The sequence below is a fragment of the Algoriphagus aquatilis genome, assembly GCF_042657405.1.
In the GTDB taxonomy this organism is placed as follows: Bacteria; Bacteroidota; Bacteroidia; order Cytophagales; family Cyclobacteriaceae; genus Algoriphagus; species Algoriphagus aquatilis.
Map to the genome: position 1 here is coordinate 1 of NZ_JBHSKS010000020.1, position 51,321 is coordinate 51,321.

Consider the following 51,321-nt stretch of genomic DNA (forward strand, 5'->3'; position numbering starts at 1 on the left):
GCAACCATGAACGCTCAGACAAAATGGAACGGAACCATCTTCGCATGGCCATCAATTAGAAAAGACCTAATCGCTTACTTTGAAGATCGATTTAACCAAACTGACACAGTTTAGTGAACACTCCCTTCTATTTGCTACTAGGTGTCCATGTTTTTTCTTGGTGGTAAAAAAAATTACTGTCTTTACCTTTCCAGTGCGCTGGTATCAGACTGATTTTTCCAAACCATGATCCTACACCAGCGCTACAATTCACCCACAATTTCTAAATCCCAGGGTTGAAACCCTGGGCTATTCACCGTATTACCCCTACAGGGTCTCCATTAGTGCAACCGACCTTGCTCCGTAGGAGCAAAATCTTGGTAGAAAAAGATTTAAAGGAGCCCCACCAGCGCTGGACCCTAATTGGTTCAAGTCTTCAGACTTGGACCTTTTTGTATGCAGTCTTCAGACTGCTTTTCGTCAAAAAGAGAAAAATCAAGATCTCTGGAATTGAAATTCTAAACCCCAATGACCTCATAGCAAACACATAGGTTGTTTTTGTGATAAGGAGAATTGCTCCGTAGGAGCAAAATCTTGTTAGAAAAAGATTTAAAGGAGCCCCACCAGCGCTGGACACATGAAGTCGCTAAGGACAAGAAATTCTGATCCAGCGCAATGGAAACAAAACCAGACCAGTTAAAATTGATTTTTCAACAAGGTCTCTCGCAAAGAAAAGATACCCGTAATGGTTCAAACCTTCAGATTTCTTTTTTGCTAAAGAGGAAAAATATGGATTTCCAGACATGAAATTTTTCCCTAATAACCTACTAAAACACTGCCTCTTTCTCCGTATCTTACTCTTGAGAGTTGGCCAAATCCAAGCCTCAAAACCGCCCTATGAAACAGATTCATCCGTTTTCTTCCTTTCAGGAGGCCATTTCGAAGTTTGACAATGGCGCTCATTTTTATAATCTCTTCAGCCATGCCAAAGACGGCGTGGTTTCTCCCGAGGAACTCGAACTCATCGCTGAAACTGACAACGACACCCAAAAGCTCATCTTATTCCTGGTGCTCTCGATCAGCAAAATGGACAATCACAGCAGGGAAAAGATCCTAGCCCGCCTGGACGGGGAGCTTTTTGGATTGTATGAAAAATACCACCCTGTGCACATCACTATCCTTCAAATGATTGAAAAGGGCAAACCAGGTCTAAGCGTCACGATGGTAGGCACTCCCAAAAAGATCGCCGAACCGGAAGAAAATATGGAAGAACTCGTGGTGCCTGTGCTCGTAGGTGCAGAGGGAAGTTTTGCACTGGTTCCGGTCAAACAAGCCTATGTCATCTACGAACTTCACTCAGAATACACCCATGAAACGATCCTCATCGGGCATCCCAAGGAAACAGCAGATTTGCCTGAGAAAAAGCTGAGACTCGGCGGTATGTTGCGTGAATTGAACACCGAAATAGGAACCGAGTCAAAGAAAAAAAAGCTTTTCCTCGAAGTCCAATTTTTCCTTCTGGAAGAATAAACCTCACCTAATTCACAAAAAGAAAAAAGCTTGGATCAATTACTGATAGATCAAAACGGCTTTAGCCTTTCCCAATGGGACTTTCTGGTTCGGATTGCCGTAGCCATCGGTATTGGCGCCGTGATAGGACTGGAGCGTCAGTTTAGTGCCATGAAGGAAAATTCTACCGGATTTTCTGGTGTCCGAACCTTCATCATCTTGGTGCTTTTGGGATTTACAGGAGGAATTTTTTACCATCTCTTGGCTCCTTGGGTCTACGGCGCCCTATTGCTCGGTGTGATTATCCTGAATGCCGCTTCCTATTGGATCACTGCAAAAAAGGGGGACAGTGGACTGACCACTGAGATTACCTCCCTTTTTGCTTTTATTCTGGGCACCTTAGTAATCAATGGCTTGATCGAAATCTCGCTCATCGTCACCGTGATTTTGGTAGTGGTACTTTCTTCCAAGTTTCGGATCAAAGCCATCGTAGGAAAAATCACTCCTGAAGAGCTTTATGACTTTCTCCTTTTTGTCACCCTTGCCTTGCTGGTGTTACCCTTTTTGCCGGATGAAACGTATGGCTATCCACCTTATGACGTAGTCAACCCAAGAGAAATCGGTTGGGTAGTTATTTTGACCTCCGGATTAGGTCTTGCAGGACACATCCTTACCAAATTTCTCGGCGCCAATCGGGGCATCCTGTTGAGTGGAATAGTGGGCGGATTGGTTTCCAGTACCGCCGTGACTTGGATTTTTTCGAAGAAAAGCCAAGATGCTCCCTCCCTATCCGCCCAATGCGCCACAGCAATTTTGGCAGCCTCTTCGATCATGTTTGTTCGGGTGCTGATTTGGACATTCATTTTCAACCAAGCGCTATTTCTAAGACTTGCCCTGCCCATCACTTTGGTTTTTGTGAGTGCGGTAGGGGTTACTTTTTTCCTTTATCAACAAAAGAAATCCCAAGAAATCACCGATACAGATCTTCCGCTTAAAAAACCATTGGATCTAAAAAGCGCATTGGTTTTTGGAATTATTTACACCCTCATCATTCTATTGGTAACCTATGCCCATGAAAATCTGGGGCAAAGTGGAACCCTGATTTCCAGCGCCATTGCCGGCATTTCGGACATTGATGCCATCACCATCTCGGCTTCCAAGTTGGCAGGATTCAAACTCGATCTGAGCACTGCTGCCTTGGCGGTTTTGATCGCTTCGGTGTCCAATACACTGGTGAAGATGGGCATAGGAATCTATGCCGGCAGTCCTGCCCTGCGCCGCCACCTTTACTTGGGCTATGGAGTCATGTTTGCCACCGCCCTATTCTCCTTGATTGCCTTTCTCTAAGCCTATGAAAACCTACCTTGCAGGATGCCTGCTCCTTCTTTTTGCTTCCTGCGGAAAAGAACCCGTATCCCAAGCCCCCACCTCAGAAAAACTCATCGAATCTTACCTCTCTTGGAATGGAGATTCGCTCCCTGCCTATCCCGAGGGAAAACCTAAAATCTCGATCGTCAAAGTCACCATTCCTCCACATTCCGAACTGCCCAAGCACTACCACCCTGTCATCAATGCGGGCATTTTGCTTAAAGGTGAACTGACTGTAGTGGATGAAAAGGGAAATACCCTCCACATGAAGGCAGGCGATCCAATCATCGAGGTGGTGGATCTGATCCATTTTGGAAAAAATGAAGGGGATATTCCCGCCGAAATCGTGGTATTTTACGCAGGCACCGACGGGAAAGAAATTGTCGTGAAAGCCAAACCCTAACCTATTCTAATTCCTCTTTTATGCCTACTCACAAAACCTCTTTTCAGTTTATCAGCGAACCCGGCGATGTCAATTTCGGCGGGAAAGTTCACGGTGGCACCGTGATGAAATGGATCGATCAGGCGGCCTACACCTGCGCACGTACCTGGGCAGAAAGCTATTGCGTGACGGTCTATGTGGGTGGAATCCGATTCTACAAACCCATCGGGATCGGCGAGGTGATCAAGATTGATTCTCAGGTCATTTATACCGGCAGTTCGAGCATCCACATCATGGTGGAAGTGTATTCGAGGAATTTTGAGCAGAAAAAGTTTGAGAAAAAGACGCATTGCATCATCATTTTTGTGGCAGTAGATGAAAAGGGCAATCCCAAAAAAGTAAAGCCTTGGATTCCCAAAACCGATCAGGAAAAGAAATTGCAGGAGTACGCACTCAAGCTCAAAACCCTACGGGAAGAGATTCACGAGGAAATGCGGCCGTTTTTTAATGAGTGATATGCCCTGCTGGGTTTTGAAAACCCGGCAGAGCTTTATTTTACAGATCGCGCCTTCAGCGCTCAGGAAAAATTACTTCTGATTTTTGCCCCAAATTGAATTTGGGGCTTTTACAGAACGCACCCTTGGTGCTTTTTTATCCAAATAGCTTCTTGAAGACATTTTTGTATTAGGCCAAAAATACAAGCTGGAAAAAAAAGATTGTACAGAGTTCTCCCTTTGATGCTCTATCTATTCAATTAAGAATTAATGCCGAAGGCATTTTTTGTAATAGCCCAGAATTCAATTCTGGGAACTAAGCATCAGGATTTTACAGAGTGCTGAAAGCACGATCTATATTTCAAAAGATATTTTTACAAATTTCGGTTTTAAAAAGAAAGACAAAATAAAGTGTCCAATTCAAACAGACCTTCCAGATTTTGATAACCTGGAAGGTCTAATCCTTACTTGATCTCCTTCTTCACCTTCTCCAAAAACAATCCCTCCACGTAAAACTGCCAATCGCTGAATTTCAGGGCTTGGTTGGCCAGGTGATGGTGGTGGTCCTGGTCGAGGATGTAGCCGGCAGGTTTGTTGAGCTGTCGGGTTTTGCCATAGACTTCTTCTACTTTGGACTGGATAGAGGCCCACTCGGTTTCCATTTGTTTTAACTTGGATTTGGCTACCTCTCGCTTTTCACCACTTGGTTCGTCCAGTTCGGCCAACGTGATGATGGCCCGATTGGAAAACTGCACTACTTGGGCTACCTGCTCATAGACTTCCAACTGATGAAGATTTCGCTTAGCCAGCTTTTTCACCTCTCCGATCCGCTCCAATACACTATCTACCCGAGCAAGATTGGCGGTTGCCTTTTGAATACGCTCCTGATTTGCCTGAGTCCAAACTCCCACGGAGTCTGATTTAGGCAAAGCAAGTACTGCCTCTTCCAGGGGATCCTCGAAATTTCGAAGGCGATTTCGATCTTTCTTCGGTTGCAACAGCATTCCCTTCCAGTCCGCCACCGGGCCTTCGAGCAAGTTGATAAATTCATATGCAGAAGAATCCAAGGCAGGACCGTAAGCGCGATGGCGATAAGCCGCATGGAGGTCCTCTTCAGACCGTCTTTTGCCAGACCAGGTATACTCCGCAAATAGAGCGATTCCTCTCTGATACAATTCAAAATGTGGAGAATCATCATCCCAAAGCGTCAGGAGCAATCCGTCGGCTTTATTTCGAATCGAGATCAGGGCGAAATCCCGGATGTTATTCGTATTACTTTGGTCTTGTGGCATGAGGTTCCAGCGAGTTTGTCCCGCTGTAGCTCCCATGACTTTCAACCCGTTGTCTGTAAACCACTGGATGGCGCGGTTATTACCGGGAGACTCAGGCATGTCGTAGTTCCAGCGCATGTAGACGCAATTTTTCGGAAATAGGTCAATATACTTGTTGAGGTTAGGTTCATTCGCAGTCCAGATGCTGTCCACTTGGGCTTTGGTTAGCTTGGAGTTATAGATAGAATTGTAGACTTCCGCATTTTTGAGGGGCATGTCATCCCAGAAAATCGGAGTGAGCCCTTTTTGCGCAGCATACTCACTGACCCGATTGAGCCAGATCAATTGAAGTTCGAGGGGCGATTTACCTGAATTTCTGCCCGTCGTATGCACCTCATCACCGCCCACATGGAGGTAGTTGGCATGAGGAAATGCCTTAAGTGCATCTTCGTACAAGTCAAACTGCACCTTGTACGTCTCCTCATTGAGTGGATTGAAAGCCCAATCACTTTCTGGATCGTCACGAAGTGGGATGTATTCGGGATGCTTCAGGATAAATGACGCATGGCCCAAACCTTGAACCAATGGACTGATGCGGATATTTCTTGCCATGGCATAGTCGCTGAGTTCTTTCCACTCAGAGATGGAAAAAGCATCCTCCGAACCGACTTTGGGCTGGAGTTCGTACTTCAGTTTGTCCTCGATTTCGACGATTACGGCATTGATTTTCAACGCAGCAAATCGGTCCATGAGCTCGAAGTAGTACCCCTTTTTCTCCAAATGATGCTTCACATCGAGATGCACGGCACGGTAAGCGAGTTCGGGCTCGTCTTTAATCTTATAGGCGAGCAATGGTCCATCTTGGTCTTTGGCATCTTCTAAAATCTGTCCCAGCGTCATGAGTCCATACCACAAGCCCGCTTTAGAAGAAGCCTGAATACTGACATATTCATTGGAAATGTCCAAAAGGTAGCCTTCTTCCTTTAGTCCCAAATCGGGCTTTAATGCAAACTGAATCAGGCTAAAGTCCATTGTTTCCTGTCCATTGATCAGGGAAGTTCGAGCTGATTCATAAGCGGAAGCAACCGCTTCGACTTCCAAGGAAGAAGCGCCGAGCATGAATTGTTCTTTGGGAGCTGGGAGTAGGTTAAACGTGGTGGATTTAGGCTGAAAGGAATCACAGGAACTGAAACTGAGCGTTAGTAGCAGTCCTAAAAGGAAAATTAAATTTCTCATAAGGCGGGGTTTTCGACATAAAATAGAAATAATCCCAAGATTTACCGTCCATTTTTCTCCTTATCGGTGTAAATCCATGATCGGGCTTTGGTTTTGGGCTTTTTTCTTTAATTTTTAGCTTCTTCTGACCAGATCGAAATCAGAAAAAGCAATCAAACCCAAAAGCCTATCATGTTTACCCTATTTATCATTCTGGCAGCCCTCGCCCTGATCTTGGTTGCCATCATCAAATTTGACATTCACCCCTTTTTGGCACTTTTCGTAGGCGCAATTGTCTATGGATTGATGATGGGAATGGAAACGGAGCTCATAGTCAAATCCATTTCGGAAGGTTTTGGAGGGGTAATGGGTAGCGTAGGCTTATTGATTCTGCTGGGAGTCATTTTGGGGACTTTTCTGGAAAAGACAGGCGGTGCCATGGTCATTGCCGAAAAAGTGCTGAAGTGGGTAGGAGAAAAGTCTGTAAACCTCTCTCTCATGCTCAGCAGCTGGATTTTATCCATTCCCGTGTTTGGTGACAGCACCATCATCATGATGAATCCGATTGCCAAATCCCTTTCGGCAAGGAGTACGATTTCTTATGCCGCTACCATTGTCGCGGTGTCCTTGGGTGCCATGGCTAGTCATTCCTTGGTTCCTCCTACCCCAGGACCTATAGCCACTGCGGGGATTTTGGGGGCGGATTTAGGCCAAGTCATCTTCTATGGAGGGGTGGTTTCTCTGGTTACCTTGATCCCACTGTATATTTTCGTCCAAAAGTGGGTCACCAAAATCCCTCTTCGGCCTTTTATTGTAGCAGACGAAAAGCAAATCAAAAAAGAAGATCGTCCGAGCTTTACTGCGTCCTTACTTCCTATTCTGATCCCATTGACTTTGATTATTGTGGCTTCCATCGCCAACTACCCTTCCAAACCATTAGGGGAAGGGGGATTGATCAAGCTTGTGCAGTTTTTGGGTACACCTGTGATGGCTTTACTGATTGGAGCCTTATTGTCATTTACTCTTCCTAAAAAGTTTGACCGCAAACTCCTTTCCTCCACAGGCTGGATTGGCGACTCGATTCTACTTGCCGCTCCGGTAATCCTAATCACCGGCGCAGGGGCTGTTTTTGGAAAAATGCTCCAAAACTCCGGCGTAGGTGATTTGGTCACTTCCTCCATGAGCGATGCCAACTGGGGGATTTTTCTACCCTTCCTAATTGCCTTTGGGTTGAAAACTGCCCAAGGTTCCACCACGGTAGCCATGATCACCACAGCCTCCATCATCGCTCCGATTATGGGACCACTGGGATTGGATAGCGAAGCCATGAAGGTCTTCACCACGGTAGCTATTGGCGCAGGTGCCTTGGCGATTTCTCACGCCAATGACAGCGGCTTTTGGGTCGTCACCCAACTCTCGGGCATGACCACCAAGCAAGGAAACCTGTCTCATAGTTTAGGAACCCTGATTGCAGGAATCACCGCCATATTGGTTGTCTATGTACTGAGTTTGGTGGTTGGTTAAATTCAATTAAAAAATTAGACTTGCAGATTAGAAGTTGAACTTCTAATCTGCAAGTCTTTTATCATAGGTCTATTCCAGTTTTGTTTTTGTTTCAGCTTTCTAATTTCAAACTTCTGAATTTACCTTGCTGTCCACCCGCCATCAACCGTCACCATCGAACCCACCATGTAGGTAGCCGCGTCGGAAGCCAAGAAAATCGCTGCTCCTTGGATTTCTTTCAACTCGCCCCAGCGACCTAAAGCCGTCGCACCGACCACAAACTTTTTGCCCTCCTCCGTATCTGCAATCGGCAAGTTCATCTCAGTCAAAAACGGCCCCGGACAAATTGCATTCACATTGATATTCCAAGGAGCAAATTCCAAAGCCAATGCTCGGGTCATTTGCACCACTGCACCTTTGCTAGCTGTGTAAGGTGTACGGTTGGCCAAACCCACCAAACCCAAAGTACTTGCTAAATTGATAATCGCTCCTTTTTTCTGCTCTTTCATGTAAGGGGTCACTGCCCGGCAAGCCAGCCAAGTTCCAGTCACATTGACATCCATCACTTTGGTGAAATCGGCATGAGAGAGTTCGTCAATCGCTCCACGGATGTTGATGCCTGCCGAATTAATCAGGATATCGATGCTGCCAAAGGCTTCATAGGCAAACTTAGCCATGGCTTCCATCCCTGCTTGATCTACGACGTCCGCAGCAAATGTCATCGCTTTTACTCCGTATTGAGCAGCGATTTCAGCGGCGGCTTCATCTCCGTCGGAGGCTTTTCGAGAGACCAAAAGCACATGGGCACCGGCTGAAGCTAGCCCGGCAGCCATCGCCAAACCGAGGCCTTTGGTGCCTCCCGTGATGATGGCGGATTTGCCTTTGAGTGAAAAAATAGAAAGACCTGGGAGTTGGGAGAAGTCGAGGGTGGACATTTTGGTAAGATGTTAGGGAGACCGAAGACAGAAGACAGAAGATTTAACTGGTCCGATGTCGGATGTCAGGTGTCCGATGAGATGGGAAATTAAAGATTTATAGGTTCTTTATTGGATTATTTATTCTATGAACTTAAAGAGAAAGCTGGGTTTTAGAATAAGAAAGACACTTCACCACGTTTTCTTCTTCAAAGGCTAGCCTTCCTTCTGAATCGAGATTTTTGACGGAGGGCAAGTCTCCGGAAAAGGATCGGTCGCGAACCATTCGAAGGATTTTTGCCAGGTCTTTTGCTTTTTCATCCTCAAAAGTGACCCAATAGCTATCCTCCAAACAAGGAATCTCCAAGGGATCTCGGGTAATCATTTCCAAACTGAAGGTCACTTGGGGATTGTGTTTTTTGCAGAGGTCTACGGCTGTTTTGAGATCAACAATTCCTTTCCCCAACTCCACTTCGGAAAGCAAAAAGCCTTTTTCGTAGGCTTTCACACCCATGTCTTTCACATGTGTGGAAAAGGCAAAAGGAGCCAAAGTTCGGATCACTTCCATGGGTTCCTCGAGCAAGGACACATTATTTCCAAAATCCAAAGTCACTCCCACCCATTCGCTGCTTAGGTTTTGGATGAGTTGAGCGAGTTCGGCGGCTTTCCAGTCTTTGTGATTTTCCACCGCCAACCGTACCTGATGTTTTCGCACAATAGGCTCAGCGAGCTGGATAGACCTGAGGGAGTTTTCTTTGAAAGTAGCCCACTCCGCCTCGCTTTTGAAGTTTTCGTAGCGCCTCCCACTCAAACAAACAGTCCGTAGAACAGTCGCTCCGGCTTCCTTGGCTAAGCGAACTTCCTTCTCAAAGCGGCTTAGATCAGCGGAGTCTTTTGGTAAGCCAATGCTTCCCTCCAGGTACATTCCGAGCTTTTCCCGCTCCGCTCGAACTTGCTTTGCAAAGTTTTCTGCCCAACCACCAACCGTGGTCTGAATACCTCCTGCACCGATCGAGTGACAATGCCGCATTAAATCCACCGCATTGGTAAAACCCGGATAGGTGGCACTTTCTACTTTTGATCCCCAGCGCATCCCATAGGAATGCACCACCACCCCCATCGAAACTCCCCGGAGGCTTTCAGGCAAGGCCGAAAATGGCCAAGTCAGCGCCGCAGAGGCAAGAGCAGATTTTTTGAGAAAATCCCTCCTGCTAGCAAGAGTTTTATGCGTTGAGTAAGGCGTTTTCATGGGCGGGTTTTGGGTTAGGGTTTGGGTGTAGAAGCTAGCTTTTCTAGGTGTGCATTGAGCTCCGCCGCAGACCAAGGGTAAACTCGACCTTGGTTGAGGACACGTGTAGAACCCACTGTACGGCCGGTAATGGCAGGGGCTTGATTTCCCCACTCATTTCGGATATAGGTCAAAATCGCCGCGATGCTTCGATCATCCATGGTGGAATGAGCCGGCATCACAGGCAAAATCTCAGGAGCATCGTATTTCTTTCCGGCAACTTCAATCGGTCCTTCCATCCCATGCAGCAAAATCAAGCTCAACCGTACTTCATCTCCAAGCACCCATTCAGAGCCCGCCAAAGGAGGTCCCAAGCGAGTGGCCCCTTTACCATTGTTGCCATGACAGCCCGAACAAGTCGCGAGGTATTTTTGACGGCCTTCGGCAAAAAGCTTAAGACCACTCTCGTCCAAAGAAGATCCCGAGGAGCTTGCTACCAAGGGTTGGTATCCAGGCCAGGTAAAGACCCGAAGCAGCATATTTTTGCGGGTATCATCCAGCGGCAAATCGGTGCGAGAGAAAAGAGATGGCTTCGCAGCAAAACGAATACTCCCTGCCTCTTCGATATCTCCGGCTTTGATGGCAAGTCCATTCAAGATCACTTGCTCTTTCCAAGAAAGTGTAGGAAGATCGATTTGGGTCAACAGTTGAGAAATCTCCTCAGAATCACCTTTTTTCAGGATCGCCGCAGACAGCATTTCCAAGAAAATCTCCCGATTGACATCCTGTGTTTGCCAGCGTGCATCTGCTAAAATACCCTGTAAAAAATTCCACTCCACGTCTCCCAGACTGCTCATGACCGCATCTCGGATCAAGGCCTGTTCCCCATATTTTTCCACAATTGATTTCAATACCGCCAACCGGGCATTGCGCGAAAGGACTTCTGCACTCAACCCAATCTGAAGCGCAAGCACCTCAGAGGCTTCTGAGGCCATGCTCACCAGCTCATTTCCCAATCGTTCCTGCACTTCAGGTTGGGTAGCTGCCAATTTTTCCAGCTGACGAACAGCCGTGCTTTTGATCAAATCACTTGGATCGTTGAGGATAGAAAAAAGGAAAGAAGGATTTACTTTCCCCATCCCCTCCAAAGCCCATAGCGCATGGAACGATCCCAATTCGGAGGATTTACTTTTGACCAAATTTTCCAATAATGCCACAACATTTTGATCCGCCTTTTCTACCAAAAGCCGCTGCGCCTGATCCCGATACCAGCCATCTGAGTGTGAAAGGTATTCTACCAGATCCTGTGTACTTGCCAAACTCAGCTTGGGGGATGATTCAAAATCAGTTCCTTTAGGCACAATCCTCCATATTCTCCCCATATGCCCGGGAGCGTCGAGTTTTCGCTCCAAGGTTTTTTCTTTCAGGTAATCGGTCATATAAGCTCCATGCTGCACGATCCCCTGATACATATCCACAATGTAAAGACCACCATCTGGCCCCACAGCCCCATGAACAGGCCGGAATCGCTCATCGGTAGAAGCAAAAAATTCCTTGCCGGAATTTGGGTCAAAAGCTTCCAGCAGGTTCCCCTTTTCCTTCACCACATTCCGCTTGACCAGATTGCCGGCATTTTCCATCACGAAGACATTGCCATAGTATTCCTCTGGAAACAGTCTGCTTCGATAGATCGTAGGAGAGCAAGCTGAAGTAAATTCTTGCAGTCGATTGGCAGAGTCCAGTGTACCGGGAATGTATCCGCGGTTTACCGCTAGGTTGGAGCGAATCGGGAATACCCTTCGATCTATGGTGTAGCCATGGTCTATCCCGGTTGATGGCTTGTGGTTTTTGTTTCGGGACAAATAATTGGCAGGAACCAAGTCCCCGTGAAGTTGAGACCAATTGTAGTTATAGACCAATCGGCCTTTGTCATCTTGGGTAATGCCCCACTGCCCTCGAAATTCGGTAGAATCCCGAACCCATTGTCCATCCACATTTCGGTAGCGAAGTCGGGATTTGGCGCTGTAGTACCAGTTGTCTGCGTTGCGTACAAAACCATTGTCTGTATGCTCAGGAAGACCATTTGCAGAATAGGTGGAATCTACGAGTGTCTTCACATCTGCTTGCCAATCTCCATCTGTATCTTCTGTCCACCAAAGGGAATTATCTTCCGCTATTAGCGCTCCGTTTTTATAAAATCCTAAGGACCGAGGCATGATCAATGAGTCCAGATACACGATCCTTTTGTCCATTTGTCCGTCTGCATCGGTATCCTCCAAAATGGCTACCGAACCGACTGGCAGCTTTTCCTCCGAACCCTCGATGTCATTCATGTAGCCACGCATCTCCAATACCCATAGGCGTCCATCTGCATCAAATTGAATATGGACAGGTGCCTCCACGAGGGGTTCGGCAGCAACCAACTGCACTTCAAATCCTTCCTCGATTTGGAAAGTTTTCATTTCCTCCTCTGGAGTTCGGGCAGGGCTATCGGGAGTCTCAGGAAGAGGCCCCGGATCTTTACAGGAAAATAAAAGCAACACACCAACTACACCGCTCCACAACGCACTTCTGAACATATAATCAAGGTATTTTAGGTCTTTTGGGGTTTAAGAAAGGCTGATTCAATTGAATTTTCTGAAGTCACAGGAGATCGAAATAGAAGTGAATGGGATACAACAGGAATCCTCAAGAACAACCATACTAGTCAATTTTCAATTTGCTTTTAATTGACTTGAAATCCAACACGAAATCATCAAAGGCAAAAATTCAAATTGAATACGGTCAATAATCATTTCGATAAACACTTAATAGCCTGTAAAAACTAGATTAAAACCATGAAGGGAATTAAGAAAATTGAAGCATTTAAATTCCAAAAAATTAACCAGTTACAGACCTTAATTCCCTAAATGACCTTTATTGTTCATTCAAAACAGTTTCCTCGCTGACTCTTTGTATTATCTTATAGGAATTCAAATTGAAAACGAATTAATGGTTACACATTAGAAAAAAGAATCCTTTCGATTGACATTCCTACCTTTGTTTAAAGTCAACCCTATGAATTTTGCAGATTTGGGCCTTGGTCCTGCCCTTCTTTCCGCCATTGAGCGGGCCAAGTACGAATCACCCTATCCGATCCAGGTAGAGGCCATCCCCGCCATACTCCAAGGAAAAGACATGCTAGGATTGGCACCTACCGGCTCAGGCAAAACTGCAGCCTACATCTTGCCCATTCTACAACAGCTTTTGCAAAAAGAAGCTCCAAGAGATCGTTCGGTTCCTGTATTGGTGCTTGTTCCTACGCGGGAACTCGCCGTGCAGGTAGCAGAAGTAGCGGAAAATTTTGGGCGGTTTTTACCCCGAAGAATCAAATCCTTGGCGATTTTTGGAGGGGTTTCAATCAACCCACAAATGATGAAACTGGGCGGCACTGAGATTTTGATCGCTACTCCCGGGCGGTTGATTGATTTGATGGGGAGAAATTCGGTAAGCATCTCACGCATCCAGACTTTGGTCATCGATGAAGCCGACAAGATGCTTCAAATGGGTTTCAAAGAGGAAATGGATCACCTCTTTGAATACATCCCCAGGAAAAAACAAACCTTGCTTTTCTCTGCCACCATGGAGGGAGAGGTAGAGGAATTGATCAAAAAACTCTTGCAAAACCCTGTTCGCGTGCAGGTCGCCGCGGACGATTTTACGCCCGACTCAATCACTCAAAGTGCCTATCGGGTCAGCCCTGAAGCCAAAGGACCATTCTTGCGTCAAGTGATCCAATCGGGCGATTGGAAACAGATTTTGGTATTTGCTTCCTCTATCCGAACTGCCGACAACATAGTAGGAAAACTTATCAAAAATGGAATCGATGCGGTCGCATTTCACGGGGACAAAAGCCAAGGAGCCCGCACAGAGGCTTTGGCTAGATTTAAATCCGGTAAAACCAGAGTCCTGGTAGCCACTGATTTGGCGGCAAGAGGAATAGACATTCAGGCCTTGCCTTTGGTGATCAATTATGAACTGCCTAGGTCTCCAAAAGATTATATCCACCGCATCGGACGCACAGGCCGTGCCGGCATGCAAGGACAAGCCATCTCTCTAATTACCCCTGAAGAACAGCATCATTTTAAAGTAATTCAAAAGAAAATGGGCAAATGGGTGACTTTGGTAAATGCTGAGGATTTTGGGAAACCATTGGAACCGAAAACATGATTCTTGGATAGGTCGAGCCATCTTCTTATTTCTGCAGATTGAAAACTTCATAACTTCCCAACACCCATTCCCCCAAACCTCCAGGCTTCTACATAAACTCCCACACGCTTCGATACGCCTCTTTTTCCTCAAAATAGCGGAGAAGCTCATCAAAAAAAGGATGCTGGGCCAAGGTGCTGCTGTCACCGATCAGGATCAGTTTCCGCTTGGCTCGAGTGATGGCCACGTTCATTCTTCGCTCATCTGCTAAAAAGCCTATTTCTCCACTTTCATTGGATCTGGTCAAAGAAATTAGCATCAAATCCCGCTCTTGACCCTGAAATCCGTCCACGGTATCGATGGTAATCAGGTTTGCAAAAGCCTTCAGGTTGGGAAACTCGTAAGTTTCAAAAATCAAATGCCGTAGGTATCTGACCTGTGCCGAATAAGGCGCAATGAGTCCGACCGTCCAACCTTTTTCCTTAAATAACCCAAAGCCAATCCTCTTGATCGTATCGTTCAGATGACGGCAGGCAAATCGAGCTTCTTCGGGATTGAAGGTACTGAGGCTTTCGGCTTCTTGCTGATCGGTGTAGCCCGAACCGGCCGTATCGATCCACTCGAGTACAGGTTCATCTGGAGAAAATGCATGGCTCCGTGTATTCTCGGCAGCTTCCAGTTTCCCTTCATAGAAATGCTGATTGGAAAATCCCATGATGGATTCAGGCATTCGGTACTGCACTTGTAGCATTTGTGCCGTATGAGGCTGGCGATGGATGATTTTTTCAAAAAGAGTAGTAGAAAGACCTTGTCTAGCCGCTTCATAGGACTTAATGGTCGGAGGAAGTTGGCAATGATCCCCGGCGAAAACCACCTTCTTTGCCTTCAAAATGGGTATCCAAGTAGCCGCTTCCAGGCCCTGAGCTGCTTCATCGATAAATACGATGTCAAACATCATCCCCTTCAGGTGATGCGAAGAGGCTCCGACTAAGGTGGACGCAAACACCTGTGTCCGCTGATAGACGTCTGCCCGAATGTAGTCTTCCAGCTGCTCGGCAGCCTCCCGGATTCGAGAGACCTCCTGATACATGAGTTTGCGTTGGGCGCGCTCCTCGGGACCAAAGTTCCGCTTGTATTGCTTAGCCAATCGGAGATAAGACTCGGTTTCCTTCCGCAGTTTTTTCAGATCCCGATAGCTGTCATGGAAGGCAATTTTGGCATCCAGTGTTTGATTGAGGATTTTTTCTTCCACTCGGGCTGGATGCCCAAGACGAAGGGTAGCAATTCCCCGATCTACCAGCTTTTCCACCAAAAGATCCACTGCCGCATTGCTTGGTGCGGTGACCAAAACCCGTAGATTCTGCTCTACCGCTTGCTGGATAGCGGCTATTAATGTTGTGGTTTTACCCGTGCCGGGAGGGCCATGCACGATGGCAAAGTCCAGGGCTGACTCTATTTTTTGACAGGCGAGATTTTGAGAAAAATTCAATCCCTCCAGATTCAGACTTGGCACTTCCCTGAATTTTGGATTTTCCTCTCCGTAAGCGATATCACGTAGCTCGGTGAGTCGAGGTGACTCCGACTGAATAACCTTTTTCAAGGCACCTTCCATTTCGCGGTAACTGGCCTCATCAAAGAGCAAATCCACTCCCAATCGCCCCGAATCCATCCAATCAGGCACTTCATCGGCCTGAAGGGTGACGATTAAGGTGTCTTTTTTGGCTTGATTGACCACGCCATTGACTCGAAACTCAGCCCCATGATAGCCCTCCTGAGTGGAGTAAAACGAGACCGATTTACCTGATCCAAATGCCGATGGATAGCTAGTATCCGTCCGCTCCACCTCGATGATCAGTCGCTCCCCCATGCCGATTTTTGTCTTCTTAAGCAGAATCGGATGCCAGGTAATTCCCTCTTTTTTCTTGTCAGCTACGGAAGTGTTGAGAAACTTTTTCTTGTACTGAGCGAGGTCTTCTTGCCACTCCAGCTTGAGAAGTTTAAGTCCTTGCTTTAATTCTTCGAGGTAATTCGGCATCAATCGGTATTTTAGGGTGCAAACTAAACAAAAGTCCAAGGGTTTTCTCTTTTTACAACTCCCATGAATTTTCTAGCGCACGCGTATTTGTCTTTTGGTCAGGAGGAGATCTTGGTTGGCAACCTTGTGGCAGATTTTATTAAGGGAAAGGATCTCCAACAATTTTCTGTGGATATCCAAACAGGAATTCTGCTTCATCGAGAAATCGATTCATTTACGGATGCGCATCCCTTGGTAAAGGCAGGACAAAGCTATCTCAGACCCAAATTCAGGCACTATTCCAGCGTGATTACAGATATCTTCTTCGATTATTTTTTGGCCAAAAATTGGAATAAGTATTCCAGTACTTCCTTGGAAGAATTTGCTTCTCACGCCTATTTCATCGTGGAAAAACACCTCCCGGATCTACCTCAGCGATTTGGAGAGATGTTTTACTGGATGAAAAGCCAAAATTGGCTTTTACACTACCGGGAGCTTGAAGGAATTCAGAGGACACTCAATGGAATGACCCGGAGGGCAAAATTTGATTCCAAAATGAATGAGAGCACATCGCTTCTTCGAGAAAAAGAAGCAGAATTTGAAGTGATTTTTTTCGCATTCTTCAGGGATTTGGAGACTTTTGCCAAAGCAAAACTTCAAGAAATTCAACACCTGCATGGTCGTCATTAAGCCGAAAATCTCCACTTACATTTCCTTAAGCCTAGTAGTATTAATCCTATTGACGGGCCTTGTGCTCATCCTGAGGGACTTCAGCTATAAAGGTAGCTTTGGACTTTGGTTTTATTTGTTAGCCTCTTCCTTGATCACTCTGGTGGTATTGATGCTTTTGGTTAAAATGATGGCAGGATGGCGATTTGTTTCAGCAGGAAAAGACCATGTGGTGATCAAACTACCCTTGAGAGGAAGTACCAAAGTCTATCCTGTATCTGAAATTTTAGCATGGGAAGAGGAAACTGTAGTAGCAAATAAGCGCGAGTTTCGCCAAGTGACAATTGTCTTTCAGGACAAAAATTCAATCTCCATTTCCAACCATGAGCACGAAGCTTACACTGAATTTGTCAATTACCTTAAAAAGAAAGCGCAAAAGCAACAAATAAAAATGAAAAAAGCCTGATTTCTCAGGCTCTTGCTTTATCTGGCTGTTCGGAAATTCCGATCGTACATGGCGATACTCTCATTGATGATACGCATGGCTTCATCTTTCCCGAGAAAATCCTCCACGATTACCTCTTTGTTTTCCAGCTTTTTGTAATCCTCAAAGAAGCGATGAACTTCCTTCATCAAATGCGGGGGCAATTCCTCAATATCATTGATATAGTTCACAGATTGGTCTCCGGCTGCTACCGCGATGATCTTATCATCTGCTTCACCGCCATCGATCATACGCATGACCCCAATTACTTTTGCCTTGACCAAGGTCATGGATGGGATGTCAATTTGCGAGATAATCAGGATGTCAAGAGGGTCATGGTCTTCGCAGAATGTTTGGGGGATGAAACCATAGTTTGCCGGATAATGGACCGCAGAGAATAAGACGCGATCCAAAAGAAGCATGCCTGTCTTCTTATCCAACTCGTACTTGCCTTTACTTCCTTTAGGAATTTCAATAACACCCATCACGTACTCAGGAGCTTCCTTCCCGATGTTGACGTCATGCCAAGGATTAATCATTTTTAGTATTCTTTAAGTGTGAAAAATCGGCTTTTGCCGCTGCAAAGATACATGCTGAGGTCGACTTTTATGGAGGGCTTCAGCCTAATTCATACTAGGCAAGGTCACGGTGACGGTAGTGCCTTCATGAATTTGTGATTCAAGATGGATTTTCCCTCCCATTTGCTCAACCGCTTCCTTCACCATATATAGCCCCAATCCGGTACCTACATTTCGTTGGGTAGCCCTGGAAAACAAATTGAAAACATCACTTCTATGTCTTTCCTCAATTCCAATCCCATTGTCTTCCAAAGTAATTATTACCTGATTATCAAAAACATCTACTGTAAGACTGATTCGCTTTGGTCCTGGTTGACTTTTTTGGAACTGGACGGCATTGCTGAAAAGGTTGTTTAAAATCACCCGGATTTTGGAATCGTCTGAGAAAAAAGGAATTTTTTGATTGACTTGTACTTCGATATGAAAATGTGTCAGATCAAACTTTTCCCGGTAGGCAATCATTTGCTGATTTACCACATCCTGAAAGTGGATCTCAGTTACTTTGTGATCTATTTTGGTAGATCGATAAAAATCCAACATTTTGTAGATAAAGTCGTCCAGCTTTCCGGTGGCGGTATCTATCATTTCAAAATATTCCAAGACATTGGGATCCGAAACTTCCATTTTTGCCAGCTTGGACACACCCGAAATACTCATCAGTGGCCCCCTGAGTTCATGAGATAAGCTGTAGACAAACTGATTCATCTCGGAATGAAGCTTTTTCAATTTGAGATTCTTTTCTTTGAGTTCTCTCCTCATGAAATAGATATCAGCAGCATTTTTAATGGAGTTTTTAATCTGCTCAATGTTCCATGGTTTGTCAATAAATCGATAAACCTCTCCTTTATTGATCGCATCAATCACACTTGCGATATCAGAATAGCCAGTCAAAAGAATTCGGATGGGATCAGGATTGATCTGCACCATCCGCTCGAAAAATTCGGTACCCGTCATTCCAGGCATACGCTGGTCTGCAATGACCACGTGTATCTCTTCTTCTTGAGCGATTCTTAGTCCCTCTTCTCCATCGATAGCGGTAAAAATCTTAAAGTCCTTCCGAAGTGTAGCTCTAAAAGACTTGAGGTTATTGTCCTCATCATCGATGTAGAGTACGTTGATGTTATTTTCAATCATACTTTGGGATATTTTGGTAGATAGGAAGCGAAATAATAAATGAAGTCCCCTGCCCTTCCTCTGTAACAACTTCCAGGGTACCCTTGTGATTTTCAATAATAGAATAAACTATAGAAAGCCCCAAACCGGTGCCTTTACCGACAGGCTTGGTCGTGAAAAATGGTTCAAAAATCCTTTGTCTCACGTGTTCCGGCATGCCAGGTCCATTATCTTCAATTTCAATTTTTACCTGATCGGGTAAAGCCCTTGTTCTAATCGTAATTACAGGATCTGCGATTTTATCCAAGTTATCAGCCAACGCATGAACCGCATTGTTAATGATATTCATAAACACCTGATTGATTTTACCTGCAAGGCATTCCACCATAGGAAGTTCGCCATAATCTCGCACTATTCTGATTTTTCCAGGGATAGAGCTATTCAATAAAATAATCGTGCTATTGATCCCGTCATGAAGATCCACTTTTTTAATATCCTGTTCGTCAACCCTGGAGAATAACCTAAGTCCCTTCACAATCTCTACGGTTCTCTTTGCACCATCCTCCATGCCTTTGAGCAACTGTTCTACTTCATCCAGTACATAGTCCAGTTCCAAATCCTCTTCCAGTTTTTTGGCTTCTTTCTTGGTCTCAGGAGAAAATTCCTTTGATGCGGATGCTCTGTAAAATTCAATCACTTCCATAATATCTTTAATATCTCTTTTGAGAGGCGCGATATTGGAACTGACAAAATTGATTGGGTTATTAATCTCGTGCGCAATACCGGCTGTAAGCTGTCCTAAGGAAGCCATTTTTTCCTGACTTACCAGCTGGCTTTGAGTATTTTGGAGGTTTCTGACCGCCTGTTCGAGCTCGTCGGTACGAATCCTTACCTTCTCTTCAAGTTTGGTATTCTGCTCTTTGATGAGGTCTTCATTTTCCCGGAGTACCCGAAGTTTTTCGATTTGCTCAGCTTCCTTCTCTTTCTTGAGGATATTTATTTTATCTGCCAATGCAAAAGAGAGCAATAAAGCTTCAAAGATTGATCCGATGGTGAAGATGTAATTCGTCAAAAAATTGTGAGGGAGAATATTCAGATCACTGAGAAGGAATATCACCATACTGCAAATCAAAAGGAACCAGGAGAAAAGGAAAAATTTCGCAGGTCTGTAGCCTTTTCTTAGGCTGTATAAGGAAATTCCCAATAGGTAAGAAGGAACGATCCCTAAGAATATCTGAAGCAATCTGATCTTCAATTGACCGATTCCGAAATCGAAAAGGAAGGCCAATAAAATGAAGAAATATACTCCAATAATTGTGAGTCCAACTTTAAATATGTTGGGACTCATTTTCTTGATATTCAAAAAACGAAGTGAATAATAAATACCCACAATATTTACCATCACTGTACTGAGGTAAAAACTATATTTTTTCAAATAATCATTGTCAGGAAAGAAGTAGGAATCCACATATCCTCCTAAAATCCCTTGAGTAAGACCTACAAAAAATATGTATGAAATATATAGCCCATAGATATTTTCTTTAGTAGAAACCCATAAAAACATGTTGTAAATAAACATGGCTAGGATAATACCAAAGTAGATCCCAAAAAAGACATTTCGCTCATCTAATGTCCAGTTTTCATCCGTGCTATCTACCAGATTGATAGGCACATTATTGTTACCAAAGCTATTTACTTTAACATAAAAAGTCTGTCCTACATGAGAAGGAAGTTTAAATTGATTAAAAAAAGTAGCTCTATCATTCCACTCAAAATTTATCCTTCCTAAATCTTTTAAGAGAGTGCCCTCTGAAGAGTAAATCTGAATCTCATTCAGCATAGGATTACTAAACTCCAAAATAACCTCTTCATTTGGATTAACAGGCTTATTTAAAACCAACTTAATCCAAAAGTCCTGTTCTGAATAACCTAAGGCAAGGTCGCTGGAATTTGATAAATTAAACTGACTGTCATTAAAATTTAATAAATTGTTTACATCACCATTTATTTCTTCACTTGTAGTCCATCCGATAAATGAAAAATCATCTTTCTTATTTTGTGTACAGGAAGCTGCTACTATAAGTGTAAAAGTTAAAAATAAAAGAGTTTTTTTCATTGTAAATAAGATGTGTATTCAAGTTTAACTATATGACCTCTATACTCTTCATGTATCAGTAATCTTTCATTCTCTCTAATTTGAAAAATTGAATCTCTATGTTCTTGTGCGGTAAGCGGTAGATTAATTGCATCATGCAATTTCATTGCTGTTGCAATCAAATCTAATTTAGGATAATAAAAGGTACCATTGTTTCCCACCTGAGTAAGGATCTCATATCCCATCATTAATCCTAGTTTAACCGTAGTTGGGGCAAACAACGCATATAGGGAAGTGAGGCCTAATTTCGGTGTCAAAGCCAAACAGGCCTTTGACATAAAAATAGCCCCAATTCCAAGACCTGAAATCTGCCTGGAATTCCAGAGGCCACACACTTCACCGGTGCCGGCATCCAAGTCTTTATTGATTACCTCCTTTATCGAACTGTCCAACTCTTCAATGGCTTCAACCATAGGAAGGGGAAACTCCTTGTTGGCTTTGTGGATCCTGGCTCCACCATAGACTTTCCCATCTTCCTCGGATTCAACTATCACCACAATGACGTCTGGATTATTGACCCAATCTTCCTTGGCTGAAGTTACTTTTTTCACACCTATGCTCTCCAAAACTTGGCGATGGCCTTCGATAAATTTGCCACAACGGATCGGATCATTTATTGCCTTAAAAGCAATCAACCTAAACATCAATCAAGGAATTTAAGGGTATCAAGCACCTCTCTACGGTATGCTCTCATGGTAGGACTATCAGCGAAATTGAGCCTAAACATAAATATTTCTTCCATTTTCTTTTCAGACTTGAACAGAAAATCAAAAGAATCCTTCAATTGTTTAATCGAGGTCTCTTCCTCTGCACTAAATCCATGGTCACTCTCCTTCAAAACCTTATGAAATATGAACAAAGAAGCAGTGACTGGCTGAAAACTTAAGCCCTGTAGGTTGGCCCAAATCCAGATGCGCTGTAGCACCTTACCAGCTAATAGATAGGACGCTGCGTCAAATTTGGCAGCATTTAAAAGAAACATAGCCGATGACGATGTAATGGTATCCTTGGAAATCTTAGTCAATCCGTATCCCATTACAAATTTTCTAAAAAACTTAACCGTTCTGGGATCCTTCAACAATCCCATCGCGGCTCTTTCAGCTCCTGACAACTCCAACGTAGCTATATCAATACCGTCTTTAGTCTCCCTAGCTTCACGATCTGACCATCTGACTTCATTGATAAAATCCGCCAAACCCTGTTGATGAAAAAGTCTCATTCGATCCATTCCTCCAATCACCTTGGCCAACTGCTCCAGATCAGCATCTTCCTCAAGATGCTTAAGTGATAGTTGTGAATCTTCAATGAATGAAAAAACAGCCTGCATCTGTTCAGGAGACAGCCTTCTACGCTTTGCGTTTTTTCTGTTGGTACATCTTAATCCCAAACCTTCAACCAATTCTGCATGAGGGATCGGCAATGAATGTGGCAGTTTAGAGACAAATCTTATAGTCGCAATATGGGATTCATCAAATTCTTTGATTTGAATCACCTCCTCAATCTCTATCCCCATCTTCCCCGCTTTCAATCTCAGATTTTCCAAAGCTGATCCGAATGCAATTAAAGATCCTGTACCTCTAAAATCCAATAAAGAATGACTTCTGGCTTGATCATGGATCAAGTGAAGTAATCCCTTCTTATCATAAAGCCAAATCCATGGCTGAACATTTCCTCCTGACGGGGCAAGGTTTGCAGCTTCTACCAATTGAATGACTTCCTCTTTGGTGGGCAGATAGGCTGAAGGCATTACATTATTTGGAATGGAAACTTCAGAATGGGCAGGGATGAAACTTGGAGTATCGAAATTGAAATCCTCTACTTCTACAGGGATCAACTCATCGAAATCCACATAGTAACGTCCGGATTTCACCGCTTCTCCCAGCAATAATTTCCTACCCACGTGAGCAACTGAAGCTCCCCCTAAAAACACCCCGGAAGCGAGCTGAGGCCATGAGGAAATAGATTGCCCTACCTCGAGCAATGACGCCTTCATTCGGGGAGATAGGGTCTCCAAGCCGGTAATCCTTAAACCAAAAGCAATCCGCTGAGTGATTGTCAGATTTTTAATCATGCTGAGGTCCACTTCCCCAAGCAGACCATGAAATATTTTTCTTTCTGGCTCCTGATCAAATCGCTCCACATCCAACATCCCTCTGTCTGATGTATCCATCATCACCGGGATTTGAACGGCTTTGGCTTTTTCTCTGATCAGCAGCTTGATATCAAAGCTATCGCATTCGTCAATCACCAAATCCAATTTACCTCCATCATGAAGAAATGAGTCGATATTTGCTTCCGTTATACCTTCTCTAAAAAGAGTGAGTTTGATGAATGGATCAATCTCAGAAATCTCCCTGGCAGCAATAATCAATTTTTCAACACCCAAACTGGCTACACCTGCCTTCAATCGATTCAAATTACTGAGCTCGAGTGTATCAAAATCTGCCAGCCTCATTTCCCCGCAACTTCGTTCCAAAGCCATGGTGAGCGCTATACTTTGGCCTACCGAGAGTCCAATTATTCCAATCTTTTTCTTCGAAAGCTCAAGCTGCTCTGAAGGTGTTATTTTGTAGTGATTGCGAAGTGTACGGACCTTTATAAAGTCTTCCTTGGGGAGAAGGTGGACTAAGGAATATTTCCAAGGATAAAAGACCCAACATCCATACTTATCTCCGTCACTGTTTTTTAAAAAATCCTTGGCTCTTTCAGTAAGTTCAGCCTTTGAAAGCTGCAAATCCGGATGGTTCCCTTTGATTAAATCTTCAACTTGAGATTGTATTTCATCACAAACCCGAATCTGAGGATTGGATTTCAGGTCTTCAATCACCTGCCAGTCTGATGATACTGAAGGGTTTAATAAAAGAGGTAAAAATTGATCATTCCAATCAATTTTTAAAGAAGTAATCATAAGCTTTAATAGGTGACAAGCTCAGTAAAGTTAAATTATTCGGAATTAAGTCAATTTTTTCAGTATTTAAAAAAACATCGGCTAAAAAATTAATTATCAATCTGATTTTGACCTCATTTAATTGTGCTGTTTGTGAATTAAAACCAAAATCAGTTATTTGTATGCCAATAATAGATCGAAAATGGAGACGAAATCCGAAGATAAAATCAGAATCCTCTATGTGGATGATGAGGAAAACAACCTTCAGGCATTTAAGGCCACATTCCGAAGGGATTACAAGATTTTTTTAGCCATTTCGGCCAAAGAGGGCGTTGAATTGTTGAAAAATGAAGAGGTGGACATCATCATTACAGACCAAAGAATGCCTGAGAGAACTGGGGTTGAATTTTTGGAAAGTATCATCCCCACCTACCCAAAGCCTATTCGAATCCTTTTGACTGGATATACAGACATCCAAGCGGTAATCGATGCAATCAACAAAGGCCAAGTTTACCATTACCTCACCAAGCCTTGGGAGGAAGATTATTTAAGAACAGTCATCAAAAACGCTTTTGAGATCTATTCTTTGAGAAGAGAAAATGAAAGACTCACTGATGCCCTACTAAAGGCCAATGAGCAACTTGAGTTTTTGCTCAGACAAAACCTCCTTTCTTAATCAATACCTGGCAGCCAATAATAGCTGCAATTCCTTATGATTGATGCCGAACTTTTTGGCCAGAAAGGCATTGGTCAAACTACCTCGGTAAGTGTAAACTCCACGCAAGAACCATTTGTAATTAAAAATCATTTCCTCCGCTCCACCTAGATCATTCATCTGCAATATGATCGGAGTAAAGATATTGCTCAACGAATAAGAGGCCGTTCTGGCCACTCTTGATGCGATATTGGGCACGCAATAATGGATGATGTCATGGACCTGGTAGGTAGGCTCGTCATGAGTGGTCATTCTCGATGTTTCGATACATCCCCCTTGATCAATCCCTACATCGATAATGATGCTGCCATGAATCATATTAGCCACCATCTCTTCGGTGACTACAATTTTATTTCTTCCTTTTTCCGCTCGCAGAGCTCCAATTACCACATCTGCCTCAGCCAATGCCTGAGAGAGGCTGAAGTTATCAATTGTGGAAGTGTAGATCTGCTGTCCAAGCAACTGCTTGATTCGCCGAAGCTTATAAATATGATTGTCAAAAACTTTGATACTTGCTCCCAAACCTAAGGCGGTCCTTGCAGCATATTCTGCCACAGTCCCTGCACCGATGATTACCACCTGAGTGGGCGGCACACCGGTAATTCCGCCAAGAATTAAGCCTTTCCCTTCATTGACACTTGACAAGTACTCCGCGGCAATCAGCATGACCGTACTTCCTGCAATCTCAGCCATGGCTCGCACTACAGGCATTCCTCCCACCTTATCCTCTAGGTATTCAAAAGCAACCGCCGTAATTTTCTTCTCATTCAGTGCTTTGATAAACTCAGGAGTTTGTTTTTCAAGCTGCAATGCTGAGATAAGACAAGCTCCCGGCGACATGTCTGCTATTTCATCTTCGCTGGGTGCCTCTACTTTCAAAACTACATCTGCTGCCAACACTTCTTTTCGGGAATAGACGATTTTTGCCCCGGCATCAGCGTAATCCTGATCTTTAAACTTGGCCTGAATTCCTGCACCGGACTCTACCATGACTTCAATGTCATTGTTTGCCAATAATCCTACTGATTCAGGAGTGAGCACTATGCGTTTTTCCTGAGAGGATCTTTCCTTGGGGATTCCTATTTGAAGGGACTTACCGCCTTTTTTTAAAAGCACTGGCGACTCTTTTGGAATCAACCCTACGGAGGTTAAACCGGTTAATTCAGCAGGCATTTTGGGAATGTTGAAGGGTGATTTTTCTCCTGGTACTGGATTCTGTCTCAATGGTAATCAGGAAAAAATTATCCGGCAAAAATTGGGCAATTCGTTCAGCCCATTCCAACCAGCAAATTTTTCCACTATAAAAATACTCTTCTATCCCGATTTCCAATGCTTCCATTGGTTCATCAAGCCTGTAAAAGTCAAAATGATAAATCAAGTCACCAATTGCTGTACGGTACTCATTGACTATACCAAAAGTAGGACTGCTCACCGGGTCTTGTATATTCATCAAGTTGGAAAGGGTTTTTATCAGGGTGGTTTTTCCGGCACCCATTTCGCCATTGAAAACCCAGATTTTATCCTCTCCTGCTTCTTGAATTATCCGGTAGGCAGCTTGATCGATAGATTCCAGCTCGTATGAAAATGACTCCAAAACAGTTTATCCTTTAGGTCGCAAATGTACGATCGGAACAATCATTTCCTCCAATGAAATCCCTCCATGCTGGAAAGTATCCTTGTAGTAGTTCACGTAGTAGTTATAATTATTGGGATAGGCGAAGAAATAATCCTCTACCGCAAAGACATAAGAGGTAGAAACATTCAATCGTGGCAACTTTGCCTCTTCCGGCTTTCGGATTTCAAATACTTTACCCGGCTCAAAGTTTAGATTTTTACCTTGCTTATATCTCAAGTTTGTGGTCACATTCTTATCCCCTATGATTCGGTAGGGCTTGTTTACTTTTTTCGTCCCATGGTCGGTGGTGACAATGACTTCTCCTCCAGCATGTTGGATTTTCTTCATCAGCTCAAAAAGTGAAGAATGCTCAAACCAGCTTTTGGTCAATGATCGGTAGGCAGATTCATCCGGAGCGAGCTCTCGAATCATTTTCATGTCTGTACGAGCATGGGAAACCATATCCACAAAGTTGTAAACCAACACATTGAGATCATTCTGGAGCATGGTATGAAACTGATCCAGTACGGTTTTTCCTTGCTGGGTCTGAATGATTTTATGGTAGGAAAACTTCACGGGCAACCTGTTTTTCTCTAGGTTGATTCTGATCCAATCCTCTTCAAAGTTGTTTTTACCTTCTTCTGAGTCTTCGTCTTCCCAGAATTTTGGATACAACCTAGCCATATCAGCAGGCATCATTCCTGAAAAAAGTGCATTTCTGGCAAAAGCTGTAGTGGTAGGAAGAATGCTGTAATACGTAGACTTTTCCTCCACATGAAAGTAGGGACTGATTAATGACTCGATTTCTTCCCACTGATCTAATCTCAGGTTATCAATCACAATGAAAAAAACAGGCTTTTTTGATTTTAAAACCGGAAATACCCGCTCTTTCATCACTTGATGTGACATCAAAGGCTTATCTGGATTACTATCTTTCATCCAATCCAAGTAATTTTCCTTAACAAATCTGGAAAATGAAGCATTGGCCTCTGCCTTTTGGGTTTCCAAAACCTCAAGCATACTTTTGTTTTCTGTTGAATCTATTTCCAATTCCCAAAAGGTGAGCTTCTTGTACAGATCAGCCCAAGCTTGATGATCATTTGCATCTCCCAAGGCATAACTGATCTGCATAAATTCTTGCTGATAGTTTTGCGCAGTTTTGGAATCAACCAACTGTTTGTTTTGAAGAATTTTTTTCACTGAGAGCCAAATCTGACTTGGATTGAGCGGCTTGATGAGGTAATCGGCGATTTTGCCACCGATGGCATCGTCCATGATATGCTCCTCTTCGCTTTTGGTAATCATGACTACCGGAATCTGAGGCTTGATGTGCTTGATCTGCTGTAAGGTTTCCAATCCGGTCATCCCTGGCATCATTTCATCCAAAAAAATTACATCGAAATTTTTCTCCTCCACCTCTTCGATGGCATCGACTCCAGAATTGACCGTGGTAATTTCACATCCTTTTTCCCGAAGGAAAAGAATATGTGGTTTAAGCAGATCAATTTCATCATCTGCCCAAAGAATATGGAATTTTTGAGACATGTTTGCTCCCTTTTCTTCTAAAATTATAATTACTTTTGAGTCATTCAAATGAGTGCTGATTGAAAAGCCAGAAAATACTAAACGACCCCGTGTATGGTTTCATTACCATCCCTAGCGAGTTGATTTTTGCCATCATTGATCACCCTTACTTTCAGAGATTACGCCGGATCCGTCAGTTGGGTTTGACTGATTTTGTTTATCCGGGAGCTTTGCATACCCGGTTCCACCATGCTTTGGGAGCTATGCACCTCATGAGCATCACTTTAGATAATTTAAGGATCAAGGGTACGGAGATTTCAGATGAGGAATATGAAGCAGCCTTGATTGCCATATTGCTTCATGACATTGGGCACGGACCCTTTTCGCATGCCTTGGAATACAGCTTATTGAATGGCATTCCACACGAGGAGTTATCCCTTATGACCATCGAGTTACTCAATGAGCAATTTGGAGGAAAATTGGACTTGGCTTTGACCATTTTCAAAAACCAATACGATAGAAAATTCTTAAATCAACTGGTTTCCAGCCAATTGGACATTGATCGATTGGACTACTTGCAAAGAGATTGTTTTTTCACGGGAGTATCAGAAGGGACGATTGGCGCGGATCGTATCATCAAAATGATGGCGGTAAATGATGGACAATTGGTCATCGAGGAAAAGGGAATTTATTCCATTGAAAATTTTCTCAGTGCACGCAGGCTGATGTATTGGCAGGTGTATTTGCACAAAACCACCGTCAGTGCCGAGAAAATGCTCATCAACCTTATTCAGCGTGCAAAACACCTCGCCCAATCGGGCATGGAATTTCATGTGACAGAAGAGTTTGAATTTTTCATGAAAAACCAACTTAGCCTGGAAGATTTCAAAAGGCAGCCCCAACTGCTGGAAAACTTCCTTCAATTGGACGACTTTGATATCTGGGGAGCGATCAAACTCTGGAAAAAATCTGAAGACTATGTTTTGAGAAATATCTCACAGATGTTTTTGACCCGAAACCTTTACAAAATCAATTTGGTGAATGACCCTTTTTCACTGTCCGAACTGGAGCAATTAAAGAGTCAGACGCTTAAAAAACTGAACATCCCAAAAGAAGATATTGACTATTTCTTTTCTTCTGGTACTGTCAGCAATTACGGCTATGTAGCCAAAGATCGAATCAATATTCTGACTAAATCCGGAGATGTCGTGGACGTAGCCAGTGCCGCTGACCTACCAAACATCAAGGTAATGAGCAAGATTGTGGAGAAGCATTATGTATGCAGAGCCAAAAAACTAATTTTGCCTAATTAAACAACTCCCAAGTCCCTATGCAATTTTCACTTGGTCAAATCGCAGCCATCCTAGGAGGAACCGTAGAGGGCGACCCCAACCAGCTGGTGTATCGCTTAGACAAAATCCAGGAAGGCAAATCCGGAGGAATCAGCTTTTTAGCCAATGAAAAGTATGAACCATACCTCTACGAAACTAATTCCACTGCGGTAATCATTTCGGAAGGATTCACTCCAAATAAACCATTCAAAACGACGCTCATCCGCGTTAAAGATGCTTATTTGGGATTTACCACCTTATTGGAAGCCTATGCACAGCTAAGCAAAACTTCTCTAGTCGGAGTTGAGCAACCCAGCTACATGCACGAAAGCAGTACCATGGGAGTCAATGGGTACAGAGGTGCTCTTTCTTATATCGGAAAAAACTGCCAGCTCGAAGATGATGTCAAGGTCCATGGACAGGCCTACATTGGTGATCGGGTGAAAATTGGAAAAGGAAGTATTATTCACCCTGGCGCGAAAATCTGCTCAGATACTGTGATCGGAAACTATTGCGAGGTCCATCCGGGTGCGGTTATTGGTTCGGATGGTTTTGGTTTTGCTCCACAGGCAGACGGAACCTACAAGACAATCCCTCAAATAGGCAATGTAATCTTGGAGGATCATGTCAGTGTGGGTGCCAATGCCACGATTGATTGTGCCACGATGGGCTCCACGATTATAAAAAAGGGAGCAAAAATCGACAACCTAGTCCAAATTGCGCACAATGTGATCATCGGAGAAAACACGGTAATTGCAGCACAGACAGGAATCTCAGGATCTACCGAAATAGGAAAAAACTGTGTAATTGCAGGCAAAGCTGGTATCGCCGGCCACATCAAAGTCGCCGATAATACAACTATAGGAGGAAATACAGGAATCAGTAAATCGATCAAAACCTCAGGGCAAACACTTTTCGGTTTCATTGCAATGGACCTAAAGGAATTCCTAAAATCATATGCGGTCTTTAAAAATCTGGACCAACTGCAACAGCGAGTCCAACAACTGGAAAAAAAGGGCTAATTTTACCGCCTTTAGTTTTTGCTAGGAAAATAACACAATGAAAGTAAAGCAGCACACGATCCAGCGCCAGGTGGAACTGTCAGGAGTAGGACTTCACACTGGAGTGGTATCAAATATGACCTTTTTACCTGCGCCTCCTAACCATGGCATCAAATTTCAACGGGTAGATCTGGAAGGCAGACCAACCGTAGATGCCGATTGTGACTTGGTAGTCGATGTTTCCAGGGGTACTACTTTGGAACAAAACGGTGCAAGAGTGTACACCGTTGAGCACGTTTTGGCTGCTCTGGTAGGACTTGAAATTGACAATGTGCTCATCCAATTGGATGGGCCTGAACCTCCGATCATGGATGGCTCTTCCATCCAATTCATAGAAGTTTTGGAGGATGCTGGTTTAGAGGAGCAAAATGCACTTCGGAGATTTTTTGAGGTACAGGAAAGCATCCAATATAAAGACTCCGCCCGCGAAGTAGAGATGGTAGCCTTGCCCACCAATAATTATCGGGTGACTGTGATGGTAGATTACAATTCTCCGGTTTTGGGCAGTCAGCACGCCTCTATCACGGACATTAGCCAGTTCAAGTCAGAAATCGCTTCTTGCCGTACGTTCTGTTTTCTCCATGAATTGGAGATGCTTTATAATTCCAACCTGATCAAAGGTGGCGATCTCAACAATGCCATTGTAGTTGTAGACAGAGTTGTAGAAAAGGAAGAATTGGCTCATTTGGCCAAGATGTTCAACAAGCAAACTGTCGAAGTAAAAAAAGAAGGCATCCTAAACAATGTGGATTTACGGTATAGAAATGAGCCGGCGAGACATAAATTATTGGATGTGGTAGGAGATTTAGCTTTGGTAGGGAGACCCTTGAAAGCACAGATTTTGGCAGCAAGACCTGGACATGCCGCCAATGTAGCATTCGCTAAAAAGCTGAAAAGAGCAATGGAAAAAATGGGGGCTTCACATATCCCCCATTACGACCCAAAGCTACCTCCTGTAATGGACATTAATCAAATCAGCAATATTCTCCCACACAGGTATCCGTTTCAATTGATTGACAAGATCATTTATCTGGATGAAACCGTGGTGGCAGGCGTAAAAAATGTAACCATGAATGAGCCTTTTTTCATGGGACATTTTCCGGGAAATCCAGTAATGCCAGGCGTACTACAGGTGGAGGCAATGGCTCAGACTGGAGGCATCTTGGTTCTAAGCTCGGTAGAAGATCCTGAAAATTACTGGACCTACTTCTTGGGAATCGAAAATTGCAAATTTAGAAAGATGGTTCTCCCAGGAGACACCTTGGTATTCAAGTGTGAACTTCTCGCCCCAATCCGAAGAGGTATTGCCAAAATGAGAGGTGAAGCGTATGTAGGCAACACCTTAGTATGTGAAGCAGTAATGACCGCAAGCATCACTCGAAAAGAACTATGATCAGCCCTTTAGCATCTATACATCCTGAAGCCAAACTCGCAGAGGGAGTTCATGTGGATCCTTTTACCATGATTCATGAAGATGTGGTTATTGGTAAAAATACTTGGATCGGATCCAATGTAACCATTTACCCAGGAGCCAGAATCGGTGAAAACTGTAAGGTTTTCCCAGGAGCAGTCATTGCAGGGATTCCGCAGGATCTGAAATTTCAGGGAGAAGAGTCTACTGTGGTCATTGGTGATCATACCACTATCCGAGAGTGCGTGACTATTTCCAGAGGCACTGTAGATAAACAAACTACGGTGGTTGGCAGCCATTGCCTGTTGATGGCTTATGTGCATGTGGCGCACGATTGTGTGATAGGTAGTCATGTGATCATTGCCAACTCGGTGCAGATCGCGGGACACGTTTCCATCGACGATTGGGCAATAGTAGGTGGATCAAGCGCTATTCATCAGTTTGTGAAAATCGGAATGCACGCAATGATTTCCGGTGGTTCATTGGTAAGAAAAGATGTCCCTCCATTCACCAAAGCTGCAAGAGAACCACTTTCTTATGCAGGTGTCAATTCATTGGGATTAAGGAGGAGAGGGTTTTCCAGCGAAAGTATCGCACACATTCAAGAGGTCTATCGTTACCTTTTCCTCAATAGTCTTAACAACAGTCGAGCTTTGGAGGAAATAGAGATCAATCTTCCTGCGACCAAGGAGCGAGATGAAATCCTCAATTTCATTCGATCTTCAGAGCGTGGCGTCATGAAAGGATACATTAACTGATATGCTGAAAATCCAGGTACAAGAAGCTTCAAAGCGCTTTCAATACGAATGGATTTTCAAAAACCTGAGTTTAGAACTGAATTCGGGTGACAGTCTGGCAATCACAGGAAGCAACGGCTCCGGAAAATCCACTTTATTGAAGTGCATCTCCGGAGCTGTTCCTTTAAGTACCGGAAAACTATCCTACTTTTTGAATGAAAAACCACTAGCAGAATCCGAGTGGTATACCGCCTTGGCATTGGCCACTCCCTACATGGAATTGCCAGAAGAATTCACCCTGAGGGAAGCGATTGAATTTCATTTTAAGTTCAAGAAACCTCATCTAAACCTGAGTCCTAAAGAAATCATAGAGATTCTCTACTTGGAAACTCATCAAAACAAACCGGTTTCTCAGTTTTCATCTGGCATGAAGCAACGAGTCAAACTGGGACTGGCAGTCCTATCAGAGGTACCTCTTGTTTTACTAGACGAACCAACTTCCAATCTGGACAAAAAGGGGATTCAATGGTACCTCAGTCTCATTCAGACCTACACCAAAAATCGCCTAGTAATCGTCTGCTCCAACGAGCCCCGGGAGTACGAGTTCTGTTCACAAAAATTAGGGATGGAGGACTTCAAATAGGCTTTTCCCTTTGATCTTTAACCGATATGGTTAATTTTACTTTCCTAATATTGATGCTATGAAATCCCGCTTCTATTCTTTCTTTTTGCTTTCGCTGATTTTTTTTGGAACATCTTCTTGTGATCCCGACAAACCCACTCCTACACCACAAAAAACCCCCGAGCAAATCGCCACTGAAGCACTTGCAGGATCAGGAACACAAACATGGGCTGTAGCAGGCGGTGGTTCCGTCTCCAGAGATGGCAGGACAGTAACAGACCTATATAGCGCTTTTGAATTGGTCCTGAATACCACGAATACTTCCAAGACTTACACGACCAAAAACAATAACGACCTCTTTGATGCCAATGGAAACTGGAGTTTTGCGGGTACCAATTTCGACAAAATCCAACTCACCGGGGCAAAGCCAGTGGCTGGGAGAGAAATCTCCTTTACCCAAACAGGAAGCACTTTGAGATTGGATTTCAGTGTACCTATGCCTGGAGCCCGAACCAACGGTCAGCAGGCAGTAGCGGGAACCTATTCCTTTGTCCTTCAGAAAAAATAATCCTCATTCCACCACCAATCCTAACGAAAAAGGGAGTCAATTTGACTCCCTTTTCTATTTCAATGTAACCAAAGTGACGCCTGCACCTCCACGATCCGCATGTTCGTCCTCCATTTTGCCGACTTGAGGCATGGTTCTAAGCAGATTTCTGGTCACCTCTCTCAAAATCCCATCCCCTTTACCATGAACAATTCTAAGGTTTTTGACTCCCAGCATATACCCTTCATCTACAAAGGTCTGGATCAAGGGCAAGATCTCCTCTCCTCTTTTTCCGCGTAGGTCAAGATTGGAGGAATAATCCATCATCTTCTCATTGGTATTGTAATTCCCTCTTCGCTCTACCGCTTTGAGTTCTTTTTTGACTTCCGTCTTGGAGATTTTTTCCAATCGGGACAGCTTCACATTGGATTTAAGATCTCCAATGGAGATTTCCACATCCTTATTTTTAACAGAAATCACCTCGGCCACAGCACCGTTATCCTTTAACCGTACCCAGTCTCCTGCTTCAATCTTCCCTCCGATAACCTGAATTTCCGGATCTTTGATGACTGTTTTTTCAGGCTTAATTTCTTCCTTGAAAACCTCTAACTCTTGACGGACTTGCTTGGTCACTTCTTTCTCGGCCTTTCCTTCCTTGATCTCACGGATGACCGACTCAATTTTTTTGTTAGTCTGATCCAAGAGTGACTTTGCTTCCAGCTTGGCTTCTTGGATATATCGCTTCTTGGTTAGCTCAAGCGTTTCCTTGAGTTGATTGTATTCTTTGAGCCTGGTCTGAAGCAATTTATCCTTGTCCTTTACTTCCTTAAGGAGCCCGGCATATTGGTTCTTTTCGTTTTCCAATTGGGTCAAAAGACGATCGTAGCGTACCCGCTCTTCACCGATATGGTCTTTGGCGTAGCTGAGAATTTCTTTGGAAAGACCGATTTTGGACGCAATCTCCAAGGCAAAGGAAGATCCTGGCTTACCGATTTCCAATTGATAGATCGGCTCGAGACGCTCCACATCGTATCGCATGGCACCATTGACCAGCCCTTGGTTTTTATTGGCAACTTGTTTCAGATTACCATAGTGGGTGGTAATGACTCCAAATGCACCAAGCTTGTTCAAAGCCAAGAGAATGGATTCGGCAATGGCTCCACCAAACTGTGGCTCAGTCCCTGTACCAAATTCATCGATAAAGAGAATCGTCTTTTTATTGGCAAACTGAGTGAAATGCTTCATGCTCAACAAGTGAGATGAATAGGTACTCAGGTCATTTTCCAAGTTTTGCTCGTCCCCGATGTCAATGAAGAAATTATCAAAAAGCGAACTCTTCGAGTCAGGATGAACAGGAATCAACAGCCCACATTGGAGCATGTATTGAAGCAAGGCGACTGTTTTCAAAGTGACGGACTTTCCTCCTGCATTTGGTCCGGAAATCACCAAAAGACGCTCATGACCACCTAGCTTGACATTGAGCGGCACAATGCTTTTTCCCTGCCCTTTCAAGGCCATTTCCAAAATCGGATGCCTTGCCCGAGTCCATTGAAGGGTACGCTCGCGGACCAATTCAGGCTTAGCACTTTCTGTTTTTTGAGCAAATCGAGCCTTAGCCCTGATAAAATCCATCAAGCCAAGAAAATTCGTAGCCTTGCGAAGTGCAGGAATAGATGGTCTGAGCTGATCGGTGAGCTTGGTCAAAATCCGGATGATCTCTCGTTTCTCCATGTATTCGAGGTCACGGATTTCATTGTTGATATCCAAAGCCTCCTCCGGCTCCATGAAAACCGTCTGCCCGGTAGCGGACTCATCGTGAATAAAACCACGCAGTTTGCGCTTGTTTTCTGCAGCAACCGGAATCACCATTCTACCACCACGAATGGTCATGGCAGCATCTTCAGGCGTCAGGCCTTTGGCTCTCGCTTCTTTAAAGATCCGCTCCATCACCTTCCGTAACCTGCCTTCCTCGTAAATCAACTGACTGCGAATCAGCTGTAATTCTTTGGAAGCGTTGCTTCGGATTTTACCTTTTTCATCGATGATTTGGTCGATGGTTTTCAGGAGATTGAGATCCAGATCGAGCAATAGTCCAAGCAGGGCACTGAGTGTGGGATAGCTTTCTCCCCATTTTTGAAAAAAAGAAATACAGCCTCTGAGTGTCTGTAGTGCGAGCTTAACCTCATAAAATTCCTCTTGGTCGAGGAAGGCTCCTTCCAACTTGGCTTTTTCTAAAAATGGACCCAAGTTGGTGAAATTGGAAGAAGGGAAAATCTCTCCAGAAATCAGGATCTGTCTAAATTCCTCTGTCTGATCCAATAGTCGTTGGACAAGATTATAGTCAGAAGAAAAAGAAACCTTGTCTACATAGTCCTGACCCAAAGACGAGGTGCACTCCGCTTTCAGCAGGTCTTTGACTTTTACGAAATTTATTTTTTGCTCGAGATTGGTCGGAAATAGCATCAGAATCGCTCCTCAATTCCCGGATTATTCTCACGGACCACCAACGAATCAATGACTCGGGTATATATTCTGTCCATTTTTGCAGCATCCTCCAGGTAATACAACATACTTTGAGTGAAAACAGAATCGGTCACTCCATGTTTGTCAAAAACATCTTTTTCCAATAAAGAATAAAGTACTTGGGAAGAATCGTAGGAAACCGGCAAAGCACTTACCACTCCCTCAGTGAGCTGGATATCAACGAGTACATTGACCATCTTATCCTCACTCAAAACACCCGAGGGGATACTTTCTGAGCTGCAGGAGAACAGCAAAACAGCACTGAAAATCAAAAACAGAATTCGTTTCACGGGCTAAAATTAGGTTTTTTTAACGGATAATATCCAGACCACTCCCATAAGTCAAATTTTAAATTTCGGCTTAAGACTTTAACTTAGCCCATTCAAAATCCACTCATGGACCAGCTGTTTGGCAAACTCAGGAAGTACGAAATCATGATCAGAAAGGTGGCCAATAACCACCTCCAAGGCGAATACCAATCGCTCTTCAAGGGTTCGGGCCTGGAGTTTGACGACCTCAGACCCTATCAATACGGAGATGATGTCCGAACCATCGAGTGGAAAGTATCAGCTAAGGGGCATGGCACTTTCGTCAAAACCTTCAAAGAAGAAAAAGAACAGTCCGTATATTTTCTTTTGGATATATCAGGAAGCCAGGACATTGGACAGCAGGGCCAAAAGAAAATCGACCAAGGAAAGCTGATTGCAGGAGTATTAACCCTAGCGGCTGTCTATGAAGGGAGTCAAGTGGGTTTGATCTCCTATTCCGATCAGCAGGAAAAGTTAATCCTGCCGGCAAAAGGAAGCAAACAGGGTGTAAAAATCATTCGAGGAATTTTTGATCATCAGAACAAAAGCTTGAAAACCAACCTGAATGGAATGTTTTCCTTTGCGCTCAATCTTATCAAAAAGCGAAGTATCATCATTGTCATCTCAGATTTTATCGATCAGGATTACGAACGGTCCTTTCGGGCATTGGCAGAAAGGCACGATGTGGTAGCCATTCAGCTGACAGACCCGAGGGAATCCGCTCTTCCTGCTTTGGGAATTATCCCGATCTTCGACAAGGAAAGAGGGAAAACTACCTGGATCAATACGGCCTTCGGAAGTTTTTCAAAGAAAATCGCTGATACGTTCACCACCGAGCGTGAAAACCTGCAGGAAATCTGCAAAAAGAACCAAATCAACTACCTTGTCATCGATTCCAGACTAGACATCGTGGCCCCGTTGATAGACCTATTTAAGTACCGAAACAAACGAATGAAACGTGGGTAGATTTGGGTTTTTACTTTTCTTCTTGGCAATGATTAACTCCTCACTTGCGCAGCAGGTGGAGATAAGTGGTTATTTTACTCAAGACTCAGCCAGACTGGGTGAGCGAGTGGGATTTGTGCTCAAGGCGAAATATCCCGAGACCAGTCAATTACTGTTTCCGGATTCGACATTTGATTTTTCTCCGTTAGTCTTTTTGGAGAAAAAAACTTTCATTTCAAATACAGTGGATGGAATCACGCAGGACAGTGCCATCTATTACCTATCCAATTTCTCCCTCGAACCATCGGTATTTTTGGCTTTGCCTGTCTACGAGCTCAATCGATATGACAGCTTAACTTACTTCACCAACGAAGCAGAATTGAAGCTGAAACTCATGCTGGACTCTATTCCGGAAGAATTGGTTTTTCAGGAAAATAACGTCTATCAGCCGCTCAAAAAATCATTCAATTGGCTACTTTTTGGACTGATCTCAGCTGCAGTGATTCTGGTTTTGGGAGTCCTGTTCACCTTATTCAAGGATCGAATCAAAGCCATCTTCAAGAAAAACAGAGAAAAAATTCGCTGGATCCAATTCGAACTCAAGTGGAAAAGACTTTCAACACTTTTGGCTCAAAATCCTAATCAGGAGCTGGCTGATGAGGTAATTGGGCTTTGGAAAGGTTATCTCGAAAGTTTGACTGCACAGCCTTATCAGGAGTGGACTTCCAGTGAAATCTCCGACGCACTCCAGGACAAGGAAGTATTCAAAGCGCTACGCTCGATCGATATGATCATCTATGCTGGCAAGGAAGGAAAGACAGAAGAGGCGACTGCCTACCTTTTTGAAATAGCAAAAACCACTTACAAGGAAAAATTAAACCAAATCAGAAATGAAAGAGCTTCTCGCTGAATTCTTTAGCTGGTCTTGGTTTTTGCCTGAGACCTTCAAATCCTATGAATGGGAAAAGCCCATCTTGCTAAACCTGCTCTGGATAATTCCTGTATTGATCCTGTTTCGAAAGTTTGTCAAATTCCTCAAGCGACCTGTTCTCGAGCTTTCCCTTCCCAAAAGAGTAGCCCGGGGCAATCCCTGGACCTACCTGAGACTGATTCCTACGGGCTTCTTTTTCCTAGCCTTAATCTTCATTGTGGTCGCTTTGGCGAGACCTCAGCGAAGCAACGAGCGGGTTGAGCAGTTCACCGAAGGGATCGATATCCTGTTGGTCATGGATATCTCTGAATCCATGGACCTGCAAGACTTCACTCCAAACAGGCTGGAAGCTGCCAAGAAGACAGCAATTGACTTTATCGAAGGCCGATTCGGAGACCGGATAGGAATGGTAGTTTTTTCAGGAGAAGCCTACTCGCTCTCACCTCTGACCAATGACTATAAGCTGCTCACTAGCTTGATTTCAGAGATCAATTTCTCCATGATCGAGGCCAAAGGCACGGCAATCGGTTCGGCTATAGCGGCAGGTACCAATCGAATGAAAGACAGCGAAACGCCTTCAAAAGTGATGATTTTGCTATCAGATGGGGAAAGCAATGCAGGAAATGTGGATCCCTTGTTCGCAGCTCAACTTGCCTCTGCTTTTGACATTAAGATCTACACGATTGCGGTGGGAAAAGACGGCATGGTCCCCTATGGAACAGATTTCTTTGGCAGACCTCAAATGGTGGAAAGCTATTTGGATGAGACAACCCTGAGGGAAATCGCCCGAATTGGAAACGGTCAGTTTTTCAGAGCCTCAGATGGCAGTGCGCTCCAGCAGATTTTCGATCAAATCAACACCTTGGAAAAAGCGGAAATACTAGAAAACAGATACAAGGAGACCCAAGATTATTATCGAATTTATCTTTTTTGGGCCATGTTGTTTTTCCTGGTCTGGTTGGGACTGAAAAGCTCTTTCCTCAATAATTTCTTATTGGACTGATTCTGCCAACTGGACTTTTTTCCATTTTTCCAACCTTGGATTCATCACTGCAAACCAAAGCGGCGGAAAACAAGCCAAAATAATCATAGCCGAATAGCCTGCGGGGAGTTGTGGACTTTGATCATGGTGATCCAAAACTTGGTAGCGCTTGTAAGCATACGCATGATGGTCAGAGTGCCGTTGAAGCTGGAATAGAAGAAAATTACTTACCAACTGAGAAGCATTCCAAGAATGAATGGGAGTCACTTTTTCATAACCTCCATTGGATAGTTTTTTCCTTTCCATCCCATAATGCTCCAAGTAATTCACCAACTCTAAAAGAGTGAATGCCAAAACGCTTTGAGTAAAAAAGAACACAGGTACTTCCCAGACTAAGCGCTCCAAAAGCAGACTGAAAATCCCGAAGGAAAGTCCCGCAAAGAAAATCGGAAAGAGCTGAAACCAAATCATCTGGTTTTGGTGCGACCACTTGGAAAGTCCTTTTTTAGCTAATCTTTCGGCTTCGAGATGCCATGCACTTAGATAGCCCTCGGTCACTGATCTCCACCAAAACGCGTAGAAAGACTCATCTTTTCGGCTGGTGGCCGGATCTTCCGGCGTAGCTACCCGCGCATGATGCCCTCGGTTGTGCTCAATAAAAAAGTGCATATAACATACCGTCATGAGCAGCACTTTCGCATAAAACTGTTCGATTTTTTCAGCACGATGACCCAATTCATGAGCTACGGTGATCCCAATACCTCCTGTGACCAAAGCCACTCCAGATGTGAAAGCAATCCATTCGAGGAGAGTAAACGAGTAAGTGGCCACCACATAAAATCCCCAAACCAACACAGCGAGTTGGACATAAACCCATATGAACGTAATCAAGCGATAAAACCGCTCTTTGGTCACTTCACTGACTTCCTTTGCAGGTACATTGTGCGTATCCTTTTGAATCAAATAATCCATCAGTGGAACAAGCACAAAAACAAATCCATGGATCAACCATTGGAATGCTCCTCCCAAATACACTCCCAATACCAACAAAGCTGGCAAAATCAAAGCGCTGAAGAATCCGATCTTTTTCATTACCAAGTGATTTTTGTCGGGAAAATTTAGGGAAAGGTACAGGAAATAACAATCCTCTTTCTTCTCAATTAACATCTGTTCAAATCCTGACAAAAATCAGCTTTCTGTGTATTCCTTATCACTTCCTGCCAGGAGAATAGGCACCAACTTGCCAGAAATTTGGAAATCATGGCACTATCTCCAGCACTCATCCGAAAGTACAACCAACCAGTACCGAGGTACACGTCCTATCCGACCGTCCCGCTTTGGGACAATCAGATTGACCTGACGAGTTGGGAAAAAACGGTAAAAATTGCCTTTGATCAGTTTGGAAAAGACGAAGGAATCAGCCTGTATATCCATCTTCCTTTTTGCGAAAACCTCTGCACCTATTGCGGCTGCAACAAGCGAATCACCAAAAATCACAAGGTAGAAGACCCCTATATCGAAGCTGTGCTGAGAGAATGGGAACATTACCTTGGCGTTTTGGGAGAAATGCCAAAAATATCCGGAATTCACCTTGGAGGAGGAACCCCTACTTTTTTTGCGCCCGAAAGCCTTGAGTTCATGATCTCCAAAATCCTTAAGTCGGCAGAAAGAACTAAAAACTTTGAATTCAGCTTTGAGGGACATCCCAACAATACCACGTTTGAGCACCTTCAGGAATTGGCCCTCTTGGGATTTGACCGGGTCAGCTACGGGATTCAGGATTTTGACGAAAAGGTCCAACAAGCTATTCATCGCATTCAACCCTTTGATAAGGTTAAGTTGGCCACCGATAATGCCAGAAAATTGGGATACACCTCAGTCAATTTTGACCTGATTTATGGGCTTCCGCATCAGACGCTCCTGACTCTTGAAAACACCTTTCAAAAGGTGGCAGAGTTGAGGCCCGAGCGAATCGCTTTTTACAGTTATGCTCACTTGCCCTCTGCATTTCCAGCTCAGAAGAGCTTTGAAGAATTCCTTCCCAAGGAGGAAGAAAAGCGAGCTTTGTATGAGTTTGGAAAAGCCAAACTGATCGAAATGGGCTATGAAGAAATCGGGATGGATCATTTTGCCCTAGCCAATGATCCTCTTTGTGTAGCCAAAAAAACAGGGACTTTGCACCGCAACTTTATGGGTTACACGACACTCCCCTCCCGAATGCTTTTGGGATTGGGCGCCAGCAGTATCAGCGACGTATGGATCGGATTTGCCCAAAACGAGAAGCGGATCGAAGCTTATGAAGAGGAGCTCAAAGAGCATCACATTGCCTTGGTAAAAGGCCATCTATTGACTGAAGAAGACTTACTGGTTAGGGAATTGATCCTGGATTTGATCTGTAAGGGAAGCGCCACCATTCCTTTTAGCATTTGGGAAAATATCCCGGCAAAAAACAAACAGGCTTTGAAGGAATTTGAAGAGGAAGGTCTACTTACTTTGACGGATTTGCAACTCACCATTCATCCGGATGGAATGGCCGTGGTGCGAAATATTTGTTCCAATTTTGACTTACGGATGATTCAAACTCAGGAGAAAAAAGCTGTCTTCAGTAAGGCAATCTGATCAGTGGCACATGGTGATTTCTACCTGCTGAGTACCATAATCAAATACTGCCAACTCCGGACTCAATCCCGGAATCCCAAGTCCCAAGCCCCTAAACACCATCAATATTCCAATCAACATTCCCAGATAAGGAATAGCTTTTTGGAATTGCTGACGCCTAACTATGGGCAAGAGATCTCCCGAGATCATCAATCCTAACAGCATCGGGATGGTGCCCATGCCAAAGAAAAACATGTAGGCAGAACCCAACCAAGGGCTTTGCATGCCCATCGCCACCACCAAGGCCATGTAGACCATGCCGCAAGGCAGAAGTCCATTGACCAATCCGGTGGAGAAAAAAGCCACTTTGCTTCCAGATTTTAAATACCGCCCAAGCTTGGATTTGATCCAGGAGACCACTCCTGAAAGTGCCGGAATACTCAAAAATTGATCGGCTTTTTTATAACTCAGAGAAAGCAAAACGACCAGAACCCCCATCCCAATCGATATGCCTTGCTGAATTCCTGCTAACGAAAGGGAAAAACCCAAGCTCCCGATCACTAGTCCAAGCATGGCATAGGTCAAACTTCGCCCTAGGTTATAAATGATTTTGTTGAATAAAAAGGTATTGCTTCCTTTTCCGCCTACTGCCAAAGCAATGGGACCACACATTCCCACGCAGTGGAATGATCCCAAAAACCCCAACACAAAAGCAGTCCAGAGCATATTAAAGGGTAATTTTCTTTTCTTCATAAAAGTCTACGCCATTTTCAGTCCACGTCAATTGAACTCTCCAATAGCCGGATTTCAAATCCTGTAGCGGAACCTTGGTTTTTCCTTCAGAAGTGATTTCGAGCGGAAGATTTTTGTCCAGTCTGGCATCCGAAGGTCGAAAGAGCTGAAGACTGCCTTTCGCACCAACAGGTAGATCCAGGATCATTGCCTTTTCCTGTCCGTCAAAAACCAATACTTCTCGGTCAAGCGTAGATGCCGAAACTTCACGGTCAATTTGATCCTGATACTTGATTTCCTTTTCGTAGTAATTTTCAGCCACCAGATGAATATCATCCTGTCTTACCGAAATGACCACTAGCGTCATGATAAAGCCTACAAAGGCGATAATGGTCAATAAAATTCCTTTTCCCCAATCCATAGTTTCTCGGTTTATTTGCCACCCACGGGTGCCATAAAGTTGGTTTCAATATCGTCAAATTCTACTCCTTCGGCAGAAAGCACCAAGTGGACTTTCTCCTGAGGCACCTTTACATCGGTTTGTTCTTTTACCAGAAAGAATCGCCCCTCAAACTTAGTCTGTGGTTCGATTACCCAATTGGTATCGCCCACGATTTCCACATTCATCCCATCAGCCATCGAAACGATAGTTACACTTTGCGGTTCAAAGGTCTTATTGATCAACGTGATGTTATACAAGTTAGACACTTTACCATCAGGTCTGGCCTGATAGGTCATACCCGGGAAACGGGTGATGGTCCCTTCCAAATCCTCCCGAGTAGCAATCAGACTGACAAATGCGGCTACCAGTAGCATCAAAACAAAGGTGTAGCCCTTTACTCGTCCGGTGAATAATTTCTGAAAACCTTGCTTGATGCTGTTTTCGGAAGCGTACCGAATCAGACCTGTCGGACGGTCCACCTTAACCATGACCTCATCACAGGCATCGATGCAGGCAGTACAGTTCACACATTCCATTTGAGTCCCGTTTCGGATATCAATTCCTGTAGGACAAACCTGCACGCACAGTCCACAATCCACACAATCCCCTTTTGGAGCAACTTCAGTAGCCTGCTTACGGATCGGACTTCTTGGTTCGCCTCTCACATAGTCGTACATCACATTGATACTGTTGTCATCCAAAAGCACTCCTTGAAGACGACCATAGGGACACACCACAATACATGCCTGCTCTCTAAACCAAGAGAACACAAACATGAAAATGCCCGAAAAAGCAACCAAACCAATAAATCCAGCCAAATGAGCAGTGGGAGGCTGGGTGACAATTTGAATCACTTGGTCGATCCCAATCAAATACGCCATCACCAGATGACCTATAAGCAGAGAGATCAATCCAAAAACAGAGATCTTTAGCCCTTTTTTCCAGATTTTCTCAGCTGTCCAAGGACCTTCATTGAGTGTTCGCTGTTGATTCGCATCACCCTCGATCAGGTATTCGATTTTTCGAAATACCATTTCCATAAAGAGTGTTTGAGGACAGGCCCAACCACACCAAACCCTCCCAAAAACCACCGTAAAGAGAATGACAAAAACAAAGAAAATGAGTAATAGAAAAATCAATAGGTGCGTATCCTGAGGCCAAAAGGCTGCTCCGAAAATGATGAATTTCCGTTCGAAAATATTGAAGAGCATGTACGGCCTGCCTTCTACTTTGATGAATGGCCCTGCAAAAAGAATTGCCAGCAATAACCAAGAGAGGTAAGTGCGGTAGTTATAAAAAAAGCCTTTGACCTTCTTGGGATAGACCCAATTTCGTTTTCCATCCTCACGGACAGAGGCCAATGCGTCTCGGAAAGACTCAGGATTAAGATTGGGATTGATATTTTTCTTTGCCATGGAAAGGCTGAGGTTAAAGCCGGGAGATACACTCCCGGCTTTTTAAATTTACTCGATCGTAGCAACTACCGCTGTGCTATCTGTCACAGGAGCGGCTTCGGCAGGAGCAGGGGTTGTGGAATACAATTCACCCTGAGGTGCTTTGGGCGTAGCAGGAGAAGTACCTTTCAGCGAAAGAATAAAGGAGGAGACTTGCTGCATTTGCTCAGGGCTGAGCTGATCTTGCCAAGGAATCATCCCTTTTTCTACCACACCATACTTTACAACTTTGAATACATCCTGGATAGAACCTCCATGTATCCAATATTCATCTGTTAGATTTGGCCCAACACCACCTCCTCCATCTTCTGCATGGCAAGCCGCACAGTTGGATTCGAAAATGGTCTTTCCCGATGAAAGCGATTCCGCTCCTTCGTCAAATACCACTGTGGTCTCATCAATACCTGCGAGCATTGACGCTTTTCTTCCCTCAGCTGCAACTGCCTCAAGTCGGAGCTCTTCCTGATACTCTTCTTCGCCTGTGAGTCCGGTACCCAATACCGTGTAATCCACAAAATAGATCACTGCAAAACCAATGGTACCAATAAAGACCCACTGCAACCAGGGGGGCATGAAGTTGTCCAACTCAGTAATACCATCATAGGAGTGATCAGCCATCATTTTGGCTTTTTCTTCTTTACCGCCTACAGCGTCCAATTTTCCTGTGACAAAACGCTCCTTGAAGCTATCCCACCAAGAAGGCTCATTGGCCAAAGCAGGATTTTCCTTTTTGAATACCGCAGCCATAAATGACATCAGGTAAACCATCAAAATCAACAGGAGAACAATGACTACCAATACCACCCCCAGGATGATTAGCAACGTCAATTGGCTGGAATCCATAGCACTCAACGTGGTATACCAATTGGATTCTTCGGTTTGGGCTAAAGCTGGAATGGCCAAACCACCCATTAGTGTAAGTATTGAAAATAACTTTTTCATGGCTTTAAAGAGGTTGATTCATTTTCATCCATTGGAAGAGCTTCCATATGATCCACGTAGCTTTTTGGTACGCGAACCACCCAAATAAACATTCCCACAAAGAAGGTTACGAAAATCAGCAAAGAGATAATTGGGTATATCTCAATGTTTTCGATCGAACGGAGGATTTCCTTATACATGACTTCTAAAGTTTATTTGGTTGAAGCTGAAGTTTTCTTGATGTCAGTACCTAGTCTTTGGAGGTAAGCAATCAAGGCCACGATCTCGGTATTTGGAGCTACTTCCACACCTGCATCTTTCAGGTTTGCCACCACTTTGGCAGCCTGAGTTTCGTAGTCAGCCGTAGCTTTCGCATCAAATCCTTCAGGATAAGGGACTCCCAATTTTTGAAGAGTTCTGATTTTAGCCGGAAGATCAGAGATGTCCAACTCATTGGTGCTCATCCAGGGATAAGATGGCATCAGCGAACCCGGAGACATGGAAGTCGGATCTACCATGTGATGGTAATGCCAACTGTCTGGATATTTGCCTCCGATTCTATGCAAATCAGGGCCTGTACGCTTGGACCCCCAAAGGAATGGTCGGTCGTAGACAAATTCGCCAGCCTTGGAGTATTCTCCATAGCGTTCTGTTTCGGATCGGAAAGGTCGGATCATCTGCGAGTGACAGCCCACGCAGCCATTGGCGATGTAAAGGTCTCTGCCTTCCAACTCCAGAGGAGTATAAGGCTGTACGGAGCTGATGGTTGGAATATTGGATTTAACCAACATGGTTGGGATAATCTCGACTACCCCTCCGATAGCTACCGCAATGGTTGCCAATATGGTGAAGAAGACAGGCTTTCTTTCCCATGCTCTATGCCAAAACTCACCTGAAGGATTGTAAGCTCGTGCCAAGGCCGGAGCTTGATCTTCCTCGGTAGCCTGGAAGCTACCTTGCTTGGCAGTCATCCACATATTGTAAGCCATAATGATGGCACCGGTCAAATAAAGAAGTCCTCCTACTGCTCTCAGCATGTACATAGGCACAATCTGAATCACGGTCTCGAGAAAGTTAGGATAAGCCAAGCGTCCTGCCTCGTTGAATTCTTTCAGCATCAAAAACTGAGTCAAACCTGACACATAAAGCGGAAGGGCGTAGAAGATGATACCCAAGGTACCTAGCCAAAAGTGCGTATTGGCCAATTTGGTCGAGTAAATGCTGGTTTTGAAAAGTCTTGGCCACATCCAGTACAGCATACCGAAAGTCAAGAAACCATTCCAACCCAATCCACCGATGTGCACGTGACCAACGATCCAGTCAGTATAGTGTGCAATCGCGTTGACATTTTTAAGAGAAAGCATTGGGCCTTCAAAAGTCGCCATACCGTAAGCGGTCACAGCCACTACCATGAATTTCAAAACAGGCTCTTGACGGACTTTGTCCCAAGCACCTCTCAAGGTCAAAAGGCCATTCACCATACCACCCCAAGATGGAGCAATCAACATGACTGAGAAAATGGTACCCAATACTTGCGCCCACTCAGGAAGAGCGGTATAAAGCAAGTGGTGAGGTCCTGCCCACATGTAAATGAAAATCAACGACCAGAAGTGAACGATCGAAAGCTTATAAGAATAAACCGGACGATTGGCCGCTTTGGGAAGGAAGTAATACATCAGACCCAAGAATGGAGTTGTGAGGAAAAATGCTACCGCATTGTGTCCATACCACCACTGTACCAAGGCATCCTGCACCCCGGCATAAGCAGAGTAGCTTTTAAAGAAAGAAACGGGAAGCTCCAATGAATTGAAAATGTGCAAGATCGCTACCGTCACAAACGAACCCAGGTAAAACCAAATCGCTACATACATGTGTCGCTCACGGCGCTTGATCAGGGTACCGATCATGTTTGCTCCAAAAGCCACCCAAACCAACGCAATCGCAATGTCGATAGGCCACTCCAATTCCGCATATTCTTTGGAAGTGGTGATACCCAATGGCAAGGTCAAGGCAGCAGAAAGAATGATCAATTGCCAACCCCAGAAATGAAACCAGCTGAGGGCTGTGTTCCACATCGGCGTTTTGAGCAATCTAGGCATGGAGTAATAGACCCCTGCGAAAATGGCATTACCAACGAAGGCGAAAATGACCGCGTTGGTATGCAGTGGGCGAATCCTACCAAAAGTGGTATAGGGATTACCCATGTTTGCCTCAGGCCAGAATAGTTGGAGAGCGGCAATCAAGCCGACCAACATCCCGACAAGGCCCCAGATAATAGTGGCGGCTCCAAAGAACTTGACAATCTTATTGTCGTAATGGAACCTTTCCAAAGTAGCATCATTCATAGGACTTGGATTTTTTAGGTTGATCTTTAATTATTTTTTTAGGCTGGTTTTCGAATAAAATGCGGACGGAGGGCGTGTAGCTATCGTCGAATTGACCATCCTTCATTGCCCTGAAAAACAAGACCAAGAACGTGACGGCCAAAACCAAACTGACAGCAATCAAGACAAAGATGACTTCCATATTAGGCTTTGTTTAAGTGAATGAGCCCCTTCCGGACACCCATGAAATTGGTAACTAGTGTGGTAAAGATGACCACTGAAATACTACTCACAGGCATCAGAATCGCGCAAAGGACAGGACTCAGAAGCCCTTGAACAGCCAATGAAAGACCCACTATATTGTAGAGGAAGCTCAGCCCGAAACTGGCTTTGATGATCTTCCGGCTGTCTCTGGCAAAAGCTAAAAAGGCTGGGATTTTAGCAAATGAATCTGCATCCAAAATGGCATCACTCGCAGGAGAAAAATGACTTACCCGATCGGTGATCGCTACACCTACCTGACTTTCTTGCAAAGCTCCCGCATCATTGAGCCCGTCTCCGATCATGAGCGAATTTTTACCCTGCTGATTCAAAGACTTGAGATAGTTCAATTTGTCTACCGGGCTCTGATTGAAATGATAGGAAACTTCACCTTTCAAGGCCTTGGACAATGATTCCTCTTCATGACCGTGGTCACCGGAAAGTACATGTAAATCCAAGGTTTGACCAAGATGGCTGACGATAGCAGCAGCCCCTTCTCTCAAAGTGGATTGAATATGAAAATACCCAAGGACAACATGTTCAACAGCGAAATAGACCAAATTGCCAGTAGGTACTTCAACCTTGTTTTTGACCTGCACAAAGTCTGCTGAACCCAATTTGAATTGCTGGCCTTTGTAGGTTGCCATCAAGCCTTTTCCTTTGATTTCAGCTGGGTTTTCCAAGGAAATTGAAGGAGTATTTTCTAGCCAAAGGTTGATCCGATTACTCAAGGGATGCGTAGATCGCTCGACGAGTGCTTTGAGTATCTGTTTGCTTTCGGAGGAAAGATCTTCACCGAAATAATCTATTCTGGCCTTTCCCGGATCGGTCAGCGTACCTGTTTTGTCAAAAACCACCGTATCGATCAAGGCAAGTCGCTCGACCACCGCTGCATTCTTCAGATAAAATTTTCCTTTCCCAAAAATTCGAAGGGTATTGCCCAAGGTGAAAGGAGTGGACATGGAAAGTGCACATGGACAGGCCACGATCAAAACAGTGGTGAAAGCTTTCACCGCCAAAGGCATATCTTTCCCTACCCAATAAACAAAAGCAGCTACCGCAATAGTCAAAACAGTCCAGGTAAATACCCCGCTGATTCGGTTTGCCAAGGGTTCGAGCAAGCGCTTATTTTCCTTTTCAAAAGAATCATTGTTCCAAAGGTCGGTCAGGTAACCCTGAGAAGGAGACTTCTGAACGGTAAGCAAAATCGGATCACCTTTTTGGCGTCCGCCTGCATAGATCAATTCCCCTTTTTGCTTGGGTACAGGCAATTCTTCACCGGTTACAAAACTGTAATCGATATGCGCCCTTTCGGAGAGAAGTAGAGAATCCGCTGGAATCAGTTCTTCATCCCGCACTAAAATCACATCACCGACTTGAAGCTTGATTAGCGGAATTACCTCTTCTCGCTCTTTGACCAACTTGGTAACGGCTATCGGGAAATAAGCTTTATAATCACGATCAAACTCAAGGGTAGCGAAGGTTTTCTGCTGGTACACTTTTCCCAAAAGCAAGAAAAATAACAGGCCACCCAAACTATCCATGTAACCGGCATTGCCTTGCATGAAAATCTCCCAAAGTGAGTAAAGGAAAAAAGCAATGATTCCTAATACAATGGGCACGTCCATGTTGATTTTCTTTTGACGGACAGCGTTCCAAGCCGAAACGTAGTAATCGCTCGCCGCATAAAAAACGATAGGTAGAGAAAGGACGACATTGAGGTAATCAAAGAGTCCTTTGAATCCCTCACCAAGGAGCTTGGCCTCTGAAAAATACTCCGGCATGCTGAACAGCATCATATTACCAAAGCAAAAGCCTGCTACGCCGAGTTTAGTGAGCGTTTTCCTATCAATGGAATGCCCTTCTTTTTTGTCAAGATCCGCGAGATTGATTTTGGGTTCGTAACCCAAGGTAGAAAGAAGACTTACTACTTCTTTGAGGGAAATCTTGGTATTCAGGTATTTGATTTGAACTTTCTTCTTAACGAAATCAACCCTACTACCGGTAATCGCAGCGTTGATTTGAAAAAGATTTTCTAAAAGCCAAATACAAGAAGCGCAATGGATTAGAGGGATATAAAAAGTAACATGGCTCTCGGAATCATTTTTGAAATCGAGAAGCTTATTCACTACGTCAGCATCATCCAAATAGTCAAAGCGATTTTTTATTACTGAGGCCTGTTTTTGAGATTTGCCAGGGGCAGATTCAATTGCATAGTAATTACAAAGGTCATTTTGAGAGAGAACCTCATAAACCAATTTACAACCTTGGCAACAGAAGCTTTTTTTATCAAACACCAATGAGTCATGAGTACAGTCCTCACCACAGTGGTAGCATTTCTCTTCAAGTTTGACAGGGACTCCTAAACTCATTGTGACTAACTTTTTTTAAAATTACTTGGGGTTATGTCCTAAGAACATGATCAAAATCAGTGGGAATAATGACTTACACCGAGAGGTAAAAAGAAAGCTTTTCACTCCAGATTTTACCTTTATAGAAATGGAAAAGAACTTTTGCGAGATCGGCCTGATAATTTTTCGTCGTCACCAAGAGCGTGCAATCGTGTTTGACTGCATAGGACCAAAAGTCCCCGATACGATTGAAATTAAACTTGATAAAGCTGGTCTCACGTGTAGTTGAGGAGACCAATTGAATGATTTCTTGCTCTTCTCTGATTTTTGATTTCGGAATAAAAGAAGGCGAGATTATCGTCGCTTTGCTTTGTCCAATCAGATTTTTAAAAAGGAAGATGAATCTCTTGATTAGGTCCGCAGAGTTGGGCGTACCATCATAATGAAAAAGTAAATGATGAATAGAAAACTCCGGGACGTAAAGTAAAACAGGTATGGGACAAACTTCTTTTTCCAGAGGCTTGGGATAATCATGTTGATGCAGCCACTCCAGGGTTTTGTATAGATCTATGGTAAACAAAGAAGGATTCTCCTCATTATGAAAATAAGACGGTGGAGGTAAAGACGGATCAAACGATTCTGTCAATTCCTTAGAATAAAACTCCCTTAGAACATCCTCAGGTAGTTCGTATCGTAATGCGTGGGGTGATTTGAGATCCATGACAAAATTGTATGGCTCAAAACTATCCCAAGAAAATCAGTTAGGGCCTGACCTATGCAGGTAAAGAATATGATAAAAATCAGATTTACACTTAATAAAAGAGGATATGCATCGAAAAAGAAGATCCAACTAATAATTCCAAAAAGCATAAATGAAAAAACCCAGCTTTAGAGGCTGGGTTTTGAATAATGTGGCGGCGACCTACTCTCCCGGGAGTAACCCCAGTACCATCGGCGCTGCAGGGCTTAACTTCTCTGTTCGGGATGGGAAGAGGTGGGACCCCTGCGCTAGGCCGCCTAAATTGGAAGACTCAA

At 44.1% G+C, this 51,321-nt stretch carries 44 protein-coding genes and 1 rRNA gene; 19 read left to right on the forward strand and 26 right to left on the reverse strand.

Features of this window, described 5'->3' with window-relative positions; all coding sequences use genetic code 11:
- The first annotated feature begins 876 nt into the window (after window positions 1–876).
- From ACFPIK_RS16985 to ACFPIK_RS17000, 4 genes are read left to right on the forward strand one after another with little or no spacing between them, the layout of a single operon-like run.
- Window positions 877–1,509, forward strand: coding sequence for a hypothetical protein (locus tag ACFPIK_RS16985; protein ID WP_377917458.1), 633 nt, complete (start codon window positions 877–879; stop codon window positions 1,507–1,509).
- 30 nt (window positions 1,510–1,539) lie between these two features.
- A complete protein-coding gene (locus ACFPIK_RS16990) occupies window positions 1,540–2,835 on the forward strand; it encodes an MgtC/SapB family protein (RefSeq protein WP_377917460.1) in 1,296 nt (431 codons plus the stop codon).
- Window positions 2,836–2,839: 4 nt separating this feature from the next.
- The gene (locus tag ACFPIK_RS16995) at window positions 2,840–3,259 is read left to right on the forward strand and encodes a cupin domain-containing protein (RefSeq protein ID WP_377917462.1); all 420 of its coding nucleotides are present in this window, start codon (window positions 2,840–2,842) and stop codon (window positions 3,257–3,259) included.
- A gap of 20 nt (window positions 3,260–3,279) precedes the next feature.
- Complete coding sequence (locus tag ACFPIK_RS17000; protein ID WP_377917464.1) at window positions 3,280–3,753, forward strand: acyl-CoA thioesterase; 474 nt, start codon at window positions 3,280–3,282, stop codon at window positions 3,751–3,753.
- 443 nt (window positions 3,754–4,196) lie between these two features.
- Here the strand turns inward: ACFPIK_RS17000 and ACFPIK_RS17005 are convergent, their stop codons facing one another.
- Window positions 4,197–6,239 carry a family 20 glycosylhydrolase gene (locus tag ACFPIK_RS17005; protein WP_377917466.1) on the reverse strand — a complete coding sequence of 681 codons (2,043 nt, stop codon included), beginning with the start codon at window positions 6,237–6,239 and terminating at the stop codon, window positions 4,197–4,199.
- 171 nt (window positions 6,240–6,410) lie between these two features.
- On the opposite strand from ACFPIK_RS17005, the gene ACFPIK_RS17010 reads away from it, so the two are divergent.
- Window positions 6,411–7,742, forward strand: a complete 1,332-nt coding sequence (locus tag ACFPIK_RS17010; RefSeq protein ID WP_377917468.1) for a GntP family permease — start codon at window positions 6,411–6,413, stop codon at window positions 7,740–7,742.
- A gap of 119 nt (window positions 7,743–7,861) precedes the next feature.
- Here the strand turns inward: ACFPIK_RS17010 and ACFPIK_RS17015 are convergent, their stop codons facing one another.
- From ACFPIK_RS17015 to ACFPIK_RS17025, 3 genes are all read right to left on the reverse strand, one after another.
- Window positions 7,862–8,656 (reverse strand): SDR family NAD(P)-dependent oxidoreductase, encoded by a 795-nt coding sequence (locus ACFPIK_RS17015; protein WP_377917470.1) that lies wholly within the window; start codon window positions 8,654–8,656, stop codon window positions 7,862–7,864.
- A 133-nt stretch (window positions 8,657–8,789) separates the two neighbouring features.
- On the reverse strand, window positions 8,790–9,884 hold the full coding sequence (locus ACFPIK_RS17020; RefSeq protein WP_377917472.1) for a sugar phosphate isomerase/epimerase family protein: 1,095 nt from the start codon (window positions 9,882–9,884) through the stop codon (window positions 8,790–8,792).
- 14 nt (window positions 9,885–9,898) lie between these two features.
- Window positions 9,899–12,442: a DUF7133 domain-containing protein gene (locus ACFPIK_RS17025; RefSeq protein ID WP_377917474.1), complete on the reverse strand. Its 2,544-nt coding sequence runs from the start codon at window positions 12,440–12,442 to the stop codon at window positions 9,899–9,901.
- A 478-nt stretch (window positions 12,443–12,920) separates the two neighbouring features.
- Between ACFPIK_RS17025 and ACFPIK_RS17030 the strand changes: the two genes are divergently transcribed.
- Entirely contained in the window at window positions 12,921–14,072 is a 1,152-nt protein-coding gene (locus ACFPIK_RS17030) for a DEAD/DEAH box helicase (protein WP_377917476.1), read from the forward strand.
- Window positions 14,073–14,160: 88 nt separating this feature from the next.
- Here ACFPIK_RS17030 and ACFPIK_RS17035 read toward each other — a convergent pair whose 3' ends face one another.
- The gene (locus ACFPIK_RS17035) at window positions 14,161–16,086 is read right to left on the reverse strand and encodes an AAA domain-containing protein (RefSeq protein WP_377917478.1); all 1,926 of its coding nucleotides are present in this window, start codon (window positions 16,084–16,086) and stop codon (window positions 14,161–14,163) included.
- 63 nt (window positions 16,087–16,149) lie between these two features.
- Between ACFPIK_RS17035 and ACFPIK_RS17040 the strand changes: the two genes are divergently transcribed.
- Both ACFPIK_RS17040 and ACFPIK_RS17045 read left to right on the forward strand, forming a co-directional pair.
- Window positions 16,150–16,755, forward strand: a complete 606-nt coding sequence (locus ACFPIK_RS17040; RefSeq protein ID WP_377917480.1) for an acyl carrier protein phosphodiesterase — start codon at window positions 16,150–16,152, stop codon at window positions 16,753–16,755.
- Window positions 16,742–17,200: a hypothetical protein gene (locus tag ACFPIK_RS17045; protein ID WP_377917482.1), complete on the forward strand. Its 459-nt coding sequence runs from the start codon at window positions 16,742–16,744 to the stop codon at window positions 17,198–17,200. The genes ACFPIK_RS17040 and ACFPIK_RS17045 overlap by 14 nt, the downstream gene beginning before the upstream one ends.
- A 17-nt stretch (window positions 17,201–17,217) precedes the next feature.
- Here ACFPIK_RS17045 and ACFPIK_RS17050 read toward each other — a convergent pair whose 3' ends face one another.
- The 5 genes from ACFPIK_RS17050 to ACFPIK_RS17070 form a co-directional block, all read right to left on the reverse strand.
- The gene (locus tag ACFPIK_RS17050) at window positions 17,218–17,757 is read right to left on the reverse strand and encodes an inorganic diphosphatase (protein ID WP_377917484.1); all 540 of its coding nucleotides are present in this window, start codon (window positions 17,755–17,757) and stop codon (window positions 17,218–17,220) included.
- An 84-nt stretch (window positions 17,758–17,841) separates the two neighbouring features.
- A complete protein-coding gene (locus tag ACFPIK_RS17055; RefSeq protein WP_377917538.1) occupies window positions 17,842–18,927 on the reverse strand; it encodes a hybrid sensor histidine kinase/response regulator in 1,086 nt (361 codons plus the stop codon).
- A complete protein-coding gene (locus ACFPIK_RS17060; protein WP_377917486.1) occupies window positions 18,923–21,025 on the reverse strand; it encodes a sensor histidine kinase in 2,103 nt (700 codons plus the stop codon). Before ACFPIK_RS17060 ends, ACFPIK_RS17055 begins: the two co-directional genes overlap by 5 nt.
- Window positions 21,022–21,708: a hypothetical protein gene (locus ACFPIK_RS17065; protein ID WP_377917488.1), complete on the reverse strand. Its 687-nt coding sequence runs from the start codon at window positions 21,706–21,708 to the stop codon at window positions 21,022–21,024. The genes ACFPIK_RS17060 and ACFPIK_RS17065 overlap by 4 nt, the downstream gene beginning before the upstream one ends.
- On the reverse strand, window positions 21,708–23,972 hold the full coding sequence (locus tag ACFPIK_RS17070) for an Rv1355c family protein (protein ID WP_377917490.1): 2,265 nt from the start codon (window positions 23,970–23,972) through the stop codon (window positions 21,708–21,710). The genes ACFPIK_RS17065 and ACFPIK_RS17070 overlap by 1 nt, the downstream gene beginning before the upstream one ends.
- Before the next feature lie 181 nt (window positions 23,973–24,153).
- Between ACFPIK_RS17070 and ACFPIK_RS17075 the strand changes: the two genes are divergently transcribed.
- A complete protein-coding gene (locus ACFPIK_RS17075) occupies window positions 24,154–24,627 on the forward strand; it encodes a response regulator (RefSeq protein ID WP_377917492.1) in 474 nt (157 codons plus the stop codon).
- Here ACFPIK_RS17075 and ACFPIK_RS17080 read toward each other — a convergent pair whose 3' ends face one another.
- From ACFPIK_RS17080 to porX, 3 genes are read right to left on the reverse strand one after another with little or no spacing between them, the layout of a single operon-like run.
- A complete protein-coding gene (locus tag ACFPIK_RS17080) occupies window positions 24,628–25,839 on the reverse strand; it encodes an alanine dehydrogenase (protein ID WP_377917494.1) in 1,212 nt (403 codons plus the stop codon).
- Entirely contained in the window at window positions 25,829–26,260 is a 432-nt protein-coding gene (gene tsaE / locus ACFPIK_RS17085; protein WP_377917496.1) for a tRNA (adenosine(37)-N6)-threonylcarbamoyltransferase complex ATPase subunit type 1 TsaE, read from the reverse strand. The genes ACFPIK_RS17080 and tsaE overlap by 11 nt, the downstream gene beginning before the upstream one ends.
- A 6-nt stretch (window positions 26,261–26,266) precedes the next feature.
- Complete coding sequence (porX, locus tag ACFPIK_RS17090) at window positions 26,267–27,826, reverse strand: T9SS response regulator signal transducer PorX (protein ID WP_377917498.1); 1,560 nt, start codon at window positions 27,824–27,826, stop codon at window positions 26,267–26,269.
- 59 nt (window positions 27,827–27,885) lie between these two features.
- On the opposite strand from porX, the gene ACFPIK_RS17095 reads away from it, so the two are divergent.
- Genes ACFPIK_RS17095 through ACFPIK_RS17120 form a run of 6 tightly spaced genes read left to right on the forward strand, consistent with a single transcriptional unit; the run spans window position 27,886 to window position 33,535 of the window.
- The gene (locus tag ACFPIK_RS17095; protein WP_377917500.1) at window positions 27,886–29,118 is read left to right on the forward strand and encodes an HD domain-containing protein; all 1,233 of its coding nucleotides are present in this window, start codon (window positions 27,886–27,888) and stop codon (window positions 29,116–29,118) included.
- A 17-nt stretch (window positions 29,119–29,135) separates the two neighbouring features.
- On the forward strand, window positions 29,136–30,158 hold the full coding sequence (gene lpxD, locus ACFPIK_RS17100) for a UDP-3-O-(3-hydroxymyristoyl)glucosamine N-acyltransferase (protein ID WP_377917502.1): 1,023 nt from the start codon (window positions 29,136–29,138) through the stop codon (window positions 30,156–30,158).
- A 37-nt stretch (window positions 30,159–30,195) separates the two neighbouring features.
- Complete coding sequence (locus ACFPIK_RS17105; protein ID WP_377917504.1) at window positions 30,196–31,590, forward strand: bifunctional UDP-3-O-[3-hydroxymyristoyl] N-acetylglucosamine deacetylase/3-hydroxyacyl-ACP dehydratase; 1,395 nt, start codon at window positions 30,196–30,198, stop codon at window positions 31,588–31,590.
- On the forward strand, window positions 31,587–32,366 hold the full coding sequence (lpxA, locus tag ACFPIK_RS17110) for an acyl-ACP--UDP-N-acetylglucosamine O-acyltransferase (protein WP_377917506.1): 780 nt from the start codon (window positions 31,587–31,589) through the stop codon (window positions 32,364–32,366). Before ACFPIK_RS17105 ends, lpxA begins: the two co-directional genes overlap by 4 nt.
- A 1-nt stretch (window position 32,367) precedes the next feature.
- Window positions 32,368–32,988, forward strand: a complete 621-nt coding sequence (locus ACFPIK_RS17115; protein WP_377917508.1) for an ABC transporter ATP-binding protein — start codon at window positions 32,368–32,370, stop codon at window positions 32,986–32,988.
- A gap of 58 nt (window positions 32,989–33,046) precedes the next feature.
- Window positions 33,047–33,535: a hypothetical protein gene (locus ACFPIK_RS17120; protein ID WP_377917509.1), complete on the forward strand. Its 489-nt coding sequence runs from the start codon at window positions 33,047–33,049 to the stop codon at window positions 33,533–33,535.
- Between the two features lie 54 nt (window positions 33,536–33,589).
- Here ACFPIK_RS17120 and ACFPIK_RS17125 read toward each other — a convergent pair whose 3' ends face one another.
- Window positions 33,590–35,977, reverse strand: a complete 2,388-nt coding sequence (locus ACFPIK_RS17125) for an endonuclease MutS2 (RefSeq protein ID WP_377917510.1) — start codon at window positions 35,975–35,977, stop codon at window positions 33,590–33,592.
- A complete protein-coding gene (locus tag ACFPIK_RS17130) occupies window positions 35,977–36,327 on the reverse strand; it encodes a DUF4296 domain-containing protein (RefSeq protein ID WP_377917511.1) in 351 nt (116 codons plus the stop codon). The genes ACFPIK_RS17125 and ACFPIK_RS17130 overlap by 1 nt, the downstream gene beginning before the upstream one ends.
- A gap of 105 nt (window positions 36,328–36,432) precedes the next feature.
- On the opposite strand from ACFPIK_RS17130, the gene ACFPIK_RS17135 reads away from it, so the two are divergent.
- Genes ACFPIK_RS17135 through ACFPIK_RS17145 form a run of 3 tightly spaced genes read left to right on the forward strand, consistent with a single transcriptional unit; the run spans window position 36,433 to window position 39,224 of the window.
- A complete protein-coding gene (locus ACFPIK_RS17135; RefSeq protein ID WP_377917512.1) occupies window positions 36,433–37,311 on the forward strand; it encodes a DUF58 domain-containing protein in 879 nt (292 codons plus the stop codon).
- Window positions 37,312–37,339: 28 nt separating this feature from the next.
- Complete coding sequence (locus tag ACFPIK_RS17140; RefSeq protein WP_377917514.1) at window positions 37,340–38,200, forward strand: hypothetical protein; 861 nt, start codon at window positions 37,340–37,342, stop codon at window positions 38,198–38,200.
- On the forward strand, window positions 38,181–39,224 hold the full coding sequence (locus tag ACFPIK_RS17145; protein ID WP_377917516.1) for a vWA domain-containing protein: 1,044 nt from the start codon (window positions 38,181–38,183) through the stop codon (window positions 39,222–39,224). The genes ACFPIK_RS17140 and ACFPIK_RS17145 overlap by 20 nt, the downstream gene beginning before the upstream one ends.
- On the opposite strand, the gene ACFPIK_RS17150 is transcribed toward ACFPIK_RS17145, so the two are convergent.
- Window positions 39,213–40,295 (reverse strand): alkane 1-monooxygenase, encoded by a 1,083-nt coding sequence (locus ACFPIK_RS17150; RefSeq protein ID WP_377917518.1) that lies wholly within the window; start codon window positions 40,293–40,295, stop codon window positions 39,213–39,215. The two genes, ACFPIK_RS17145 and ACFPIK_RS17150, sit on opposite strands and share 12 nt — an antisense overlap.
- A 168-nt stretch (window positions 40,296–40,463) precedes the next feature.
- On the opposite strand from ACFPIK_RS17150, the gene hemN reads away from it, so the two are divergent.
- The gene (gene hemN, locus ACFPIK_RS17155) at window positions 40,464–41,822 is read left to right on the forward strand and encodes an oxygen-independent coproporphyrinogen III oxidase (protein WP_377917520.1); all 1,359 of its coding nucleotides are present in this window, start codon (window positions 40,464–40,466) and stop codon (window positions 41,820–41,822) included.
- Here hemN and ACFPIK_RS17160 read toward each other — a convergent pair whose 3' ends face one another.
- The 10 genes from ACFPIK_RS17160 to rrf all read right to left on the reverse strand — a co-directional run bounded on the left by ACFPIK_RS17160 (window position 41,823) and on the right by rrf (window position 51,307).
- Window positions 41,823–42,527 (reverse strand): sulfite exporter TauE/SafE family protein, encoded by a 705-nt coding sequence (locus ACFPIK_RS17160; RefSeq protein ID WP_377917522.1) that lies wholly within the window; start codon window positions 42,525–42,527, stop codon window positions 41,823–41,825. It abuts the gene before it with no gap.
- A gap of 1 nt (window position 42,528) precedes the next feature.
- Window positions 42,529–42,954, reverse strand: a complete 426-nt coding sequence (locus tag ACFPIK_RS17165; protein WP_377917524.1) for a FixH family protein — start codon at window positions 42,952–42,954, stop codon at window positions 42,529–42,531.
- A gap of 11 nt (window positions 42,955–42,965) precedes the next feature.
- Entirely contained in the window at window positions 42,966–44,390 is a 1,425-nt protein-coding gene (gene ccoG, locus ACFPIK_RS17170) for a cytochrome c oxidase accessory protein CcoG (RefSeq protein WP_377917525.1), read from the reverse strand.
- 48 nt (window positions 44,391–44,438) lie between these two features.
- Window positions 44,439–45,371, reverse strand: coding sequence for a cbb3-type cytochrome c oxidase N-terminal domain-containing protein (locus ACFPIK_RS17175; RefSeq protein ID WP_377917527.1), 933 nt, complete (start codon window positions 45,369–45,371; stop codon window positions 44,439–44,441).
- Window positions 45,368–45,550 carry a cbb3-type cytochrome c oxidase subunit 3 gene (locus ACFPIK_RS17180; RefSeq protein WP_377917529.1) on the reverse strand — a complete coding sequence of 61 codons (183 nt, stop codon included), beginning with the start codon at window positions 45,548–45,550 and terminating at the stop codon, window positions 45,368–45,370. The genes ACFPIK_RS17175 and ACFPIK_RS17180 overlap by 4 nt, the downstream gene beginning before the upstream one ends.
- A gap of 12 nt (window positions 45,551–45,562) precedes the next feature.
- Entirely contained in the window at window positions 45,563–47,695 is a 2,133-nt protein-coding gene (gene ccoN / locus ACFPIK_RS17185; RefSeq protein WP_377917531.1) for a cytochrome-c oxidase, cbb3-type subunit I, read from the reverse strand.
- Window positions 47,688–47,876: a cbb3-type cytochrome oxidase assembly protein CcoS gene (gene ccoS / locus ACFPIK_RS17190; protein ID WP_187177780.1), complete on the reverse strand. Its 189-nt coding sequence runs from the start codon at window positions 47,874–47,876 to the stop codon at window positions 47,688–47,690. The genes ccoN and ccoS overlap by 8 nt, the downstream gene beginning before the upstream one ends.
- A 1-nt stretch (window position 47,877) precedes the next feature.
- On the reverse strand, window positions 47,878–50,307 hold the full coding sequence (locus ACFPIK_RS17195; protein ID WP_377917534.1) for a heavy metal translocating P-type ATPase: 2,430 nt from the start codon (window positions 50,305–50,307) through the stop codon (window positions 47,878–47,880).
- Between the two features lie 73 nt (window positions 50,308–50,380).
- Entirely contained in the window at window positions 50,381–51,007 is a 627-nt protein-coding gene (locus tag ACFPIK_RS17200) for a hypothetical protein (RefSeq protein WP_377917536.1), read from the reverse strand.
- A gap of 188 nt (window positions 51,008–51,195) precedes the next feature.
- Window positions 51,196–51,307: ribosomal RNA gene (gene rrf / locus ACFPIK_RS17205) — 5S ribosomal RNA — on the reverse strand.
- Window positions 51,308–51,321 lie beyond the last annotated feature (14 nt).

What these genes read in the sequence shown, in the direction of transcription:
- ACFPIK_RS17015 (WP_377917470.1), bottom strand. Translation starts at nt 8,656, where the DNA reads ATGTCCACCCTCGACTTCTCCCAACTCCCAGGTCTTTCTATTTTTTCA.
- ACFPIK_RS16995 (WP_377917462.1), top strand. Translation starts at nt 2,840, where the DNA reads ATGAAAACCTACCTTGCAGGATGCCTGCTCCTTCTTTTTGCTTCCTGC.
- ACFPIK_RS17020 (WP_377917472.1), bottom strand. Translation starts at nt 9,884, where the DNA reads ATGAAAACGCCTTACTCAACGCATAAAACTCTTGCTAGCAGGAGGGAT.
- ACFPIK_RS17035 (WP_377917478.1), bottom strand. Translation starts at nt 16,086, where the DNA reads ATGCCGAATTACCTCGAAGAATTAAAGCAAGGACTTAAACTTCTCAAG.
- ACFPIK_RS17165 (WP_377917524.1), bottom strand. Translation starts at nt 42,954, where the DNA reads ATGGATTGGGGAAAAGGAATTTTATTGACCATTATCGCCTTTGTAGGC.
- ccoS (WP_187177780.1), bottom strand. Translation starts at nt 47,876, where the DNA reads ATGGAAGTCATCTTTGTCTTGATTGCTGTCAGTTTGGTTTTGGCCGTC.
- ACFPIK_RS17200 (WP_377917536.1), bottom strand. Translation starts at nt 51,007, where the DNA reads ATGGATCTCAAATCACCCCACGCATTACGATACGAACTACCTGAGGAT.
- ACFPIK_RS17065 (WP_377917488.1), bottom strand. Translation starts at nt 21,708, where the DNA reads ATGTTTAGGTTGATTGCTTTTAAGGCAATAAATGATCCGATCCGTTGT.
- porX (WP_377917498.1), bottom strand. Translation starts at nt 27,826, where the DNA reads ATGTCTCAAAAATTCCATATTCTTTGGGCAGATGATGAAATTGATCTG.
- ccoG (WP_377917525.1), bottom strand. Translation starts at nt 44,390, where the DNA reads ATGGCAAAGAAAAATATCAATCCCAATCTTAATCCTGAGTCTTTCCGA.
- ACFPIK_RS17030 (WP_377917476.1), top strand. Translation starts at nt 12,921, where the DNA reads ATGAATTTTGCAGATTTGGGCCTTGGTCCTGCCCTTCTTTCCGCCATT.
- ACFPIK_RS17195 (WP_377917534.1), bottom strand. Translation starts at nt 50,307, where the DNA reads ATGAGTTTAGGAGTCCCTGTCAAACTTGAAGAGAAATGCTACCACTGT.
- ACFPIK_RS17080 (WP_377917494.1), bottom strand. Translation starts at nt 25,839, where the DNA reads ATGCCTGCTGAATTAACCGGTTTAACCTCCGTAGGGTTGATTCCAAAA.
- ACFPIK_RS17145 (WP_377917516.1), top strand. Translation starts at nt 38,181, where the DNA reads ATGAAAGAGCTTCTCGCTGAATTCTTTAGCTGGTCTTGGTTTTTGCCT.
- hemN (WP_377917520.1), top strand. Translation starts at nt 40,464, where the DNA reads ATGGCACTATCTCCAGCACTCATCCGAAAGTACAACCAACCAGTACCG.
- ACFPIK_RS17040 (WP_377917480.1), top strand. Translation starts at nt 16,150, where the DNA reads ATGAATTTTCTAGCGCACGCGTATTTGTCTTTTGGTCAGGAGGAGATC.
- ACFPIK_RS17000 (WP_377917464.1), top strand. Translation starts at nt 3,280, where the DNA reads ATGCCTACTCACAAAACCTCTTTTCAGTTTATCAGCGAACCCGGCGAT.
- ACFPIK_RS17005 (WP_377917466.1), bottom strand. Translation starts at nt 6,239, where the DNA reads ATGAGAAATTTAATTTTCCTTTTAGGACTGCTACTAACGCTCAGTTTC.
- ACFPIK_RS17050 (WP_377917484.1), bottom strand. Translation starts at nt 17,757, where the DNA reads ATGATTAATCCTTGGCATGACGTCAACATCGGGAAGGAAGCTCCTGAG.
- ACFPIK_RS16985 (WP_377917458.1), top strand. Translation starts at nt 877, where the DNA reads ATGAAACAGATTCATCCGTTTTCTTCCTTTCAGGAGGCCATTTCGAAG.
- ACFPIK_RS17140 (WP_377917514.1), top strand. Translation starts at nt 37,340, where the DNA reads ATGATTAACTCCTCACTTGCGCAGCAGGTGGAGATAAGTGGTTATTTT.
- ACFPIK_RS17135 (WP_377917512.1), top strand. Translation starts at nt 36,433, where the DNA reads ATGGACCAGCTGTTTGGCAAACTCAGGAAGTACGAAATCATGATCAGA.
- ACFPIK_RS17125 (WP_377917510.1), bottom strand. Translation starts at nt 35,977, where the DNA reads ATGCTATTTCCGACCAATCTCGAGCAAAAAATAAATTTCGTAAAAGTC.
- lpxA (WP_377917506.1), top strand. Translation starts at nt 31,587, where the DNA reads ATGATCAGCCCTTTAGCATCTATACATCCTGAAGCCAAACTCGCAGAG.
- ccoN (WP_377917531.1), bottom strand. Translation starts at nt 47,695, where the DNA reads ATGAATGATGCTACTTTGGAAAGGTTCCATTACGACAATAAGATTGTC.
- ACFPIK_RS17025 (WP_377917474.1), bottom strand. Translation starts at nt 12,442, where the DNA reads ATGTTCAGAAGTGCGTTGTGGAGCGGTGTAGTTGGTGTGTTGCTTTTA.
- ACFPIK_RS17105 (WP_377917504.1), top strand. Translation starts at nt 30,196, where the DNA reads ATGAAAGTAAAGCAGCACACGATCCAGCGCCAGGTGGAACTGTCAGGA.
- ACFPIK_RS17115 (WP_377917508.1), top strand. Translation starts at nt 32,368, where the DNA reads ATGCTGAAAATCCAGGTACAAGAAGCTTCAAAGCGCTTTCAATACGAA.
- ACFPIK_RS17160 (WP_377917522.1), bottom strand. Translation starts at nt 42,527, where the DNA reads ATGCTCTGGACTGCTTTTGTGTTGGGGTTTTTGGGATCATTCCACTGC.
- ACFPIK_RS17045 (WP_377917482.1), top strand. Translation starts at nt 16,742, where the DNA reads ATGGTCGTCATTAAGCCGAAAATCTCCACTTACATTTCCTTAAGCCTA.
- ACFPIK_RS17120 (WP_377917509.1), top strand. Translation starts at nt 33,047, where the DNA reads ATGAAATCCCGCTTCTATTCTTTCTTTTTGCTTTCGCTGATTTTTTTT.
- ACFPIK_RS17180 (WP_377917529.1), bottom strand. Translation starts at nt 45,550, where the DNA reads ATGTATAAGGAAATCCTCCGTTCGATCGAAAACATTGAGATATACCCA.
- ACFPIK_RS17010 (WP_377917468.1), top strand. Translation starts at nt 6,411, where the DNA reads ATGTTTACCCTATTTATCATTCTGGCAGCCCTCGCCCTGATCTTGGTT.
- ACFPIK_RS17075 (WP_377917492.1), top strand. Translation starts at nt 24,154, where the DNA reads ATGGAGACGAAATCCGAAGATAAAATCAGAATCCTCTATGTGGATGAT.
- lpxD (WP_377917502.1), top strand. Translation starts at nt 29,136, where the DNA reads ATGCAATTTTCACTTGGTCAAATCGCAGCCATCCTAGGAGGAACCGTA.
- ACFPIK_RS17070 (WP_377917490.1), bottom strand. Translation starts at nt 23,972, where the DNA reads ATGATTACTTCTTTAAAAATTGATTGGAATGATCAATTTTTACCTCTT.
- ACFPIK_RS17060 (WP_377917486.1), bottom strand. Translation starts at nt 21,025, where the DNA reads ATGAAAAAAACTCTTTTATTTTTAACTTTTACACTTATAGTAGCAGCT.
- ACFPIK_RS17150 (WP_377917518.1), bottom strand. Translation starts at nt 40,295, where the DNA reads ATGAAAAAGATCGGATTCTTCAGCGCTTTGATTTTGCCAGCTTTGTTG.
- ACFPIK_RS17175 (WP_377917527.1), bottom strand. Translation starts at nt 45,371, where the DNA reads ATGAAAAAGTTATTTTCAATACTTACACTAATGGGTGGTTTGGCCATT.